Origin of the sequence: Mycobacterium sp. E1747 (genome assembly GCF_001667775.1) — a bacterium.
Taxonomy (GTDB): Bacteria; Actinomycetota; Actinomycetes; order Mycobacteriales; family Mycobacteriaceae; genus Mycobacterium.
Genome location: NZ_LZJI01000025.1, coordinates 1 through 57,671 on the forward strand (window position 1 = coordinate 1; position 57,671 = coordinate 57,671).

49 protein-coding genes (1 of these 49 running past the window's edge) are annotated in these 57,671 nt (G+C 66.6%); 39 read left to right on the forward strand and 10 right to left on the reverse strand.

Annotation, left to right across the window (positions count from 1 at the left end):
• The first annotated feature begins 245 nt into the window (after positions 1-245).
• Positions 246-1,598 carry a replication-associated recombination protein A gene (locus A5695_RS01785; protein ID WP_068077448.1) on the forward strand — a complete coding sequence of 451 codons (1,353 nt, stop codon included), beginning with the start codon at positions 246-248 and terminating at the stop codon, positions 1,596-1,598.
• Between the two features lie 101 nt (positions 1,599-1,699).
• Here the strand turns inward: A5695_RS01785 and A5695_RS01790 are convergent, their stop codons facing one another.
• A complete protein-coding gene (locus A5695_RS01790) occupies positions 1,700-2,323 on the reverse strand; it encodes a hypothetical protein (RefSeq protein ID WP_068077450.1) in 624 nt (207 codons plus the stop codon).
• A 171-nt stretch (positions 2,324-2,494) separates the two neighbouring features.
• Here A5695_RS01790 and A5695_RS01795 point away from each other — a divergent pair, with 171 nt between their 5' ends.
• The 10 genes from A5695_RS01795 (at position 2,495) to aroQ (ending at position 12,055) form a co-directional block, all read left to right on the forward strand.
• The gene (locus A5695_RS01795; RefSeq protein WP_197498726.1) at positions 2,495-2,884 is read left to right on the forward strand and encodes a secondary thiamine-phosphate synthase enzyme YjbQ; all 390 of its coding nucleotides are present in this window, start codon (positions 2,495-2,497) and stop codon (positions 2,882-2,884) included.
• Positions 2,885-2,965: 81 nt separating this feature from the next.
• Complete coding sequence (alaS, locus tag A5695_RS01800; RefSeq protein ID WP_068077452.1) at positions 2,966-5,659, forward strand: alanine--tRNA ligase; 2,694 nt, start codon at positions 2,966-2,968, stop codon at positions 5,657-5,659.
• Positions 5,660-6,184 (forward strand): Holliday junction resolvase RuvX, encoded by a 525-nt coding sequence (gene ruvX, locus A5695_RS01805; protein WP_068077454.1) that lies wholly within the window; start codon positions 5,660-5,662, stop codon positions 6,182-6,184.
• Positions 6,177-7,418 (forward strand): endolytic transglycosylase MltG, encoded by a 1,242-nt coding sequence (gene mltG, locus A5695_RS01810; protein WP_068077456.1) that lies wholly within the window; start codon positions 6,177-6,179, stop codon positions 7,416-7,418. The genes ruvX and mltG overlap by 8 nt, the downstream gene beginning before the upstream one ends.
• Positions 7,405-8,226 carry a shikimate dehydrogenase gene (locus A5695_RS01815; protein ID WP_369830147.1) on the forward strand — a complete coding sequence of 274 codons (822 nt, stop codon included), beginning with the start codon at positions 7,405-7,407 and terminating at the stop codon, positions 8,224-8,226. Before mltG ends, A5695_RS01815 begins: the two co-directional genes overlap by 14 nt.
• Positions 8,227-8,336: 110 nt before the next feature.
• Positions 8,337-8,756: an A24 family peptidase gene (locus tag A5695_RS01820; protein ID WP_068077550.1), complete on the forward strand. Its 420-nt coding sequence runs from the start codon at positions 8,337-8,339 to the stop codon at positions 8,754-8,756.
• A gap of 32 nt (positions 8,757-8,788) precedes the next feature.
• Positions 8,789-9,994, forward strand: a complete 1,206-nt coding sequence (gene aroC, locus A5695_RS01825; RefSeq protein ID WP_068077461.1) for a chorismate synthase — start codon at positions 8,789-8,791, stop codon at positions 9,992-9,994.
• Positions 9,994-10,530 carry a shikimate kinase gene (locus A5695_RS01830; RefSeq protein WP_068077463.1) on the forward strand — a complete coding sequence of 179 codons (537 nt, stop codon included), beginning with the start codon at positions 9,994-9,996 and terminating at the stop codon, positions 10,528-10,530. The genes aroC and A5695_RS01830 overlap by 1 nt, the downstream gene beginning before the upstream one ends.
• Positions 10,527-11,618: a 3-dehydroquinate synthase gene (gene aroB / locus A5695_RS01835; protein ID WP_068077465.1), complete on the forward strand. Its 1,092-nt coding sequence runs from the start codon at positions 10,527-10,529 to the stop codon at positions 11,616-11,618. The genes A5695_RS01830 and aroB overlap by 4 nt, the downstream gene beginning before the upstream one ends.
• Positions 11,615-12,055 carry a type II 3-dehydroquinate dehydratase gene (gene aroQ, locus A5695_RS01840; RefSeq protein ID WP_068077467.1) on the forward strand — a complete coding sequence of 147 codons (441 nt, stop codon included), beginning with the start codon at positions 11,615-11,617 and terminating at the stop codon, positions 12,053-12,055. Before aroB ends, aroQ begins: the two co-directional genes overlap by 4 nt.
• Here aroQ and A5695_RS01845 read toward each other — a convergent pair.
• Positions 12,052-12,735 (reverse strand): B-4DMT family transporter, encoded by a 684-nt coding sequence (locus tag A5695_RS01845; protein WP_197515326.1) that lies wholly within the window; start codon positions 12,733-12,735, stop codon positions 12,052-12,054. The genes aroQ and A5695_RS01845 overlap by 4 nt on opposite strands.
• A 33-nt stretch (positions 12,736-12,768) precedes the next feature.
• Here A5695_RS01845 and A5695_RS01850 point away from each other — a divergent pair, with 33 nt between their 5' ends.
• The 18 genes from A5695_RS01850 (at position 12,769) to A5695_RS01935 (ending at position 32,748) form a co-directional block, all read left to right on the forward strand.
• Positions 12,769-13,887 carry an aminopeptidase P family protein gene (locus tag A5695_RS01850; RefSeq protein ID WP_068077471.1) on the forward strand — a complete coding sequence of 373 codons (1,119 nt, stop codon included), beginning with the start codon at positions 12,769-12,771 and terminating at the stop codon, positions 13,885-13,887.
• Positions 13,888-13,996: 109 nt separating this feature from the next.
• Positions 13,997-14,158 carry a hypothetical protein gene (locus A5695_RS01855; protein ID WP_231974691.1) on the forward strand — a complete coding sequence of 54 codons (162 nt, stop codon included), beginning with the start codon at positions 13,997-13,999 and terminating at the stop codon, positions 14,156-14,158.
• 141 nt (positions 14,159-14,299) lie between these two features.
• Positions 14,300-14,863, forward strand: coding sequence for an elongation factor P (gene efp / locus A5695_RS01860; protein WP_066863465.1), 564 nt, complete (start codon positions 14,300-14,302; stop codon positions 14,861-14,863).
• Positions 14,860-15,357 (forward strand): transcription antitermination factor NusB, encoded by a 498-nt coding sequence (nusB, locus tag A5695_RS01865; RefSeq protein WP_068077475.1) that lies wholly within the window; start codon positions 14,860-14,862, stop codon positions 15,355-15,357. Before efp ends, nusB begins: the two co-directional genes overlap by 4 nt.
• A gap of 250 nt (positions 15,358-15,607) precedes the next feature.
• Positions 15,608-18,460 (forward strand): aminotransferase class I/II-fold pyridoxal phosphate-dependent enzyme, encoded by a 2,853-nt coding sequence (locus A5695_RS01870; RefSeq protein ID WP_068077477.1) that lies wholly within the window; start codon positions 15,608-15,610, stop codon positions 18,458-18,460.
• Positions 18,461-18,690: 230 nt separating this feature from the next.
• Positions 18,691-19,425: a GntR family transcriptional regulator gene (locus A5695_RS01875; RefSeq protein WP_068077479.1), complete on the forward strand. Its 735-nt coding sequence runs from the start codon at positions 18,691-18,693 to the stop codon at positions 19,423-19,425.
• On the forward strand, positions 19,422-19,652 hold the full coding sequence (locus A5695_RS01880; protein WP_068077481.1) for a ferredoxin family protein: 231 nt from the start codon (positions 19,422-19,424) through the stop codon (positions 19,650-19,652). The genes A5695_RS01875 and A5695_RS01880 overlap by 4 nt, the downstream gene beginning before the upstream one ends.
• A gap of 13 nt (positions 19,653-19,665) precedes the next feature.
• Positions 19,666-21,054 carry an ABC transporter substrate-binding protein gene (locus A5695_RS01885; protein WP_068077483.1) on the forward strand — a complete coding sequence of 463 codons (1,389 nt, stop codon included), beginning with the start codon at positions 19,666-19,668 and terminating at the stop codon, positions 21,052-21,054.
• Positions 21,051-21,908, forward strand: coding sequence for an ABC transporter permease (locus A5695_RS01890; protein WP_068077485.1), 858 nt, complete (start codon positions 21,051-21,053; stop codon positions 21,906-21,908). The genes A5695_RS01885 and A5695_RS01890 overlap by 4 nt, the downstream gene beginning before the upstream one ends.
• Positions 21,905-22,657 carry an ABC transporter ATP-binding protein gene (locus A5695_RS01895; protein ID WP_068077487.1) on the forward strand — a complete coding sequence of 251 codons (753 nt, stop codon included), beginning with the start codon at positions 21,905-21,907 and terminating at the stop codon, positions 22,655-22,657. Before A5695_RS01890 ends, A5695_RS01895 begins: the two co-directional genes overlap by 4 nt.
• Positions 22,654-25,353: a fumarate reductase/succinate dehydrogenase flavoprotein subunit gene (locus A5695_RS01900; RefSeq protein ID WP_156749411.1), complete on the forward strand. Its 2,700-nt coding sequence runs from the start codon at positions 22,654-22,656 to the stop codon at positions 25,351-25,353. The genes A5695_RS01895 and A5695_RS01900 overlap by 4 nt, the downstream gene beginning before the upstream one ends.
• A 309-nt stretch (positions 25,354-25,662) precedes the next feature.
• On the forward strand, positions 25,663-26,205 hold the full coding sequence (locus A5695_RS01905) for an SCO family protein (RefSeq protein ID WP_197515327.1): 543 nt from the start codon (positions 25,663-25,665) through the stop codon (positions 26,203-26,205).
• A gap of 259 nt (positions 26,206-26,464) precedes the next feature.
• Entirely contained in the window at positions 26,465-27,679 is a 1,215-nt protein-coding gene (locus A5695_RS01910; protein ID WP_068077490.1) for a homogentisate 1,2-dioxygenase, read from the forward strand.
• Entirely contained in the window at positions 27,666-28,538 is an 873-nt protein-coding gene (locus A5695_RS01915) for a hypothetical protein (protein ID WP_068077491.1), read from the forward strand. Before A5695_RS01910 ends, A5695_RS01915 begins: the two co-directional genes overlap by 14 nt.
• Entirely contained in the window at positions 28,531-29,718 is a 1,188-nt protein-coding gene (gene fahA, locus A5695_RS01920) for a fumarylacetoacetase (protein WP_068077492.1), read from the forward strand. Before A5695_RS01915 ends, fahA begins: the two co-directional genes overlap by 8 nt.
• Positions 29,715-30,485 carry a CoA transferase subunit A gene (locus A5695_RS01925; protein WP_068077493.1) on the forward strand — a complete coding sequence of 257 codons (771 nt, stop codon included), beginning with the start codon at positions 29,715-29,717 and terminating at the stop codon, positions 30,483-30,485. Before fahA ends, A5695_RS01925 begins: the two co-directional genes overlap by 4 nt.
• Positions 30,482-31,147 (forward strand): CoA transferase subunit B, encoded by a 666-nt coding sequence (locus A5695_RS01930; protein ID WP_068077496.1) that lies wholly within the window; start codon positions 30,482-30,484, stop codon positions 31,145-31,147. The genes A5695_RS01925 and A5695_RS01930 overlap by 4 nt, the downstream gene beginning before the upstream one ends.
• A gap of 152 nt (positions 31,148-31,299) precedes the next feature.
• Positions 31,300-32,748 carry an aldehyde dehydrogenase gene (locus A5695_RS01935; protein ID WP_068077498.1) on the forward strand — a complete coding sequence of 483 codons (1,449 nt, stop codon included), beginning with the start codon at positions 31,300-31,302 and terminating at the stop codon, positions 32,746-32,748.
• A gap of 67 nt (positions 32,749-32,815) precedes the next feature.
• On the opposite strand, the gene A5695_RS01940 is transcribed toward A5695_RS01935, so the two are convergent.
• Positions 32,816-33,364 carry a MarR family winged helix-turn-helix transcriptional regulator gene (locus A5695_RS01940; protein ID WP_068077500.1) on the reverse strand — a complete coding sequence of 183 codons (549 nt, stop codon included), beginning with the start codon at positions 33,362-33,364 and terminating at the stop codon, positions 32,816-32,818.
• A 132-nt stretch (positions 33,365-33,496) separates the two neighbouring features.
• Here A5695_RS01940 and A5695_RS01945 point away from each other — a divergent pair, with 132 nt between their 5' ends.
• The 9 genes from A5695_RS01945 to A5695_RS01985 all read left to right on the forward strand — a co-directional run bounded on the left by A5695_RS01945 (position 33,497) and on the right by A5695_RS01985 (position 46,000).
• Positions 33,497-34,459, forward strand: coding sequence for an MBL fold metallo-hydrolase (locus tag A5695_RS01945; RefSeq protein ID WP_068077502.1), 963 nt, complete (start codon positions 33,497-33,499; stop codon positions 34,457-34,459).
• Positions 34,456-36,126, forward strand: coding sequence for an FAD-dependent monooxygenase (locus A5695_RS01950; RefSeq protein ID WP_068077504.1), 1,671 nt, complete (start codon positions 34,456-34,458; stop codon positions 36,124-36,126). Before A5695_RS01945 ends, A5695_RS01950 begins: the two co-directional genes overlap by 4 nt.
• 48 nt (positions 36,127-36,174) lie before the next feature.
• Positions 36,175-37,173 (forward strand): GlxA family transcriptional regulator, encoded by a 999-nt coding sequence (locus A5695_RS01955; RefSeq protein ID WP_068077506.1) that lies wholly within the window; start codon positions 36,175-36,177, stop codon positions 37,171-37,173.
• Between the two features lie 63 nt (positions 37,174-37,236).
• Positions 37,237-38,514 carry a haloalkane dehalogenase gene (locus A5695_RS01960; RefSeq protein ID WP_082945795.1) on the forward strand — a complete coding sequence of 426 codons (1,278 nt, stop codon included), beginning with the start codon at positions 37,237-37,239 and terminating at the stop codon, positions 38,512-38,514.
• Between the two features lie 98 nt (positions 38,515-38,612).
• Positions 38,613-40,184: a sigma-54-dependent Fis family transcriptional regulator gene (locus A5695_RS01965; protein WP_068077557.1), complete on the forward strand. Its 1,572-nt coding sequence runs from the start codon at positions 38,613-38,615 to the stop codon at positions 40,182-40,184.
• 111 nt (positions 40,185-40,295) lie between these two features.
• Positions 40,296-41,756: an aldehyde dehydrogenase family protein gene (locus tag A5695_RS01970; protein ID WP_068077508.1), complete on the forward strand. Its 1,461-nt coding sequence runs from the start codon at positions 40,296-40,298 to the stop codon at positions 41,754-41,756.
• Positions 41,753-42,883 (forward strand): NAD(P)-dependent alcohol dehydrogenase, encoded by a 1,131-nt coding sequence (locus tag A5695_RS01975; RefSeq protein WP_068077510.1) that lies wholly within the window; start codon positions 41,753-41,755, stop codon positions 42,881-42,883. The genes A5695_RS01970 and A5695_RS01975 overlap by 4 nt, the downstream gene beginning before the upstream one ends.
• A complete protein-coding gene (locus A5695_RS01980; protein WP_068077512.1) occupies positions 42,876-44,456 on the forward strand; it encodes a class I adenylate-forming enzyme family protein in 1,581 nt (526 codons plus the stop codon). Before A5695_RS01975 ends, A5695_RS01980 begins: the two co-directional genes overlap by 8 nt.
• The gene (locus A5695_RS01985; protein ID WP_068077514.1) at positions 44,453-46,000 is read left to right on the forward strand and encodes a hypothetical protein; all 1,548 of its coding nucleotides are present in this window, start codon (positions 44,453-44,455) and stop codon (positions 45,998-46,000) included. The genes A5695_RS01980 and A5695_RS01985 overlap by 4 nt, the downstream gene beginning before the upstream one ends.
• Positions 46,001-46,286: 286 nt before the next feature.
• Here the strand turns inward: A5695_RS01985 and A5695_RS01990 are convergent, their stop codons facing one another.
• Together A5695_RS01990 and car are read right to left on the reverse strand one after the other, a co-directional pair.
• Complete coding sequence (locus tag A5695_RS01990; RefSeq protein ID WP_068077516.1) at positions 46,287-47,123, reverse strand: SDR family oxidoreductase; 837 nt, start codon at positions 47,121-47,123, stop codon at positions 46,287-46,289.
• A 76-nt stretch (positions 47,124-47,199) separates the two neighbouring features.
• A complete protein-coding gene (gene car / locus A5695_RS01995) occupies positions 47,200-50,772 on the reverse strand; it encodes a carboxylic acid reductase (protein ID WP_068077518.1) in 3,573 nt (1,190 codons plus the stop codon).
• Between the two features lie 470 nt (positions 50,773-51,242).
• Here car and A5695_RS28215 point away from each other — a divergent pair, with 470 nt between their 5' ends.
• The gene (locus A5695_RS28215) at positions 51,243-51,836 is read left to right on the forward strand and encodes a peptide chain release factor 2 (protein WP_156749412.1); all 594 of its coding nucleotides are present in this window, start codon (positions 51,243-51,245) and stop codon (positions 51,834-51,836) included.
• 131 nt (positions 51,837-51,967) lie between these two features.
• Here A5695_RS28215 and A5695_RS02000 read toward each other — a convergent pair whose 3' ends face one another.
• From A5695_RS02000 to A5695_RS02020, 5 genes are all read right to left on the reverse strand, one after another.
• The gene (locus tag A5695_RS02000; protein WP_068077520.1) at positions 51,968-52,684 is read right to left on the reverse strand and encodes an SDR family NAD(P)-dependent oxidoreductase; all 717 of its coding nucleotides are present in this window, start codon (positions 52,682-52,684) and stop codon (positions 51,968-51,970) included.
• A gap of 23 nt (positions 52,685-52,707) precedes the next feature.
• A complete protein-coding gene (locus tag A5695_RS02005) occupies positions 52,708-53,730 on the reverse strand; it encodes a nitronate monooxygenase (protein WP_255398566.1) in 1,023 nt (340 codons plus the stop codon).
• Positions 53,727-55,226, reverse strand: coding sequence for a GMC family oxidoreductase (locus A5695_RS02010; RefSeq protein WP_197515329.1), 1,500 nt, complete (start codon positions 55,224-55,226; stop codon positions 53,727-53,729). The genes A5695_RS02005 and A5695_RS02010 overlap by 4 nt, the downstream gene beginning before the upstream one ends.
• Positions 55,227-55,293: 67 nt before the next feature.
• Positions 55,294-56,949 carry a GMC family oxidoreductase gene (locus A5695_RS02015; RefSeq protein ID WP_082945797.1) on the reverse strand — a complete coding sequence of 552 codons (1,656 nt, stop codon included), beginning with the start codon at positions 56,947-56,949 and terminating at the stop codon, positions 55,294-55,296.
• 218 nt (positions 56,950-57,167) lie between these two features.
• Positions 57,168-57,671, reverse strand: the 3' portion of a protein-coding gene (locus A5695_RS02020) for a helix-turn-helix domain-containing protein (protein WP_082945798.1). It continues 219 nt past the right edge of the window; the window shows 504 of its 723 coding nt (coding positions 220-723); its start codon lies beyond the right edge, outside the window; the stop codon is at positions 57,168-57,170.

Here is a 57,671-nt window from a genome sequence, read left to right on the forward strand (position 1 = left end):
CCGGCCGGATCATCTGCGAACTGGACAACCCCATGCGCGACCCGGGCGACGGGAGTGTCTTGCCGTAGCCGGGCGGGGGCGGATAGCCCGGAGGGTTGTGCTCGCTGCCGTACGGGTCGGCCGGGGTGCCTGGATATTCGGGAGGCTGGCTCATGTCCGTCCTAGCTGTTGACTCAACCTGTGGGCACGCGCACACGGGAACTTAGCAAAGATGTCGAGGCGGCGCCCGAATTCGTTTTCGTGGTATGCCTGAAGCCGTGTCCGACGGTCTTTTCGACCTGCCCGGCGCGGCGCCGGCAAGCGATCACGGCCTGGGCGTGTCGGCCGGTGCGCCGCTGGCGGTGCGCATGCGCCCGGCCTCGCTGGACGAGGTGGTCGGCCAGGAGCACCTGCTGGCGCCCGGGTCGCCGCTGCGCCGCCTGGTCGAAGGATCCGGCGTGGCGTCGGCCATCCTGTACGGCCCGCCCGGCAGCGGCAAGACCACGCTCGCCGCGCTGATCTCCCAGGCGACCGGCCGCCGGTTCGAGGCCCTCTCGGCGCTGTCGGCCGGGGTCAAAGACGTGCGCGCCGTCATCGACAAGGCTCGGCACGCGCTGCTGCGCGGCGAGCAGACGGTGCTGTTCATCGACGAGGTGCACCGCTTCTCCAAGACCCAGCAGGACGCCCTGCTGTCCGCCGTGGAGAACCGGGTGGTGCTGCTGGTGGCGGCGACCACCGAGAACCCGTCGTTTTCGGTGGTGGCGCCGCTGCTGTCCCGCTCCCTCATCCTGCAACTGCGCCCGCTCAGCGCCGACGGCATCCGCGCCGTGGTGCAGCGGGCGATCGACGATCCCCGCGGGCTGGGCGGCCGCGTCGCGGTCACGCCCGACGCCGTCGAGCTGCTGGTGCGGCTGGCCGCCGGCGATGCCCGGCGCGCGCTGACCGCGCTGGAGGTCGCGGCCGAAGCCACCGAGTCGGTGACTGTCGAGACCATCGAGCAGTCGCTGGACAAGGCCGCGGTGCGTTACGACCGCGACGGCGACCAGCACTACGACGTCATCAGCGCCTTCATCAAGTCGGTGCGCGGCTCGGACGTCGACGCGGCGCTGCACTACCTGGCCCGCATGCTGGTGGCGGGGGAGGATCCGCGATTCCTCGCGCGCCGGCTGATGATCCTCGCCAGCGAGGACATCGGCATGGCCGACCCCAGCGCGCTGCAGATCGCGGTGGCGGCCGCGCAGACCGTCGCGCTGATCGGCATGCCCGAGGCACAGCTGACGCTGGCCCACGCCACCATCCACCTGGCCACCGCGCCCAAGTCGAACTCCGTGACCACCGCGCTGGCGGCCGCGATGGACGACATCAAGGCGGGCAAGGCCGGCCTGGTGCCCCCGCACCTTCGCGACGGGCATTACTCGGGCGCGGCGGCGCTGGGACACGCGCAGGGTTACCAGTACTCGCACAACGACCCCGACGGCGTCCTGGCCCAGCAATATCCGCCGGACGAGCTGGTGGGCGTCGACTACTACCGGCCGACCGGCCGCGGCGCCGAGCGGGAGATGGCCGGGCGGCTGGAGCGGTTGCGGGCGATCATCCGTGGGAAGCGGGGGCGGTCATGAAAACCTTCACCGACGAGGAGACGGAACGGCTGCTGGCCGCCACGCGGTCCTGCGGCGTCGTCATCCTCAGGCGGGCCGCACACGCGGCAGAAGGCCGGCGGCTAGACCAGCTCGGGCACCCGCAGGTGGGCGATCGCCAGCTCGAATTCGGCCACGTCGATCACCGCGGCGCCCAGGTCCCGCACCCGCCTGCTGCGCAACTCGTTCGCCCGGTCACTGTTGCGGGCCATCGCGTCCATCGAGTCGAACGTCGAGCATGACACCGCCCGCCGGCACGCCGGATGGTCGACCAGCAGGCTGGCGCTGCAGAACCCGTCGAGCTGCTCGAGCTCGGGCAGCACGGACGAGCGGTAGAAGTCCAGGGACCGGGTGAGCTGATCCGGCACCACTTTGAGCCAGGTGGCCCGCACGCAGGCCCCCTGCCGCGACGGATGGTCGCGGTGCAGCAAAGCGATGTCCCACTCTTCGACCCGCGCGCTGCCGTCGAACATCAACGCGGCCCGATCGCGAATCGGGGCGACCCGTTCGGCGCTGGCGCGCATGGCGTCGATGCTGTCCCACGAGCTGGTGGCGATGCAGGTCCCGGACTGCCGGTCGACCAACAGTGACAGCCCGACGCAGCCGTCGATCTCCGTGAGGGCGGGCATGACGACATCGCGAACGTGCGCGATTCCGATGTCGACGGACAAGGGTTGCGCCTGGATGGTGGTGGAGCGTGCGTACACGGCCGACCTCCTCTGTAGGGACTTGTATCCAAGGAGCCCGTGGCGCCACCGGCCCCACCAGTTACCTTCCTCCTGCCCGGTGCACCCCGCAATGGCCAAATGTGGTCGCGCTCACAAACGATTGGCTGGTCGCAACATGCGGGCCGTAGGCTGGTCGGGATGCATACCGACGTGCTGGACGTGGACACTTCCCGGCGCCGCATCGTCGATCTGACCGAGGCGGTGCGGGGCTTCTGCTGGTCGAGGGGCGACGGCCTGTGCAACGTCTTCGTGCCGCACGCGACGGCGGGCGTCGCCATCATCGAGACCGGGGCCGGCTCCGACGACGACCTGCTCGACACGCTGGAACGGCTGCTGCCGCGCGACGACCGGTATCGGCACTCGCACGGCTCGCCGGGCCACGGCGCGGACCACGTGATGCCGGCGCTGGTCGCCCCTTCGGTGACCGTGCCGGTCTCCGGCGGCGAGCCGATGCTGGGCACCTGGCAAAGCATCGTGCTGGTCGATCTGAACCGGGACAACCCACAACGCTCGGTGCGGCTGAGCTTTCTGGAGGGTTAGCGGCCCGGTAGCCGGCTTGTCCAGCGAATACGCTGGAATAGACGTTCACGCGCAAAAGCGACAGGAAGAAGCGGACTTCAAGTGCAGACACACGAGATCAGGAAGCGGTTTCTTGATCACTTCGTGAAGGCGGGCCACACCGAGGTGCCGAGCGCATCGGTGATCCTCGACGACCCCAACCTACTGTTCGTCAACGCGGGCATGGTCCAGTTCGTGCCGTACTTCCTGGGCGCGCGCACGCCGCCATACTCGACGGCGACCAGCATCCAGAAGTGCATCCGCACGCCCGACATCGACGAGGTCGGCATCACCACCCGGCACAACACCTTCTTCCAGATGGCCGGCAACTTCTCGTTCGGCGACTACTTCAAGCGCCGCGCCATCGAGCTGGCCTGGACCCTGCTCACCAACGGGCTGTCCGAGGGCGGTTACGGCCTGGACCCCGAAAGAATCTGGACGACGGTCTATTTCGACGACGACGAGGCCGTGCAACTGTGGCAGGAGATCGCCGGGCTGCCGGCCGAGCGGATCCAGCGCCGCGGCATGGAAGACAACTACTGGTCGATGGGGATCCCGGGCCCGTGCGGCCCGTCGTCGGAGATCTACTACGACCGGGGCGAAGAGTTCGGGGTCGGTGGCGGCCCGGTGGCCAACGAGGACCGCTACATCGAGATCTGGAACCTCGTGTTCATGCAGAACGAACGCGGCGAGGGCACCGGCAAGACCGACTTCGAAATCCTGGGCCCGTTGCCCCGCAAGAACATCGACACCGGCATGGGCGTCGAGCGGGTCGCGTTCATCCTGCAGGGCGTGCACAACGTGTACGAGACCGACCTGCTGCGGCCGGTCATAGACACAGTTGCCGCAGTCGCCGCGCGGCCGTACGACGTGGGCAACCACTTCGACGACGTGCGCTACCGGGTCATCGCCGACCACAGCCGCACCGCGGCGATCCTGATCGGCGACGGCGTCACGCCCGGCAACGACGGGCGCGGTTACGTGCTGCGCCGGCTGCTGCGCCGGGTGATCCGGTCGGCCAAGCTGCTCGACATAAACGGGCCCATCGTCGGCGAGTTGATGACCACCGTGCGCGACGCGATGGGGCCGTCGTATCCCGAACTGGTCACCGACTTCGCCCGGATCAAGCGCATCGCCGTCGCCGAGGAGACCGCGTTCAACCGCACGCTGGCCGCCGGCTCCAAGCTGTTCGACGAGGTCGCCGGCACCACGAAAGCCGCTGGGGCCAAAGCGATCTCGGGATCGGATGCCTTCACGCTGCACGACACCTACGGCTTCCCGATCGAGCTGACCCTGGAGATGGCCGCCGAGGCGGGCCTGCAGGTCGACGAGATCGGCTTCCGGGAACTGATGGCCGAGCAGCGCCGCCGCGCCAAAGCGGACGCCGCCGCCCGCAAGCACGCGCACGCCGACCTGAGCGCCTACCGCGAGCTGGTCGACGCCGGCCCTACCGAGTTCACCGGGTTCGACGAATTGTCCTCGGAAGCAAGGATTCTGGGCATCTTCGTGGACGGCAAGCGGGTCCCGGTCGTCACGCACGGCACCGAAGGTGCGCATCAAGTCGAATTGGTGCTCGACCGCACCCCGCTCTACGCCGAGTCCGGCGGGCAGATCGCCGACGAAGGCACCATCAGCGGGACGGGCGCCAGCGAGAGCGCCCGTGCGGCGGTCACCGACGTGCAGAAGATCGCGAAAACCCTGTGGGTGCACCGGGTCAACGTCGAGTCCGGGGAATTCGTCGAGGGCGACACCGTGGTCGCCGCGGTCGACCCGGAATGGCGCCGGGGCGCCACGCAGGGCCACTCGGGCACCCACATGGTGCACGCCGCGTTGCGACAGGTGCTGGGCCCCAACGCCGTTCAGGCCGGATCGCTGAACCGCCCCGGCTACCTGCGTTTCGACTTCAACTGGCAGGGTCCGCTGTCCGACGAGCAGCGCACCCAGCTCGAAGAGGTCACCAACCAGGCCGTGCAGGCCGACTTCGAGGTGCACACCTTTACCGAGCAGCTCGAGAAGGCCAAGGCGATGGGGGCAATGGCGATGTTCGGCGAGGCGTACCCGGATGAAGTGCGGGTGGTCGAGATCGGCGGGCCCTTCTCGCTCGAACTCTGCGGCGGCACCCACGTGCACAACTCCGCACAGATCGGGCCGGTGACCATCCTGGGCGAATCGTCGGTCGGGTCCGGCGTGCGCCGGGTGGAGGCCTACGTCGGGCTGGACTCGTTCCGCCACCTGGCCAAGGAGCGCGCGCTGATGGCGGGACTGGCCTCGTCGCTGAAGGTGCCGTCCGACGAGGTGCCCGCCCGGGTGGCCGGCCTGGTGGAGCGGCTCAAGGCCGCCGAGAAGGAACTCGAGCGGGTTCGGCTGGCCGGCGCGCGCGCCGCCGCGGCCAACGCGGCGGCCGGCGCGGAGCGTATCGGTAACGTCCGTGTGGTGGCGCAACGCATGTCCGCGGGGATGACCGCCGGCGACCTGCGCTCCCTGGTGGGCGACATCCGCGGCAAGCTGGGCAGCGACCCCGCCGTGGTGGCGCTGATCGCGGAGGGCGAAGGGGGCAGCGTGCCGTACGCGGTCGCGGCCAACCCGGCCGCCCAGGACCTCGGGCTCCGCGCCAACGACCTGATCAAGCCGCTCGCCGCGACCGTCGACGGCCGCGGCGGAGGCAAGCCGGACCTGGCGCAGGGTTCAGGAAAGGACCCCAGCCGTATCGACGCGGCGCTCGAGGCGGTCCGCTCCGAGATAGCACGGGTCGGTTGAGTGGGCCCAGGACAGCATCGCGTGCCCGACCGGCCCGGCGACCCCGACCAAGGTAATCCGGGCCGGGGTTCCCGGCCCGGGAGGAGCCTCGGCATCGACGTCGGCAGCGTCCGCATCGGCGTCGCCTGCAGCGACCCCGACGGCATCCTGGCCACCCCGGTGGAAACCGTGCGCCGCGACCGCTCCGGCAAGCACGTGCGGCGGCTGGCCGAGCTGGCCGCCGAACTCGGGGTGGTCGAGGTGGTCGTCGGACTGCCGCGCACGCTGGCCGACCGCACCGGCCCGTCGGCGATCGACGCGATGGAGCTGGCCGACACGCTGGCCCAGCGGATCGCCCCCACGCCCGTGCGGCTGGCCGACGAGCGCCTGACCACCGTCAGCGCGCAGCGGTCGCTGCGCGCGGCCGGCGTCCGCGCCCGCGAACAGCGGGCGGTGATCGACCAGGCCGCCGCGGTGGCCATCCTGCAGAGCTGGCTCGACCAGCGCCGCGCCACCCTGACGGCGGGGGAGCCCGCCGATGGTTGACAGCGCACGGCGGCAACGCGCCGAGCCCGAAACGGTCGGTCCGTCGCGCAAGCGGAGCCGCGTCGCCCGGAACCGCGCCGAGCGGGGGCACCGCAGACGGCGGTTCGCCGGCAAGATCGTGCTCGCGGTCGTCGCCGTCGTCGCGCTGGTGGGCGTCTTCGTCGGCGCCAAGCTGTGGCACACGGTCTTCGGGGCCGGCGACGACTACGCCGGAAATGGCAAGCAGGACATCGTGATTCAGATCAGGGACGGTGACTCGACCACCAACGTCGGCGAGACCCTGCAGCACGAGCAGGTGGTCAAGACCGTCCGGGCCTTCGTCAACGCCGCGCACGGCAACAGCAAGATCTCCTCGATCCAGCCCGGCTTCTACCGGATGCGCACCGAGATCCCGGCGGCCGACGCCGTCGCGCGGCTGGCCGACCCGAACAGCCGGGTGGGCCGGCTGGTCATCCCGGAGGGCCGTCAGCTCGACGACACCACCGACATGAAGACCAACGTGGTGACCCCGGGGATCCTGACGCTGATCTCCCGCGCCACCTGCGTGACCCTCGACGGCAACAAGCACTGCGTCGCGGTGGAGGAGCTGCGGGCGGCGGCGACCAACAGCACGCCGGCCGCCCTGGAGGTGCCGCCCTGGGCCGTCCAACCCTTCACCGAGCTCGGCAGGGACCATCGCCGGATCGAGGGGCTGATCGCGCCGGGAACCTTCAACGTCGATCCCTCCGCCTCCGCCGAGACCATACTGTCGAGCCTGATCAGCGCCGGGGCCGTCGAGTACGTGAAGTCCGGGTTGGTGGACACCGCCCAGTCCATGGGCCTGTCGCCGTACGACATCCTGGTGGTGGCGTCGCTGGTGGAACAGGAATCCAAGTCGCAGGACTTCGCGAAGGTTGCGCAGGTGATCTACAACCGCCTGCATGCCCACCACACGCTGGAATTCGATTCCACGGTCAACTATCCGCTGGACCGCCGGGAGGTGGCCACCACCGACGCCGACCGGGCCCAAAAGACGCCGTGGAACACCTACGTGTCGCAGGGGCTGCCCGCGACGGCGATCTGTTCGCCCGGCGTCGACGCGCTGCACGCCGCCGAGCATCCGGAGCCCGGCGACTGGTTGTACTTCGTCACCATCGACGCCCAGGGAACGACGCTGTTCACCAAGGATTATCAGCAGCATCTGGCCAACATCGAGCTGGCTAAGCGCAACGGTGTCCTCGATAGCGCGCGCTGACGGCGGACCCCGCAAAGCGGCGGTGCTCGGCAAGCCGATCGCCCACTCGAAGTCCCCCCGACTACACCTGGCCGCCTACCGGGCGCTGGGCCTGCTGGACTGGACCTACGAGCGCATCGAATGCGACGCCGAGCAGCTGCCCGCGATCGTCGGCGGGTTCGGCCCCCAATGGGTCGGGGTGTCGGTGACCATGCCGGGCAAATTCGCCGCGTTGCGCTTCGCCGACGAGCGCACCGACCGTGCCGAGCGGGTGGGATCGGCCAACACTCTGGTCCGCACGGCGGCCGGCTGGCGGGCCGACAACACCGACATCGACGGCGTCGCCGGGGCGCTGGCATCAGATGGGGAAGTGGCCGGCCCTGCGCTGGTGTGCGGGTCGGGCGGCACCGCGCCGGCGGCCGTCCTGGGGTTGGCCCAGCTGGGCGTCACCGCCATCACCGTCGTCGCTCGCAACCCCGACAAGGCCGGCCGGCTGGTGGACCTCGGGACCGGAATCGGGGTCTCGACGCGATTCGTGAACATCGACGACGAGGCCGCCCTGCGCGCGGCGGTGTCGTCGGCCGGGGTGCTGGTCAGCACGATCCCCGCGGACGTCGCCGGGCGGTACGCGCACACCCTCGCGGCCATCCCGGTCCTGCTCGACGCCGTCTACGACCCGTGGCCCACGCCGCTGGCCGCCGCGGTGGGCGCTGCCGGCGGCCGCGTGGTCAGCGGCGTGCAGATGCTGCTGCACCAGGCGTTCACCCAGGTCGAGTTATTCACAGGGCTGCCGGCGCCGCGGGACGCCATGGCCGCCGCCCTGGGCTAACGTCCCGCTCGTCGGATGCCCCAGACCAACCGCCGGGCGTGGGGCCTGTGGACGGATTCGCCCAGTTTTCGCGCTTAGCCCCCACACTCGCGGCGCGCACAGGAGAGGCCATGCGGCTTGGAGCGGTTGTGGCCGTGCTCGCGTGGCTCTTGCTGCTGAGCGGCTGCGACCTCCGCCGGCGGCGGTTGCCGAACGTGTTGACCCTGCCCGGGGCCGGGGTGATCCTGCTGGCGGCCGCGGTGGCCGGGCGCGGCTGGCCGGCACTGGCCGGGGCGACGGCGCTGACCGCGATCTATCTGCTGGTGCACTCGCTCGCCCCGGCGGGGATGGGCGCCGGGGATGTCAAGCTGGCGATCGGCCTGGGGGCGCTGGCCGGCTGTTTCGGGGCCGGGGTGTGGTTCCTGGCCGCGCTGGCGGCGCCGCTGCTGACGACGCTGCTCGCGGCGCTCTGCGGCGCGCGGACGGTGCCCCACGGTCCGTCGATGTGCCTGGCCACCGCCGCGGCGATCGGCCTGGTTCTCGGGATTTAAGCCCGCGCGCGACCCCATGGGAGAATGTTCGGGTGTTGCGTTGGATCACCGCCGGAGAGTCACACGGCCGTGCGCTGCTGGCCATGCTCGAGGGCATGGTCGCCGGCGTCGAGGTCACCTCCACCCATATCGCCGACCAATTGGCCCGGCGCCGGCTCGGTTACGGCCGCGGGGCGCGGATGAAGTTCGAGCGCGACGCGGTGACCGTCCTGTCCGGGGTCCGCCACGGCATCACGCTGGGCGGCCCGATCGCCATTGAGATCGGCAACACCGAGTGGCCCAAGTGGGAGACCGTGATGGCCGCCGACCCGGTCGACCCGGCGGAGCTGGCCAACATCGCGCGCAACGAACCGCTCACCCGGCCGCGGCCGGGCCACGCCGACTACGCGGGCATGCTCAAGTACGGCTTCGACGACGCCCGCCCGGTCCTGGAGCGGGCCAGCGCGCGGGAGACCGCCGCCCGCGTCGCGGTGGGCACCGTCGCGCGGTCCTTCCTGCGCCAGGCGCTCGGTGTGGACGTGCTTTCCCACGTCATCGCGATCGGTCCGTCGGTGCCCTACGAGGGTCCCCCGCCGCGCCCGGAAGACCTGCCCGCGATCGACGACAGTCCGGTGCGCGCCTTCGACAAGGGCGCCGAGGAAGCGATGATCGCCGAGATCGAGGCGGCCAAGAAGGACGGCGACACGCTCGGCGGCGTGGTCGAGGTGGTGGTGCTGGGCCTGCCGGTGGGCCTGGGTTCCTTCACCAGCGGTGACAACCGCCTGGACAGCCAACTCGCCGCCGCCGTGATGGGCATCCAGGCCATCAAGGGCGTGGAGATCGGCGACGGCTTCGAGACGGCGCGTCGCCGGGGCAGCCGCGCGCACGACGAGATGTATCCCGGCCCCGACGGCGTGGTCCGCTCGACGAACCGCGCCGGCGGGCTGGAGGGCGGCATGACCAACGGCCAGCCGCTGCGGGTGCGGGCCGCGATGAAACCCATCTCAACCGTGCCGCGGGCGCTGGCCACCGTCGACATGGCGACCGGCGACGAGGCCGTCGCCATCCATCAGCGCTCGGACGTGTGCGCGGTGCCCGCCGCCGGCGTGGTGGTCGAGGCCATGGTGGCGTTGGTGCTCGCCCGCGCGGCGTTGGAGAAGTTCGGCGGTGACTCGCTCACCGAAACCCGCCGCAACATCGAGGCGTATCAGCGCGCGGTCGCCGACCGGGAAGCGCCGGCCGCGCGGGGGACCGCTTGATGGCGCCCAAGGCGGTACTCGTCGGGCTGCCGGGCTCGGGCAAGTCCACCATCGGGCGGCGCCTGGCCAAGGCGCTCGGCGTCGAGTTCCTCGACACCGACGCGGCGATCGAACAGCGGACCGGGCGCAGCATCGCCGACATCTTCGCCACCGACGGCGAGCAGGAGTTCCGCCGCATCGAGGAGGCCGCGGTGCGTGCCGCGTTGGCCGACCACGACGGCGTCGTGTCGCTCGGCGGCGGCGCGGTCACCAGCCCGGGGGTCTGCGAGGCGCTCGCCGGCCACACCGTCATCTACTTGGAGATCAGCGCCAGCGAAGGCGTGCGGCGCACCGGCGGCGGCGCCGTGCGCCCGCTGCTCGCCGGCCCCGACCGCGCGGAGAAATTCCGCACGCTGATGGCCGCACGGGTCCCGTTGTACCGCCGGGTGTCGACGATCCGTGTCGACACCAACCGCCGCAATCCCGGGGCGGTGGTGCGCTACATCGTGTCTCGGCTGCAGACGCCGGAAAACGCTCACGCGGAGGCCGCCACATGACCATGCCAGTCACCGTCGAGGTGGCCGTCGATCCGCCCTACCCGGTCGTCATCGGCACCGACCTCGGCGACCAGCTGGTCGAGCTGCTCTGCGACCGGCACCGCGTGGCGGTCGTGCACCAACCGGTGCTGGCGCAGACCGCGGAAGCGATCCGAAGCCGCCTGGCGGACAAGGGTGTCGACGCGCATCGCATCGAAATCCCGGACGCCGAAGCGGGCAAGGACCTGCCGGTCGTCGGATTCCTCTGGGAGGTGTTCGGCCGCATCGGCATTGACCGCAAAGACGCGGTGATCAGCCTGGGCGGCGGCGCGGCCACCGACGTCGCCGGGTTCGCGGCGGCCACCTGGCTACGCGGCGTCGACGTGGTGCACATCCCCACCACGCTGCTGGGCATGGTCGACGCGGCCGTCGGCGGCAAGACCGGCATCAACACCGACGCGGGCAAGAACCTGGTGGGCGCGTTCCACCAGCCGCGGGCGGTGCTGGTCGACCTGGCGACCCTGGAAACGTTGCCGCGCAACGAACTCGTCGCCGGGATGGCAGAGGTCGTCAAGGCCGGGTTCATCGCCGACCCCGCGATCCTCGACCTCATCGAAGCCGACCCGCACGCCGCGGTGGACCCCGCCGGTGCCGTGCTGCCGGAACTGGTCCGGCGTTCGATCGCCGTCAAGGCGAGGGTGGTCGCCGCCGACGAGAAAGAGTCGGAGCTGCGCGAAATCCTCAACTACGGCCACACATTGGCGCATGCCATCGAGCGCAGGGAACGCTACGAGTGGCGCCACGGCGCCGCGGTGTCCGTGGGCCTGGTGTTCGCCGCGGAACTGGCCCGCCTTGCCGGCCGGCTCGACGACGCGACCGCGCAACGCCACCGCACCGTCCTGTCCGCGCTGGGACTGCCCGTCGCCTACGACGCCGCCGCGTTACCACAGTTGCTGGAATACATGGCCCAGGACAAGAAGTCGCGGGCCGGCGTGCTTCGGTTCGTGGTCCTCGACGGGCTGGCGAAGCCGGGACGGCTGGCCGGGCCCGACCCGTCGCTGCTGGCGGCGGCGTACGCCGGGCTGGCGGAGGACGAAGGGACCCGATGACCACCACCGTCAACGTCATCAATGGCCCCAACCTGGGCCGGCTGGGCCGCCGCGAGCCCGAGGTCTACGGCGACACCACGCACGACGAACTGGCCGCGCTCATCGAGCGGGAGGCCACCGCGCTCGGCCTGAAAGCCGTGGTGCGCCAGAGTGATAGCGAAGGCCAGCTGCTGGAGTGGATCCATGCGGCCGCCGATGCGGACCAACCGGTGATCCTGAACGCCGGCGGCCTCACCCACACATCGGTGGCGCTGCGCGACGCGTGCGCCGAGCTGCGCGCGCCCCTGATCGAGGTGCACATCTCCAATGTGCATGCCCGCGAGGAGTTTCGGCGCCACTCATACCTCAGCCCCGTCGCGACGGGAGTGATCGTCGGGTTGGGCATCCAGGGCTACCTGCTCGCCCTGCGTTACCTGGCCGAAGCCTCCGAGGGCTAGTCCTTCTTCGGTTCCGTACCCGGCTTCGTGGCGTCGTCGGCGGAGTCCGTGCGGATCACCTCGGTCTTCGGCTCGTGGTCGGCCGTGGTGTGGATCGTCTCGGTCGGCGCATCCCGCTCGGCGGTGGCGACCGAAGCGGTCCGCTCCTCGTGCTGGGCTCCCGCGGCGGGAATCTTGCCAGTCGGCGCGTCGTCACCGCGCACCGCGGAGAACACGTCGGTGTCGGCGCGCTCCTCGTCCGTCCCCTTCTGGCGGGGCGGGGGATTGCGGTCCACCCGCCAACGGCCGATGGTCCCGCCGATGATGCCCGGCAGGAACACGCACAGCGCGGTGAACGCCGCGAACGTCGTCACCTCGTTGATCAGCCCGCCCGTGTACAGGCCGTTGTAGACCAGCGCGATGAGCCAGGAGACGGCGCCGGACAGGACGCCCGCGACCAGGCCGGCCAGCAGCCACGTCATCGCCAAATCGCCGCGCCGGTCGGGGTCGGGGTTCGCGATCGCGTCGGCCCGGCCGTCGAGCACCCCCCACACGGCGACGCCGATGACGAACAGCAAGAGCAACACCACGCTGAAGAGCCCGGCCTGCGTCTGCCACGCGTTGATCAACGCGCCTTGTAACAACCGGACGACAACCATCGCCGTGGCGTATACCAATCCGCGCAGCATCCAGGACCTCATGGGCAATCAGCGTAGCGAGTACCGTCAAGGGTCGTGACACATTCTCAGCGTCGGGACAACCTGAAAGCGCAGATCAGTGCCAGCGGACTGGACGCGATGCTGGTCAGCGACCTGAACAATGTCCGCTATCTGTCCGGTTTCACCGGATCGAACGGCGCATTGCTGGTGTTCGCCGACGATCGCGACCCCGTGCTGGCCACCGACGGCCGGTACCGGACCCAAGCCGCCGAACAGGCGTCGGGGCTCGAGATCGCCATCGAACGCGCCCTCGGGCGCTATCTCGTCGGCCGCGCCGCCGACGACGGCGTTTCCAAACTGGGCTTCGAGAGCAACGTGGTGACCGTCGACGCCTTCGACGCCCTGACCAGCGAACTCGGCAAGCGCAAGGCGGCCACCGAACTGATGCGCGCCGCCGGGACCGTCGAGGCGCTGCGGGAGATCAAAGACGACGGCGAGGTGGCGCTGCTGCGGCTGGCCTGCGAGGCGGCCGACGCCGCGCTCGCCGATCTGGTGGCTGGCGGCGGCCTGCGGCCGGGCCGAACCGAACGCGAGGTGAGCCGGGATCTGGAGGCGCTGATGCTCGACCACGGCGCCGACGCGATCTCGTTCGAGACCATCGTGGCCGCCGGGCCGAATTCGGCGATCCCGCATCACCGCCCCACCGACGCGGTGCTGGCCACCGGCGACTTCGTCAAGATCGACTTCGGCGCGCTGGTGGCCGGCTACCACTCCGACATGACCCGCACGTTCGTGCTCGGCAAGGCGGCCGACTGGCAACTGGAGATCTACCAGCTGGTCGCCGACGCGCAGCGGGCCGGCCGGGAGGCGCTGCGGCCGGGCGCGAGCCTGCGCGACGTCGACGGCGCGGCGCGCCAGCTGATCGTCGACGCGGGCTACGGCGAGCAGTTCGGCCACGGCCTGGGGCATGGCGTGGGGCTGCAGATCCACGAGGCACCGGGTATCGGCGCCACCTCGACCGGCACCCTGCTGGCGGGTTCGGTGGTGACGGTCGAGCCCGGCGTCTACCTACCGGGCCGCGGCGGCGTGCGCATCGAGGACACCCTGGTCGTGCCCGACGACGCGGCGGCGGCCCGCGGGCACGCGCCGGAACTGCTGACCAGGTTCCCCAAGGAGCTGGCGGTCCTGAGCTAGTCACGAGCGCCGTGAGGCGGGCCGGCGTCGCGGGGTAAAGTCGGGTGGCGTGAACGGGGTGGAGCCAATCGGATGTGGCCTGGCGCGCCTGCGGGACTTTAGGTGGGAATTGAGTACCCAGCCGTTGCGGGAGCTGCGGCTCGAGGTCGACATCGTCTATTTCACCGTCCCGGTGCCGTTCTCCGGCGGCAGGAAGCTCAGCGTCCCCTTCTTGACGATGATCAAGCGGGTGCCGCCTTCGCCCACCGGGCCGGCCGAGACCGGCCCGTAGCGCGGGAGTGGAAGGCGGGCTTCCCGCCGGTCACCGGCCACCCGATGCGCGGGCACCGGCCACCCCTCGCTCTAGACTGACCAACAAGTTGCAGACAGATCCGCTGACGGACTGTCCATCCCCGAGGAGATATACCGAACCGTGGCAAGCACTGCCGATTTCAAGAACGGACTGGTGCTGGTGATCGACGGCCAGCTCTGGCAGATCGTCGAATTCCAGCACGTCAAACCCGGCAAGGGCCCGGCCTTCGTGCGGACCAAGCTGAAGAACGTGCTCTCCGGCAAGGTCGTCGACAAGACGTACAACGCCGGGGTGAAGGTGGAGACCGCCACCGTCGACCGGCGCGACGCCACCTACCTGTACCGCGACGGCAGCGACTTCGTGTTCATGGACAGCCAGGACTACGAGCAGCACCCGCTGCCCGAGTCGCTGGTCGGCGACGCCGCCCGGTTCCTGCTGGAGGGCCTGCCGGTGCAGGTGGCGTTCCACAACGGGTCACCCCTGTACCTCGAGCTGCCGGTGTCGGTCGAGATGGAGGTCACCCACACCGAGCCCGGCCTGCAGGGCGACCGGTCCAGCGCCGGCACCAAGCCGGCCACCGTGGAGACCGGCGCCGAGATCCAGGTGCCGCTGTTCATCAACACCGGCGACAAGCTCAAGGTGGACACCCGCGACGGCAGCTACCTGGGGCGCATCAACGCGTGAGTAGACCCGTGAGGGGACGCCATCAGGCCCGCAAACGCGCCGTCGACCTGTTGTTCGAAGCCGAGGCCCGCGGACTGGGCCCGGCCGAGGTCGTCGACGTGCGCACCGCGCTGGCCGAAACCAACCCCGACGTGGCGCAGCTGCAGCCCTACACGGTTGCGGCGGCCCGCGGGGTCGGCGAGCACGCGGCCCACATCGACGACCTGATCAGCTCGCACCTGCAGGGCTGGACGCTGGACCGGCTGCCCGCCGTGGACCGCGCCATTTTGCGGGTCGCGGTGTGGGAGCTGCTCTACGCCGACGACGTGCCGGAGCCGGTCGCCGTGGACGAGGCCGTGCAGCTGGCCAAGGAGCTGTCCACCGACGACTCGCCGGCGTTCGTCAACGGCGTGCTGGGCCAGGTCATGCTGGTGACGCCGCAGATCCGGGCGGCCGCCGCGGCGGTCCGTTCCAGCACGCCCGGCGCGCCGGAGAACGAGGAACCGCAGGGGTGACCCGGCTGGAACTGCGCGCCGTCATCGCGGGCTTGCTGGCCGCGGCCGTGGTGCGATCGCTGTCCGACGTCAGCGAGCTGCCGGCCCGACGCTGAGACCTTCCGGTGCCGCGCTGGGTGGACGGCACGCGCGCCAACCGGCGCGTGATGGACGCCGACGACGGGATCGCTGAATCGACCTGAGGCGAAACGATCACGGGGGCCGCGCGGCGGGGTGAGAATACAAGTCGCTCAGAAGAACAGGTGAGATCATGACTCGATACACCACCCAGCCGCGACGACTCCGGGTCTCCGCGCTCGCGGCGGTGGCCAACCCGTCCTACGCCCGCGTCGACACCTGGAACCTGCTCGACGACGCGTGTCGCCACCTCGCCGAGGTCGACCTGGCCGGGCACGACAAGGCCCACGATGTGGCCCGGGTGAAACGGTTGATGGACCGCATCGCGGCCTACGAGCGGTACTGGCTGTACCCCGGCGCGGCGAACCTGGCGACGTTCCGCGCGCACCTGGAGAGCCTGTCCACGGTGCGGCTCACCGAAGAGGTCTCCATGGCCGTGCGGCTGTTGAGCGAATACGGCGACCGCGCGGGGCTGTTCGACACCTCCGCCCCGTTGGCCGACCAGGAGCTGGTGGCCCAAGCCAAGCAGCAGCAGTTCTACACCGTGTTGCTCGCCGACGACGCGCCCGCGACGGCGCCCGACTGCCTGGCCGAATGCCTGCGGGCGCTGCGCAACCCGTCGGACGACGTGCAGTTCGAGATCCTCGTGGTGCCCAGCGTCGAAGACGCCATCGCCGCGGTCGCCCTGAACGGCGAGATCCAGGCCGCGATCATCCGCGACGACCTGCCGCTGCGTTCCCGGGACCGGCTGCCACTGATGAACACGCTGTTGGGCGCCAACGAGGACGTGGAGATCCCCGATCGGGCCAACGACTGGGTGGAATGCGGCGAATGGATTCGCGAGCTGCGGCCCCACATCGACCTGTATCTGCTCACCGACGAGTCGATCGCGGCCGGCGACGACACCGAGCCCGACGTCTACGACCGGACGTTCTACCGGCTCAACGACGTCACCGATCTGCACAGCACGGTGCTCGCTGGTCTCCGAAACCGTTATGCCACCCCATTTTTCGATGCCCTGCGGGCATACGCGGCGGCGCCGGTGGGCCAGTTTCACGCGCTGCCCGTCGCGCGTGGTGCCAGCATCTTCAACTCGAAGTCGTTGCAGGACATGGGCGAGTTCTACGGCCGTAACATCTTCATGGCCGAGACCTCGACCACGTCCGGCGGTCTCGACTCGTTGCTCGACCCGCACGGCAACATCAAGAAGGCGATGGACAAGGCCGCGGACACGTGGAATTCCAACCACACCTATTTCGTCACCAACGGCACCTCGACCGCCAACAAGATCGTCGTGCAGTCGCTGACCCGGCCGGGCGACATCGTGCTGATCGACCGCAACTGTCACAAGTCGCACCACTACGGGCTGGTCCTGGCCGGTGCGTACCCGCTGTACCTGGACGCGTATCCGTTGCCGCAGTTCGCGATCTACGGGGCGGTGTCGCTGCGCACGATCAAGCAGACGCTGCTCGACCTCGAGGCGGCCGGTCAGTTGTCCCGGGTGCGCATGCTGCTGCTGACCAACTGCACCTTCGACGGGGTGGTCTACAACCCGTTGCAGGTCATGCAGGAGGTGCTGGCGATCAAGCCGGACATCTGCTTCCTGTGGGACGAGGCGTGGTACGCCTTCGCCACCGCGGTGCCCTGGGCCCGGCAACGCACCGCCATGGTGTCGGCCGAACGCCTCGAGCAGATGCTCGCCTCCCCGGAATACGCCGTCGAGTACCGGGAGTGGACGGCGGAGCTGGAACGGGTGCAAAGCGGGGGGGACCGGTCGGACTGGGTGGACCGCCCGCTGCTGCCCGACCCCGCCAAGGCCCGGGTGCGCGTCTACGCGACCCACTCGACGCACAAGTCGCTGTCGGCGCTGCGGCAGGCGTCGATGATCCACGTGCGCGACCAGGACTTCAACGCGCTGACCCGGGATGCCTTCGGTGAGGCGTTCCTGACCCACACGTCGACCTCGCCGAACCAGCAGCTGCTGGCGTCGCTGGACCTGGCGCGCCGGCAGGTCGACATCGAGGGTTTCCAGCTGGTCCGGCAGACCTACGACATGGCGCTCGTCTTCCGGCATCGGGTGCGCCGAGACCGGTTGATCAGCAAGTGGTTCCGCATCCTCGACGAGTCCGACCTGGTGCCCGAGGAATTCCGGGCGTCGTCGGTCAGCTCGTATCGTGAGGTCAGGCAGGGCGCGCTGGCCGAGTGGAACGAGGCGTGGCGGTCCGACCAGTTCGTGCTGGACGCGACGCGGGTGACCCTGTTCGTCGGCAAGACCGGGATGAACGGGTATGACTTCCGCGAAAAGATCCTGATGGAGCGGTTCGGCATCCAGATCAACAAGACGTCGATCAATAGCGTTCTGTTGATTTTCACCATCGGCGTCACGTGGTCCAGCGTGCATTACTTGCTAGACGTATTACGCAGGGTCGCAATCGATTTCGACCGCGCCGAGAATGCGGGCAGCGTCGCGGACCGGGCGTTGCACGAGCGCCATGTCGAGGAGATCACCCAGGACCTGCCGCACCTGCCCGACTTCAGCGAATTCGACGTCGCCTTCCGGCCCGTCGACGCGTGCGTCTTCGGTGACATGCGGTCGGCCTTCTATGCCGGCTACGAGGAGTCCGATCGCGAGCATGTCCTCATCGGCATGGCGGGGCGGCGGTTGGCCGAGGGCAAGACGCTGGTGTCGACCACGTTCGTCGTGCCCTACCCGCCGGGCTTCCCGGTGCTGGTGCCCGGGCAGGTGGTCTCCAAGGAGATCGTCTACTTCCTGGCCCAGCTCGACGTGAAGGAGATCCACGGGTACAACCCGGACCTCGGGCTGTCGGTGTTCACCGAGGCGGCGCTGGCGCGGATGGAGGCGCAGCGCAACGCGGCGCTGGCCGCGGTCGGTACCGCCTACCCCTCGTTCGAGTTGCCGTCGGACGCCGCCGGCATGAACGGGGCCCGCAACGGTGACCGTGCCGCCGTGAGCGAAGACGCCTGAGCCCGGCCGGTCGTTCATGCATTCCCACGGTAGCCGCGCCGAGGCCCGGTGACGGTTCCGCTCACGGGGATTGGAAAGAGGGCAACGCGTCGTGGGTGGCGCAATAGCGCCGGCGGCCGTCGTTCGCGCTGGTCGTCGTCGAACGCGGACCGGCGCAATGTGCCGAGGCGCCGGTGGGGGCCCTCGCCGCCCGACCGAAAAGCGCCCGTGAGCTGCGTTAGCGTGGCCGCGTGGCGCAACCGATCAGCAGCGAGCCCCGGGCCGACCGCGCCCGCCGGGTGGCCGACGTGTTGCGCCAGCAGATCCACGCCGACGCCTACCCCGACGGGTTGCCGGCCGAGCAGCACTTAGCCACCGAATTCCTGGTGTCGCGCAACACGATTCGCGAGGCGCTGGCGGTGCTGAAGCACGAAGGGTTGATCGACCGCGGACCCAAGGTCGGTACGCACGTCGCCCAGCGCAAATACGCACACGGGCTGGACGCGTTGCTGGGGCTGAAAGAGACGTTCAAGAACCTCGGTGAGGTGCGCAACGAGGTGCGCGCCGCGATGCTTGTCACCGCCCCGCCGTCGGTGGCCCGCCGGTTGGGGTTGGTACCCGGCGGGCAGGCCGTCTTCATCGAGCGCTTGCGTTACCTCGGCGACCTGCCGCTCAGCCTCGACCTGACCTACCTGGCCCCGGACATCGGTGAGCAGGTGCTGCGTCACCCGCTGGAGACCAACGACGTGTTCGCGCTCATCGAAGAGGTCAGCGGGCAGCGGCTCGGCTCGGCGTCGCTCGCGCTCGAGGCCATCCCCGCCGACGCGCATTCGGCGGCCACCCTGCAGGTGCCCGATGGGGCGGCGCTGCTCATGCTGGAGCGGCTCACCAGTCTCGCCGACGGCACACCCGTTGACTTGGAATACATCCGGATGCGTGGCGATCGAATCACCATGCGCGGCAGCCTGACAAGGAGCGACACATGACGCTGGTCAACAATACCCGGGCCGATGTGCCGGTGACCATCGACGAGTCGTTGTGTATCGATGGCTGCACCCTGTGCGTCGAGGTCTGCCCGCTGGACGCGCTGGCGATCAACCCCGAGACCGGCAAGGCGTTCATGCACGTGGACGAGTGCTGGTACTGCGGCCCCTGCGCGGCTCGCTGTCCGACCGGCGCCGTCACCGTGAACATGCCGTATCTCCTCCGTTGAAACCGGGAGCCTCATGAAAAAGCAAGCCCTGCGGCTGCTTTCGGTGGCGGTTACGCTCGCCGTATTCGCCACCGGGTGCTCGCTGGAATCGCTCTCGCAATCCTCCGGCGTGGTCAACGTCGTGGTGGGATACCAGTCCAAAACCATCAACACCGTCACCGCCGGCACGCTGCTGCGCGCGCAGGGCTACCTCGAGCGCCGGCTCGCCGACATCACCACCCGCACCGGCACCAAGTACGCGGTGCGCTGGCAGGATTACGACACCGGCGCCCCGATCACCGCCCAGATGCTTGCCGAGAAGATCGACATCGGCTCGATGGGCGATTACCCGATGCTGATCAACGGGTCCAAGACCCAGGCCAACCCGCTGGCCCGCACGGAGATGGTCTCGATCACCGGCTACAACCCCAAGGGTGCGCTGAACATGGTTGTGGTGGCACCGGATTCGTCGGCGACCGTGCTCGCGGACCTGGCCGGCGCGAAGGTGTCGGCCAGTGTGGGCTCCGCGGGCCACGGCACGCTGGTGCGCGCACTGGGTAGGGCCGGCATCACCGGCGTCGAGGTGCTCAACCAGCAGCCCCAGGTCGGCGCGTCCGCGCTGGAATCGGGTCAGGTGAACGGGCTTTCGCAGTTCGTCGCGTGGCCCGGGCTGCTGGTGTACCAGGGCAAGGCCAAACTGCTGTACGACGGGGCCGAGCTGAACCTGCCCACGTTGCACGGCGTGGTGGTGCGGCGCTCGTATGCGTCCGCACACCCCGAGGTGCTGGCGGCGTTCCTGCAAGCGCAACTGGACGCCACCGACTTCCTCAACGACAAGCCACTGGAGGCGGCGCGCATCGTCGCCCAGGCCAGCGGGCTGCCCCAGGAGGTGGTGTACCTCTACAACGGCCCCGGCGGGACGTCGTTCGACGCCACGCACAAGCCGTCGCTGATCGACGCGTTGAAAAGCGATGTGCCCTACCTGAAATCGATCGGTGACTTCTCCGACCTCGACGTCGGGAAGTTCGCGGTGGACGACCCGCTGCGCGCGGTGTTCGCCGCCCGCGGGCTGGACTACGTCGCCACCCGGGCGCGGGCGGCGAACCCGTCCCTGCTCGCCGGCGACCCGGCGCTGGCCAGCGAGCTGTGGCTGGACGGGGCCGACACGACGCAGACGGTCGCCAGCCCCACCGGCTTGCTGCGCGCGGTCGCCGACGCCACCGCCCGCGGCCAAAAAGTCCGCGCGGCCTACGTTCCCGACGCCGAGCTCGGCACCCGGTGGTTCGCCGACAAGGCGGTCTGGGTGAAAGACGGCCAGAACTATCTGCCGTTCGGCACGCAGGCCGGCGCGCGCCGGTACCTGGTGGCCCACCCGGGCGGCGTCGTCATGAATTACCAGCAGGCACTGGGAGGTTCGGTATGACCGTCGAAGCACTGGCCGACCAGGTCCCCGGCGTGATCGCGACGCCCGCGCTCACGCAAAAGCGGCGACGCGCCTCGCCCTGGGGTTCGCGCCTGCTGCGGCTCGCGTCGGTGCTCGCCGCAATCGGGTTGTGGCAGTTGCTCACCGCGGGCAAGGTGCGGCTGCTGTTGCGGTTCGACACGTTGCCCACCGTCACGCAGATCGTGCACGCGCTGCAGCGCCGGCTCGGCTCCTACGAGTACTGGCTTGACCTGGCACAGTCGTTGATCCGCATCCTGACCGGCTTTGGGCTCGCGGCCGTGATCGGCGTGGCGACCGGTGTGCTGCTGGGCCGTTCGCGCCTGTTCGCCGACCTGTTCGGTCCGCTGGCCGAGTTGGCGCGACCCATCCCCGCGATCGCGATCGTGCCGGTGGCGATCCTGCTGTTCCCGACCGACGAGGCGGGCATCGTGTTCATCACCTTCCTGGCCGCCTACTTCCCGATCATGGTGAGCACCCGGCACGCCGTGCGAGCGCTGCCCACCCTGTGGGAGGACTCGGTGCGCACGCTGGGCGGCGGCCGCCGGGAGGTGCTGACCCAGGTGGTGCTGCCCGGCATCCTGCCGGGCGTGTTCGGGGGGCTGTCGGTCGGCATGGGAGTGGCCTGGATCTGCGTGATCTCCGCCGAGATGATCTCGGGCCGTCTCGGCGTCGGCTACCGCACCTGGCAGGACTACACGGTGCTGGCCTACCCGCAAGTGTTCGTCGGCATCATCACCATCGGCGTCCTCGGGTTCGCCACATCGGCGGCCGTCGAGCTGGTGGGCCGTCGGGTGACTCGCTGGTTGCCCCGCGCACAGGAAGGTTTGCGATGACCACTGCGACACAAATCGGAACCAGCCTTGAGCTCGAAGCGGTTCGGTTGTCCTACACCGGAACTCCGGTGATCGACGACCTGAGCTTGACGGTGCGCCCGGGGGAGATCCTGGTCGTGACCGGGCCGTCGGGTTGCGGCAAGTCGACCCTGCTGCGTGCCCTGGCGGGGCTGCTGCGCCCCGACGAGGGCCGGGTGCTGGCCGACGGCGTCGAGGTCACCACCACGTCGGGTGACCGGGGCATGGTGTTCCAGGACAACGCGCTGCTGCCGTGGCGAACCGTGCGGTCCAACATCGAGCTGGCGCTGAGGCTGCGCGGCGAGCCCCGCGCCACCCGGCGCGCACAGGCCGAGCGCTGGATCGACGAGCTCGGGCTCGCCGGTTTCGGCCACTTCCTGCCCAAGAGCCTGTCCGGCGGGATGCGGCAGCGGGTGCAGCTGGCCCGCGGCCTGGCGGGGGCTCCCCGCGCGGTGATGATGGACGAGCCGTTCGGCGCGCTGGACACCCAGACCCGGGCGGCCATGCAGCGGTTGTTGATCGACACCTGGCGCACCCACCCCACGACGATCGTCTTCGTCACCCACGACGTCGACGAAGCGCTCGCGCTGGGCGACCGGATCGTCGTGCTCGGTCGCGCCGGCGAGCCGCTCCGCGCGTCGATCGACGTGCCCGATCCGCGCGGCGACCTGCCAAGGGACGGGTTGCGCGCCGAAATCATTGCCGCCCTTGGTCATGTGGTGGCGGCATGATGGAGATCCCGGACCCGGCGACCCCCGTCCGCCTCGACTGCGACGTGCTGGTCATCGGCGGCGGCACCGCCGGCACGATGGCCGCACTGTCCGCGGCCGAGAATGGCGCCCAGGTGCTGCTGTTGGAGAAGGCCCACGTGCGCCACTCCGGCGCGCTGGCGATGGGGATGGACGGCGTGAACAACGCCGTCATCCCGGGCAAGGCCGAACCCGAGGACTACGTCGCCGAGATCACCCGCGCCAACGACGGAATCGTCAACCAGCGCACCATCTATCAGACCGCCACCCGCGGATTCGCGATGGTGCAGCGGCTGGAACGCTACGGCGTGAAATTCGAGAAGGACGAACACGGCGAGTACGCGGTGCGCCGGGTGCACCGTTCCGGCTCCTACGTGCTGCCCATGCCGGAAGGCAAGGACGTCAAGAAGGCGCTGTACCGGGTGCTGCGGCAACGGTCGATGCGCGAGAAGATCCGCATCGAGAACCGGCTGATGCCGGTGCGGGTGCTGACCTCCGGTGGCCGGGCCGTCGGCGCGGCCGCTTTGCACACCCGCACCGGCGAATTCGTCGCGATCGGGGCGAAGGCGGTGATCCTGGCCACCGGCGCCTGCGGCCGGCTGGGGCTGCCCGCATCGGGCTACCTGTACGGCACCTACGAGAACCCGACGAACGCCGGCGACGGGTACGCGATGGCCTTCCACGCCGGCGCGGAGCTGTCGGGAATCGAATGTTTCCAGGTCAATCCGTTGATCAAGGACTACAACGGCCCGGCGTGCGCGTACGTGGCCAACCCGTTCGGCGGCTACCAGGTCAACGCCCACGGTGAGCGCTTCGTGGACTCCGACTACTGGTCGGGTCAGATGATGTCGGAGGTGAAGAGCGAGATCGACTCCGCCCGCGGGCCCATCTACCTCAAGGTCTCCCACCTGCCCGACGAGACGCTGACCGCGCTGGAGAACATCCTGCACACCACCGAACGGCCGACGCGGGGCACCTTCCACGCCAACCGCGGCCACGACTACCGCACCCACGACATCGAGATGCACATCTCCGAAATCGGCCTGTGCAGCGGGCATTCGGCCTCCGGGGTCTGGGTCGATGAACACGCCCGCACCACGGTGCCCGGGCTGTACGCCGCCGGCGACCTGGCCTGCGTCCCGCACAACTACATGATCGGGGCGTTCGTCTTCGGCGACCTCGCCGGCGCAGACGCGGCGGCCGCCTGCGCGGAAACCGCTGCGCCGCAAGACCTCCCGAATGACCAGCTGCGCGAGGCGCACGAGCTGATCTACCGGCCCCTGCGGCATCCCGACGGGCCGCCCCAGCCGCAGGTCGAGTACAAGCTGCGCCGGTTCGTCAACGACTACGTGGCGCCGCCCAAGACGGCGGCCAAGCTGTCCATCGCCGTGCGCACCTTCGAGCGCATGCGGGCCGAGATCGCCGAGATGGGGGCGCGAAACCCCCACGAGTTGATGCGCGCCGTCGAGGTGTCCTTCATCCGCGACTGTGCCGAGATGGCCGCCCGCTCCTCGCTCACTAGGACCGAATCGCGCTGGGGCCTCTACCACGACCGCGCCGACCTGCCCAGCCGCGACGACGCTCAATGGGGCTATCACCTCAACCTGCGCAAGGGCGCCGACGGTGCGATGGTGTTCCTGAAACGGCCGGTCGCCCCGTATTTCGTGCCGGTCCCGGAGCTGGACGGCCTGCCGCCGACGGACCAGACCGTGCGGGCGGTGGAGCAGCCGCCGCTGGTCGGCGGGCAGGCCCCGGCCACCGCCCGGTCCCGGATCGCCCCGGCCGCAGCGTCATTCGAACCGCCGTCGCCGCGCATCGCCGAGGTCCTGGCCCTCGAGGAGCCGACGATTGCCGGGCTGCGACCCTATCTGATCGACCCCGACCCCGGCGTGCGCCGCACGGCGGTGGCCACGCTCACCGAACACATCCCCGACGGATACGCTTCCGCCCTGCTCGCCGCGCTGGACGACACCGACGCCGCCGTGCGGCGCGCGGGCGCCGAGGGGATCCGCGAGCTGGTCGAGGTGTTACCCGAGCCCGCCGGCGTCCAGCCGCGCTTGAGCTCGCGGGACGTGATGGTGCGGGCGGCCGCGCTCTACGTGCTGGCCGCGCGGCGGGTCGGCGACCCGGAGGACTACCGCCGCGCGCTCGCCGATCCCGACCATCGGATGCGCATCGAGGCCGTGCGTGCGCTGGTGTCGGTCGACGACGTGGCCGGTGTGGTCGCCGCGACTGGCGACGAGAGCCGTGAGGTCCGGATCACCGCGGCGGCCGGCCTGGCCACGCTGCGCGGCGGCGGCGAGGCGGTCAGCGCGCTGATCGTGGACCCGGACCCGCTGGTGCGCGCGGCCGCGCTGGCCGCACTAGGCGAGCTCGGTTGCCGCCCAGCGGATTTCGCTAACGTGAAAGCGGCGCTGCGGGCCCCGGCGTGGCAGGTGCGGGAGGGCGCGGCGCGTGCGCTGGCGGGCGCGCCGGCCGACGTCGCGGTGCCGGCGCTGGCCGAGGCGCTCGCCGACGCGCACCTCGACGTGCGCAAGGCGGCCGTGCTGAGCCTGACGCGTTGGGCCGGTGAACCCGCCGCGCGCGACGCGCTGAGCATCGCCCTCAAGGACGGTGACGCCGACGTGCGGGCCTACGCCCGCCGCGCGCTGGACCGCGCGCGATCGGCTGTGCGCTGACGGCTTCGCGGGTGCGTCCACGGGGGCGACACGCCGATGAGTCCCGTCCTGGACGCACTGGCGCTCAGCGCAGAATCCGGGCGTACTGCAGGCTGTCCTGCGGCTCGACGCGCAGGTCGGGGTAGACGGCGCGGAGGGCGGCTGTGGTGTTCGTAATCCGAACACCACAGCTAGGCCAATACGTGGCACTCTCATTATTGAATCGACGGCTCAGCTGCTAGCCACAGGTCGTTGTAAGTCGCGTCGCACAGTACCGACCCCGGTGGCGTGATGCCTCGACCGGCGGCAAGCAGGCGAAAGGAGTGCGCGGTGAGCATCCCGGAGTTTCCGACCTTCGAGCTTGTCGATCACGATGGACGCGCCGTCACGGATGCTGACTACCGTGGCATGTATGCGCTGATATTCTTCGGCTTCACTCATTGTGAAATGGTCTGTCCGCGTGCCCTAGCACGCCTCACACAGGTCTTGCGCCTGCTCGACTCAGCGGCCGAGAAGATCCAACCCCTTTACGTCACCGTGGATCCCGCACGCGACACGCCAGAACAAATGCGTCATTACCTAGCGGAGACCGCGCCCAATTTCACCGGTCTGTCCGGGACCCCCGCACAGATCGAGTCGGCTCGCAGGGCGTTTCACGTCTACGTCAGGCATACCGTGGATCCCTCCGTGCCTGGCGGATACCGGACACCGCATACGGCCTTTACCTACTTCCTGGGGCCCGACGGCAGATTCATCACACATTTCGGCGATGCGATATCCGCTGAAGCCGTTGCGAGCCAGATCAAGACGATAATGGACGACCGCGACACGGTGCGCCCAGATTCGTCCGCTGCTGACCACCAAAAGGTCTAGCGCGGCCAAAGCGCCAGCGGGTGCGCAGATCAAGGTCCGCGTTTTCGCGGTGGCGGGTCCCGGCTGCCCGCCGCGTATCCAGCTACACCGCTGCCGATCAGACGTGCAAATCGATTACCGCACAACCGCTTCGGCGGTCGAAGCGCCAAATATCCGAGGTCGGCGGTTGTGCACCTCGTCGGAATTAGTTAAAGTCTTTACTAACGGTTCGATGTGGTGTCGCGATGACAGCGGCTCTGCAGGCTGGCAAGGAGGCGCGGTGCCCTATTACCGACAGGTCGGCTCTGTCTCGCCCAAGCGGCACACCCAGCACAGGGCTGATGATGGCCAGCTCCTCTACGAGGAGCTGATGGGGGCGGACGGGTTCTCTTCGGACTCCTCGCTGCTATACCACCGCCATATCCCCTCAGGGATTGTGGCGGCGGATGAGTGGCGGATGCTCGACCAGACGACGGTGCCCAATCATCCGCTCAAGCCACGGCATTTGCAGCCGCATCAGCTGTTTCCACCTGCTGCCATTCGGTCCAGCGACGCGGTAACCGGCCGCCGATTGCTGCTCGGGAATGCCGATCTGCGTATCTCGTATGTGGCTGCGGCAGAGGTTTCGCCTCTTTATCGCAACGCGATTGGCGACGAGGTCGTGTTTATCGAGAGCGGCACCGCGCTGATTGAGAGCGTATTCGGCGAATTGCCGGCGCAGGCCGGCGACTATGTGGTGGTCCCTCGCGGCACCACCCACCGCTGGATGCCAGAAGGGATCGAACCGCTGCGTGCCTATGTCATCGAAGCAAACAGTCACGTCAGTCCTCCAAAGCGATTCCTTGCCAGACTAGGCCAGTTCCTCGAGCATGCGCCCTACTGCGAGCGGGATCTGCATGGGCCGGTCGCTCCGCTGTGCATCGAGGGACACGACGTTGAAGTGTTGGTCAAGCATCGTGGAACGGGCGGCATCTTGGGCACCCGATTGGTCTATGAACACCATCCGTTCGACGTCGTGGGGTGGGACGGCTGCCTTTACCCATTTACCTTCAATATTGCCGACTACGAGCCGATCACGGGTCGAGTTCACCAGCCGCCTCCCGCTCATCAAGTCTTCGAGGGGCACAACTTCGTCATCTGTAACTTCGTGCCGCGCAAGGTCGATTACCATCCTCAGGCGATCCCTGCACCCTATTACCACTCGAATGTCGACTCCGACGAGGTCATGTTCTACGTCAAAGGCGACTATGCGGCGCGGCACGGGTCGGGCATCGGCGCCGGTTCCATCTCGCTGCACCCCGGAGGGCACGCACATGGGCCTCAGCCGGGTGCGTATGGGGCCAGCATTGGAGTCGAGCAATTCGATGAGATCGCTGTCATGGTGGACACATTCCGGCCATTCGAGCTGGGTGAGGCTGCGTTGGCCTGTGATGACCCCGGCTACGCGTGGACTTGGAGTGAGCCGAAGGGAAGGCAGACCGGTGTCGCTGTTTGATGGCTTTTTTGACGACGCGGCGGTATTTCCCCCGGGCAACGCGCCGCTATCACGGGCGCTGTGCGAACACCACGAACATGGCCGACTTCCGCGGAGCCGTTATGTGGGTCCACTGGTACTCCCGGTAGCCGCTGTTCCGGAACTTAATAACGATCGCCCTGCGATGCCCGACAGCCGACCTCTGACCGTCGCGCTGACTTTCGGTGACGGGCCCTCGGCGGTGGAGGCCGCGCTGTCGAGACCAATTCCCGGGTTGCGGATTGTCGCCGTCGAAGTCGCCCTCCCACCGAATATTTCGGCGGCGCGCACATTGTCGATGCTCGAAAAGACCGTACCCCCCGACGTCGGGGTTTTTGTCGAACTGCCCCGTGATTCTCGGCGCTACGACCTGATTGATGCCTTGCGCGCCACAGGATACTGCGCAAAGATCCGCACCGGCGGTGTCACGGCGGGGGAGTATCCCGACGAGCTCGGGCTGGGCGCTACGATCATCGACCTGGTCGCTGTGGGTGTGTCGTTCAAGGCAACCGCGGGATTGCATCGGGCGATCCGTAATACGGATCCGCGGAACGGGTTCGAGCAACACGGCTTTCTGAACATAATGCTCGCCGTCAGTGCGGCCGTGGATGGGGCCGACACCGCCGACGTGGTTGAGATTCTCGGCGCACGCGACGCAAATGCATTGGCGAGGCAACTCATCGGAGCTGTCGATGAGCAAGTCGTTCTGACGCGCAGAGTCTTTCGATCGCTGGGGACATGCAGTGTAATCGAGCCGCTCGAAGACTTGGTCGCACTGGGGTTACTTCCTGCCGATGCCCTTGATGATGTGGTGGCTGTTTCTGGAAGTATCAATGACTAGCTCGGAGGGCCCGAGCGAATCCCTTTTCGGCCTCGATAACCTTCCTTACGGGGTGTTTTCGGTATCAGGAGCCAGCCCGCGGGTAGGGGTCCGAATCAATGACTCCGTGATCGACCTTGCCTCGGCGCTCGATGAACCCGTATTCGCCAACGCGACCCTCAACCCCTTTATGGCGCAGGGGCGGCGGCGCTGGGTCAGTGTCCGCCGCAGGATCGTGGAGTTGGTGTGCAACGGCGCTATGCCGAGAAGCTGTTTGGTGCCCGTTTCTGAGGTGCGTATGCACATGCCGTTCGACGTGGCCGACTACGTCGACTTCTATGCTTCAGAACATCACGCCACCAACCTAGGCCGATTATTCCGACCAGACGGTGATCCGTTGACGCCCAACTGGAGACATCTTCCGATCGGCTACCATGGCCGCTCCGGTTCGGTCGTGGTGTCGGGTACCGACGTCATGCGCCCCTGCGGTCAGAGCAAAGGGAGCGACGGCCACGGGCCCGGCTTCGGGCCCAGCATTCGTCTGGACATCGAGGCCGAGATCGGCTTTGTCGTAGGCGTCGGGTCTCCTGTGGGCGTACCGATCAGTACCGACAGCTTCGCCGAGCATGTCTTCGGGGCGGTCATCGTCAATGATTGGTCGGCACGGGACATTCAGTCCTGGGAGTATGTTCCCTTGGGCCCCTTTCTGGGCAAAAGCTTCGCGACATCGATCTCGCCGTGGGTCGTTCCTCTAGACGCGCTGCAATCCGCACGCCTGGCAACACCTCCCCACGACCATTCACCGCTGGCCTATCTGCAGGAGGCCCAGGGTTGGGGACTGGATATCGATCTCAGCATCGTGTGGAATGGCACGGAGATCTCGCGGCCGCCTTATGCCGCGATGTACTGGTCGCCTGCGCAGATGCTTGCGCATTGCACCGTCAACGGTTCTGGTGCGCGCACCGGTGATCTATTCGCTTCCGGGACGGTATCAGGAGATCGAGCTCATCAACTGGGTTCGTTCATCGAGTTGACCCGAAATGGCGCCGAACCAGTAACCGTGGGCGGGCAGAAGCGCACGTTTCTCGAAGACGGCGACGAAGTGGTCATCAGCGCGTCAGCGCCCGGGCAATATGGCGGCCGCATCGGATTTGGCGAGGTACGTGGGCGCATAACGCCAGCCCGAGAGATGACGCGATGACCCTCGACAAGGTGTGGCCCTCCGCCGCGGACGCCGTCGCCGACATTCCCCACCACGCGTCTTTAGCGGTGGGCGGGTTTGGAGTCTGCGGAGTGCCCGACGGGCTGATCGCCGCCCTTTGCGACCGCGACGTTGCTGATTTGCACATCATTTCGAATAACTGCGGGGTAGACGACTATGGCCTCGGGGTCCTCTTGTCGGCTGGACGCATATCCCGCATTACGGCCTCATACGTGGGGGAGAACTCCGAGTTCGCCCGCCGATACCTATCAGGTCAACTCGAGGTCGAGCTGATCCCGCAGGGCACCTTGGCCGAACGGTTGCGCGCCGGTGGCGTCGGTATTCCGGGCTTTTACACCCCAGCAGGGGTCGGCACACCGGTCGGTGACGGCGGCCTGCCGTGGCGCTACGGGCCGGAGGGATCTGTCCTGAAAGCCTCGCCCCCCAAGGAGGTGCGTGTCTTCAATGGACGACCTCACCTGCTGGAAACAGCCATTCGCGCCGACTATGCCCTGGTTCATGCCGAGATTTCCGATAGGCACGGAAATCTCGTGTTCAACAAGACGGCGATGAACTTCAATCCGCTTGCTGCGATGGCAGGACGTACCACCATTGTCGAAGCCGAGCGGCTCGTCGAGCCGGGCGCGCTGGACCCGGCGCAGGTGCACCTGGCGGGCATCTTCGTGCAGAGGGTCGTGCTGACCGGACCCCAGGCAAAACGCATCGAGAAGCGAACTGTGCGCGCGTCCGAGGGTTTCACATCATGACGTCGAGTCCACCGCAACGCGCCCAACGGGGTTGGACGCGTGAACAGATCGCGGCGCGCGCCGCCCAGGAGCTTCGCGGCGGCCAATACGTGAACCTTGGAATCGGTGTTCCTACAATGATTCCCAATTTCTTGCCACCTACCAGGCAGGTAATATTGCACTCCGAGAATGGGCTGTTGGGCACTGGGCCCTACCCGGATCCGGACTCAGTCGACGCTGATCTCATCAACGCCGGCAAGGAGACCGTGACCGTCAATCCGGGTGCCGCCTATTTTGATTCGGCGCTGTCGTTCGGAATGATCCGCGGCGGCCACATCGACGTCGCCGTCTTGGGCGGACTGCAGGTATCCCGCACGGGCGATCTCGCCAATTGGGCCGTGCCCGGCAAGATGGTCAAAGGGATGGGTGGGGCGATGGACCTCGTACACGGAGCCCGCCGCGTAATCGTCTGTATGCAGCACACCGATCCCGACGGCGCACCAAAGATCGTGAATACCTGCACGCTCCCGCTGACCGGGGTGGCTGTCGTGCAGCGTGTCATCACCGACCTCGGAGTCGTCGACGTCACACCGGATGGTCTGGTGCTGCGCGAATTGGCTCCCGGGGTCGACCGCGACTACATACGTCAGCGCACCGAACCCGAGTTGACCACGCTCTCATGACAATCCGACGGCCATCCGAAGTTCCCAACGCGTGGCGAGGGATCAGAATTCGGCGACGCACCAATCGGCGGGCAACGTACTCATCTCGAACCATCGTCCGATCGACCGCTGATGCGGTCACAAGAGTCCCAATATTCATCGAGGAGTAGACCATGGCGACCCGCTTATACATCGACGGTCAATGGGTGCCGGCGCACGCCGGCGTGCTGACAAGCACCGATCCTGCCACCGGTAAACCCATTACAGATGTCGGCATCGCATCGGCCGGTGACGTCGATGACGCCGTGGCCGCCGCCCGCCGGGCATTGGCTGACCCAAGCTGGTCTGCCCTACTGCCCGGCCAGCGAGCGGCGATGCTGTTTAGGCTCGCTGAGGAGATAGACCGGCACAGTGAGGAATTGGCCAATCTGGAGACACGGGATCAGGGCCAGTCGATCGCCGTCGCACGCAACGTGACAGTCGCCGGCGCGGCCGAGCACTTCAGATATTTCGCGGGGTGGGTGACCAAACTGCACGGCAGCACCAATCCGGTGTCGTTCCCCGCCACGCTAAATTTCACCCGCCGCGAGCCCGTCGGGGTGACCGCTCTCATCACGCCGTGGAACTTCCCGTTGATGATTTTGGCGTGGAAGCTGGCCCCGGCCCTGGCTACCGGCAACACGGTGGTCATCAAGCCCAGCGAGTTCACGACGCTCAGTTCTATTCGTCTGGTCGAGCTCGTCGAGGACGCCGGATTCCCGCGCGGTGTGGTCAATCTGGTGAGTGGTGATTCCTCGGTAGGGGAGTGTTTGAGCGGACACCCCGACATCGACCACCTCTCCTACACAGGGTCGACCGAAGTCGGCCGCTTGATCACCCAGGCCAGCGCCCGTTCCAACCTCAAGCGCTTGACGCTGGAACTCGGCGGCAAGGCGCCCAGCATCATCGCCAACGACGCCGATATCGACGCCGCCGTCGCCGCCCACCTGGCCAGCACCGTCATGATGAATGCCGGCCAAGTGTGCGCGGCATACACCCGCCTCTACGTCGACAACCGCCGCGAGGATGAGTTCGTCGGCAAGCTTGCCGCAGCAATGTCGACACTCAGGATCGGTCCCGGAGTCGACGCGGCATCGCAGGTAACCCCGTTGGCCTCCTCGCGGCATCTCAATCACGTCGCCAAACTGGTCGCCAACGGGCGCAACGAAGGCGCTGAGGTGGTTGCCGGCGGCAAAATTGTCGAAGGCCGTGGCCACTTCTATCAGCCGACGTTGTTCACCAACGTCAAGGACGATATGACGATCATGCGAGAAGAGATATTCGGCCCGGTGCTGGCCGTTACCGGCTACGACGGTGGCGAGGACGTCGAGGCGATCATCCGACGCGCCAACGACTCTCAGTACGGACTCGCTGCGTCGGTGTGGACCAAAGACCTAGCGATGGCACACCGAATCTCCAACGGGCTCCGGGCCGGCGCGGTGTTCGTCAACATGGCGCCCTACCCGGACATGGCTGCCCCGTGGGGCGGATACAAGTCGTCTGGCTGGGGACGCGAGATGGGGCCGTGGGCACTGGAGGCCTACACCGAGACCAAGGCGATCTGGATGCATTACGGAGACTGAAAGAGGGTGGCCGAGACACCACGCTGGTTGCGGCAGCACGATTACCCGGCTCTTGTTCCTGTCGCGGTCAGGACCGACGCCTCACATTGGCCGCTGCCGTCCCCCGGATCAGCTTGTTGAGCAGTTTCTGAAGAGTCTGCCGCTCGGCGGGTGTCAACGATTCGACCCACGCCTGCTCGCGCTTGTTGTGTTCGACGAATGCAGCCCGAATGGCTTTGCGGCCCGCCGGGGTGAGGGCCACCACCACGCCCCTGCGATCATCTGCTGCCGTCTCTCGCGATACCAGACCATCGCGCACGAGCGTGTTCAGCAGCGACGAAACGGCCGCGCGGCTCATTCCGGACAACTCGGCAATTCGCTTGGCCCCTAAAGGCCCGACGACCCACAACGTGAACAACACCCTAAACCCAGCCCACGTCCAGCCGCGGGGGCGGTGCACCCGCGACTCCCAATCGTAGATCAACGAGCTGGTAAGTCGATGCAACGAAAGCCCTAACCGCATGGCGCCGACATCGATGTACTCGAGGCGCTCGCCGACAACGTCGACGGCGTAGTCGACGAACGACAAGTAATCAAGTTCTTGAACTTCGCCCGGCCTGGATGACTTGGATGGCATTTGCCCAGGGTAAACCGAAACAGCGCGGGATTGCCGAATTTCGTTGCGCCCTGCCTCTTCCGTCGTAGACGAGGCGACGGTATGGTCAAGGCTTAAGTAATCAAAGCTTTGACTAAATGGAGAGGCCTAGTCATGGGTCAACGCGCTTTTGCATCATCAGCTGACCTGTCGGAGAAACAGCAGACACTCAATGTGCTCGCCGACGGTATCTACGCGCTTACCGGCGAGGGTGATCCCAATGTCGGTGCGATTGAGGGTGAGGACTTCGTCGTCTGTTTTGAAGCACTGGCGACCCCCGAGGTCGCCAGTGAATGGCTGGCCAAACTGCGTGAGCACACCGACAAGCCCATCCGTTACCTGATCTTGTCTCACTACCACGCGGTTCGTGTGCTTGGTGCGTCGGCGTTCGACGCCGAAGTGATTGTGTCACATGACATTACGCGCGCGTTGATCGCCGAGCGTGGCAAGCAGGATTGGGCCAGTGAGTTTGCCCGCATGCCGCGGCTGGCCCGCGGGGCCGACACTGTGCCGGGCCTTACCTGGCCCACCCTGACATTTTCCGACCGCCTCACCATCCACTTGGGTGGCGAGCGTGGCGAATTGGTGCTGCAATACTGCGGTCGCGGTCATACCGAGGGTGACATCGTCGCCTGGCTGCCGAACCAACGCATCCTATTCGCCGGCGATCTGGTCGAATCTCAGGCTGCGCTCTACACTGGCGACGCCTTTCACCGCGACTGGTCGGGCGCGACGCTGGACCGGGTGGCGCAACTCGGAGCGACCACGCTCGTTGGCGGGCGCGGAGATGTCGCATTCGGCGAGCAGGCCGTCCACGATTCCATCGAACAGACGCGCCATTTCCTTAACGTTCTGATTCGCGAAGTTGGCGACACCCAACGCGAGGGCGGTACGTTGAAGGATGCTTTCGACCGATGCCATGCAGCTCTGGCCGAGCGCTATGGGCGCTGGCCCATCTTCGAGCACTGCTTGCCCTTCGACGTATCGCGCGTCTGGGACGAGTTGTCGGGCGTCGAACGGCCCCGAATCTGGACAACCGATCGCGACCGTGACGTCTGGGCGCAGTTACAAGGATGAGGGAACCGAAGGCGGTTGCCGCCAAAGTCGAGAAGCCCTCGGTGTTGGTGCTCGGCAATGGGCCGGTGGGTCAGACGTGCGCACTGCTGCTCGCCCGCTGGGGCGTATCGGTAACCCTGCTAGACGCCCGACCACGGCGCGACCCGATCGGCTCAAAAGCCATCTGTCAGCAGCGCGATGTGCTCGACATTTGGGAATCGGTTGGGGTGGGTCATCGGCTCAGTCATGAAGGGCTGACCTGGGATTCGGCCCGCACCTTCTATCGAGGCGCAGAACTGTTCGTGCAGACGTTGGGCTCGACGAGTGGGGCGGAGTTCCCGCCGTTCATCAACATCTCCCAAGCGCGCACCGAACAAATTCTCGACGAGGCAATCGCCGACGAACCTTTCATCGCGGTGCATTGGGACCATCAAGTCACAGCCATCGACCAGGAGGCTCGACATGTGGTGGTGCGATGTCATACGTCAGCGGGGCAGGTCGAGCTTCGCGCTGACTACAGCGTGGTGTGCACGGGATCGCGTAGCGACGCTATTCGACGCATCCTCGACGTATCGTTTTCCGGACAGTCCTTCGATGACCGCTTCTTGATTTGCGATATCCGGATGCAGCGTCCCGGCTGGGCGCACGAGAGACGGTTCTACTTCGACCCGCCATGGAATCCGGGCCGCCAAGTGCTCATCCACCCGTGTCCGGACTCGGTGTTCCGTGTTGACTGGCAGGTCCCGGGTGACTACGACCTCGACTCAGAAGCCGCCGACGGCCGATTGGACGCGCGCATTCGCGCGATTATCGGCGATGAGCCCTACGAGATCGTCTGGAAGTCGGTGTACCGCTTTCAGTCCCGAGTTGTCGACCATATGCGGAGGGGGCGGGTGCTGCTCGCGGGGGATTGCGCCCATGTCGTCTCGCCGTTCGGTGCGAGGGGCCTCAATTCCGGTGTGGCAGATGCCGAGAACGCCGCATGGAAACTGGCCTATGTGCTCCATGGGTGGGCCGACGAGAGTCTCTTGGATACCTACCACGCCGAACGACATGCGGCCGCGCTGGAAAATCTGGACGTGACCACGGCAACTATGCGGTTTCTCGTTCCACAAACCGCGGAGCAGCGGTTGGCGCGTGAACGAATCCTCGAGCGCGCTCTGACCGACGCCAGCGCCCGCACACTGGTGGACTCCGGGCGGTTGTCTGAACCGTTTTGGTATGTCGACTCACCGTTGGTTCGTGCGGATCCAAGCCGGCCGTTCACAGGTCGTCCCGAAGTCGGCCGGCAACCTCCGCCGGGCCCCGGCAGGCTTATGCCTGATGCGTCGATAACCCTGCCGGGCGGAGGTGCGACGCGGCTGCGCCGACTGGCCCGCGGCGGTCTCCTGGTGTTGACCGGCTTCCGGACCGACATCGACCAGATCGCCGCCGGCGTAGCGGAGGCGACGTCATCCCCGGCCCGTGTCCTGGCAGTATCTGCGCTCGATCCTTCGGGCACGCTCGCCGAACGACTCGGGATGCACGCCGACGAAGTGTGGATCGTGCGCCCCGACGCCTACGTTGCCGCCGTGCTCTCACGCCCGGCGGCAACGACGATCGCCGATACTGTCCGCCAGGCGATTGGCGTCGGGTGGCGAACCCAGTCGATGGCGGGCGTCCGACCGGCCGGCGATGTCCGTAATTGACATTAAATCGTCATTGCGGACAGCGCGAACACTGGCGATGCTGGAACTGTGAATGCGAAGCCGTCCCACCTCGTTGTCGTCACGGTGTTTTCCGGCATCGACGCAGTGGATGTCGCGGGCCCAGCCGAGGTGTTCGCCATGGCCAATCTCGCTCTGCCGGCGGGCGCTCCGCGTTACGACGTGCGGGTGGTAGCCAGTCGCCGCGAGGCGGTGCCGACGTTTTCCGGGCTGCGCTTGCACGTCGATCAGTCGTTCAGGGACCTGCGCGAGCGGCCTGACACCATCGTGGTCACCGGCCGCGTCGACGTATGCCCCGAAGGCCGTCCGGTCTCCGTCGTCGACGAAGCCGTGGTCGACTGGCTGCGCGAGCGCGGTTCAGCGGCCGGTCGCGTCGCGGCCGTGTGCGCCGGCGCCCATATCGCGGCGGCAGCCGGCTTGCTCGACGGGCATCGCGCGACCACACATTGGGGCACGGCCGCCCAGCTCGCCGCCGAGTACCCACTGGTCGAGGTAGACGATGACCCGATCTTTATCCGGTCGGGCCGGATGTGGACAAGCGCCGGCATCACCGCATCGATGGACCTGGCGCTGGCGCTGGTCAGCGAGGACCACGGCGATGACATCGCTTTGAAGGTGGCGCAATTGATGGTGATGTACGTGCAACGGCCGGGCGGGCAGAGTCAGTTCAGTGCCGCGTTGTCTGTGCCGGCCGGAAGCCGCACGGACCTCGCCGAGTTACGCCGGTGGATCTGTAGCCATCTCAACGAGGACCTGTCGGTGTCTGCCCTGGCACGCCGGATGGCGGTGACACCGCGCCATCTTGCCCGCGTGTTCCACGCCGATGTGGGTTTGACCCCGGGCGAATTCGTCGAGCGGATGCGGATCGAGTATGCACGCCGCCTACTCGAACGCACCGACTTGACGCCTGAACGCGTCGCATCCGAAAGCGGGTTGGGCTCGGTGGAGACCCTCTACCGTCTGTTCCGCAGCCGCCTGGGGACCACCCCGCGCGAGTACCGCCAACGGTTCGCCCCGTCACCCGCCTAGACCTACTTCCCAGTACCGCCGCGGCCAACCAGGCCAACTAACCGCAACACGAAAGGTCTTGCTGTGCAACAAATTTTTGTCGAGCTATATAAGTACCGACAAGCGTGGATCGATCTCAGTCCGGCCCAGCGCGAGTCGTTCGTCGGCCAGCTTGCGGGAGCCCTGGTCGGCCTTCAAGCCCAGGGGGTGGAGGTCTTGGGCTACGGGGTGAACGACCCGGACACTGACCGCCGCGCAGCGTATGACTTCTTCAGTGTGTATCGCGTTCCGGATGTGCAATTACAACGCCTCTTCGAAGCGGGAATCGCCGCTTCGGGCTGGTACGACTATTTCGACCAAGTCAACGTCAGTGGCGCGGCGTTGACGCCGGCTGGCGCGTTGATGAAAAACGTTCTGCTCGAGCCGGCGCGACGACAGGGCCCTCCGATCCCCCGACGCTCGAACTACTTGAAGAAGTCAGCCTCCGTCGGTGGCCGGACCATGACCTACATCGAAGAAGGACAAGGCACGCCAGTTGTCTTCATCCACGGTGACATCATGTCAGCATTCCTGTGGCACAACGTTATCCCCTACGTCGCCGAAAACCACCGAGTGATCGCGGTGGATTTGATCGGCGCCGGAGACTCCGACAAGCTGCCCCCCGGCGGTGAGGGAACGTACAGCTTCGGTACGCATGCCCATTACCTCGGCGAGCTCCTGGACACCTTGGCCGTCGGTGACGGCGTCGTCTTGGTGGGTCATGATTGGGGCTCCAACCTGGCCTTCGACTGGGCGATGAAACATCCACAGCGCGTGCGGGGAATCGCGTTCGGCGAGGCGCTGCTGCCGCCATTCGACTGGTCGGACTGGCCGGCGATGGTGCAGGACGGGTTCAAGCACCTGCGCACCCCCGAAGGTGGCCAAGACGTCTTGGACAACAATTTCTTCGTCAACGCCGCACGCCCCAACATGCTGCGTGTCCTAGCCCCCGAGGAGTGGGACGAAATCGTACGGCCCTACGCGAATCCCGGCGAGGACCGTCGCCCCACGCTGGACTGGCCACGATCGGTGCCTTTCGGGGACGATGACACCGAAATGCGTCGCGTCCTTGAGCAACAGGCACACTGGCTGGCCAGTACATCCATCCCCAAGCTGCACCTGGCCGGCACACCAGGCGGAATCGAGATGGTGGGTGGCCGCCGTCGCGACACTATCAGCACCTTCCCGAACCTGACGGTGGCCGAGGTGCAGGGGTTGCACTGGACACCGCTGGACGACCCGCACGGCTTCGGTGCCGGCCTGGCCGCCTGGCTCAAGACAGCTGAGGCCGCCGAACTCGAAGACGCCAGCCGACCGGGTTGACGTCAAGCATGTCGGGAGGCGTCGTGCGAAACCATCTCACATCGCGGCCTATAACGGCGAGCAACGCCGTACGCCCGGACGTGAAATCCTTACCGGGCTTGCGAGTTCGGACCGCCATCGCGCTGGGCTGGCGTCGCGCGGCGCTGGCCGGCCTCGACCCCGGGATGCCAACCAATCCCGAAATCGTGCCCGACTGGGACCGTCGTAGCCGACTGGCGCGGGCAGCAGCACCGGTACTCGATGACCTCGGCGCAGAATTAGCGGAAAGCCGGTTCTGTGTCCTGACCGCCGATCGATCGGCGGCGATCATCGATCGCCGGGTCGGACAGCGCGGTCTGGGAACAGCTTTAGACCGTGTGCTAGCCGTACCCGGCGCGCGGTTCGTCGAGGAGCGTACCGGCACCAACGCGTTAGCGACAGCGCACGAACTGCACGCCCCGGTTTCCGTGATCGGCGGTGAACATTTCCTCGAGTCGCTACGCGATTTCTGTTGTTACGCCGCACCGATTCGCAACCCGGTGACCCGGCGGCTCGAGGGCGTGTTGGATATCACCGGCCGCACCGAGGACGCCACACCGCTCCTGGGACCGTTGGTCCAACGCGCGGTGCACGACATCGAACAACGCCTGCTGCAGTCATCCACACAGGCCGAACAGCGCCTGCTCGCCGAATTCCAAGCACACCCCCACGCCAAGAGCCGCGCGGTGATGGCTCTTGGTGAAAACGTGGTGCTCAGCAATCGCCACGCTGTCGAGATCGTCCGCAGTTGCGATCACGCGACACTTCGAGCCATCGCCGAAGACCTCACCGACGGTGAGAGCCGTCAGACGACCGTCACGCTCGCCTCGGGAGCACAGGTACTGCTTCAGGTGCGGAGCATTCCCGAGGCCCGGGGCGCGCTGTTCGGCATCACGTCGTGCAGCCACAAGGCTTCTCACGCAGCGGCTTCCGCCACGGGCGGTTCGACCTCCCGGGTGGCAGTCGTCGTGGGCGAGCCAGGAACGGGACGAACGACCGCGGGCCGACGGCGGGCGGGCCCGCAAGCGGTGGTGCTAGACGCCGCGGAGGGCGGCGACTGGATTGAACGTGCCCGCGCGGCATTAGCCGGAACCCCCGCCGTCCTCGTCGACAACATCGACCTATTGCCAGATCGCACCGCGGCTCTGCTCGCACAGCTCGTGGTCCGCTCGGCCGCCCACGTGGTGCTGACCACTTCTCCGCTGGATTCCGCTGATACCGGGCACCTGGCTCTAACCGCTACCGCACTTGAGCGCATGACGCTGCCGCCGCTGCGCGAAAGACGCGACGACTTCCCCTGGTTGGTGCACGAGTGTCTCGCCCGAGTCGTGCCCGGCACCTCCTTGACCATCTCGGCCTCCGCGCTGCAGCTACTGGCCGCTTATAGCTGGCCCGGAAACCTTCGCGAACTGCACGGGGTGCTCACATCTGCCGCGCGCGACAGATTGCGCGGAGACATCATCGACTCCGACTTGCCGGCAACGATCCGGCAGGGCCCTCCGCGCGGCCTGTCGGGCATCGAGGTGGCCGAACACGACGCGATCGTTGCCGCTTTGCGGGCCACCCGCGGCAACAAGGTTGCCGCGGCGGCGCGCCTCGGCATCGGGCGTACCACCCTGTATCAACGGCTGCGGCGGTATCACGTGACCTAGGGGCGCCGGTCGCGTCCGCAATCGGAGTAGCACGCGCACCCACCCGTCCACTCACAACGAAAGCACCTATCCCCACAGCTGTTTCGGACTCAAGGAGGAGTTGCACAGAAAATGGACGCCAGAACCAATCCGACCGCGCGCGTGGAGGAGGACTTTAGGCTGACGATCGGGGGCCGGTCAGTCGACACAGCCGATTCGGCACCCGTTCATAACCCGGCGACGCGTTCGGTGATCGCTCGCGTTCCCGTCGCCGCCCGCCTGGACCTTGATCGTGCCGTCGCCACGGCGCGAGACGCCTTCCCCGCGTGGTCCGCTCTGGGTTACTCGGAACGACAAGCGGCGGTTGCCGGCATGGGTGATCGGCTCGAGGCGCATGCCGAAGCGTTCATGAAACTGCTGACCGCAGAACAGGGTAAGCCACGAGCAATGGCTGAATGGGAAGTCTTCGGGTCCATCATGTGGTTGCGGGAAGTCGCCAAACAATCTCTTCCAGAAGAGGTTATCGAAGACAGCCCACGCCGCCGAGTGATCAGCCGACACACACCATTGGGAGTGGTCGCCGCAATCGTGCCGTGGAACTTCCCGATTCTGCTGGCAGTGTGGAAGATAGCGCCCGCCTTGGTGTCCGGTAATACGGTCATCGTCAAGCCGTCGCCGTTCACGCCGCTGTGCGATCTCAAGTTTGTCGAACTCGTGCAAGACCTCGTGCCGCCGGGTGTCCTCAATGCGCTCAGCGGAAAAGACGAGCTGGGCCAATGGATGACCAGCCACCCGGCGATCGACAAGATCGCATTTACCGGCAGCACCGAAACCGGAAAACACGTGATGCGTTCAGCAGCAGGCACACTCAAGCGGATTACCCTGGAGCTTGGCGGTAACGACCCCGCGATCGTGCTCGATGACGTCGATCCGGTCATCGTTGCCCCCAAGATCTTTTGGGCGGCGTTTCAGAACAATGGGCAGTTCTGCAACGCCGCCAAGCGGATCTATATCCACGACCGTGTCTATGACGATGTGCGCGACGCCCTGGTCTCCTTCGCCAAGACAGTCGTGGTGGGCGACGGCGCTGATCCCCGCACTCAGCTCGGGCCGATCCAAAACGAAGCGCAATACAACAAGGTGCGGGATTACTTCGCCGATTGCCGGTCCCACGGCTATACATTCGCTCTGGGCGGCACCGTCGATCCCTCCGCTAAGGGATGGTTCATACCAGTCACGTTGGTAGACAACCCACCCGAGGATTCGCGGCTGGTCACCGAAGAACCTTTCGGTCCCATCGTCCCTCTGCTGCGCTGGACCGACGAGGAAGATGTGATCGCGCGGGCAAACGACACGCCCTTTGGGCTGGGCGCCTCGGTTTGGGGGACTGATCTCAGTCGTGTCGAAAGGATCGGCCGGCGACTGGAAGCCGGAACTGTGTGGATGAACGAAGTCCACCAGTATTCGCCTCATCAAGTCTTCAGTGGGCACAAAGAGTCTGGCATCGGTGCTGAAAACTCGGTCTACGGACTCGCCGAGTACACCAATCATCAGACCATCACCCTCGACAGATCCGAAAGCCTAAGCAGATGAGAACCACTGCTGCAGTTCTACGTTCTCCGCGATCACCATTGACCCACGAAGAGTTGACCATTGGTCAGCCACGTGAGAACGAGGTGGTGGTTCGGATGTCTTGCGCTGGCATATGTCATACCGACCTCGGGGTCATCGCCTCTGCCTCGGCAGAACAGACGCCGATAGTGCTGGGCCACGAAGGTGCTGGTGTCGTCGAACACGTCGGCAGCCACGTCACCACCCTGGCCGTCGGCGACCACGTCGTCTTGTCGTACAACTCCTGCGGTGCTTGCGACAACTGCCTCTCGCAATTGCCGATGCACTGCAGGAGTTTTGTCGAGCTGAATTTCACCGGGACTCGCCGCGACGGATCGACCCCCCTGACCGGCAACGATGGCCCTGTCCGCGGCGCCTTCTTCGGCCAGTCATCATGGGCCACTCGGGCCGTCGCCAGCGAGCGCAGCTGCGTGCGGGTCGACAAGGACCTGCCGCTGCAGGTCCTGGGACCACTGGGGTGTGGCATCCAGACCGGGGCAGGCGCCGTCCTCAATACACTGCAGCCCAGACCCGGATCGTCAATCGCGATCTTCGGTGCCGGTTCGGTTGGCCTATCAGCGTTGTTGGCGGCCGTTGTCGCGCAATGCTCACCGATCATCGCCGTCGACATCAGCGACGCGTCGCTAGCCAGGGCAAAGCAGCTAGGGGCAACGCACACAATCAACTCGTCGCACGGAGGCGTGGCAGCCCGGATCCGCGCTCTCACTGGGGGAGTAGGGGCCTGCTACACCGTCGATTGCATCGGCTATCCCGATGTCGTCCGCACTGCGGTGGAATCGCTCCAAGCGCCGGGCGTATGCGCCACTCTGGGATACCAGGGTGCGCCTAACGACATCACCCTCGATCAAGGCCAACTACTTTTCGGCCGCAGCCTGGTAGGAGTTATCGAGGGCGATGCTGTGGCGGCCGAGTTCATCCCCGAACTGCTCGCCCTGTATCGGGCCGGGCGCTTCCCGTTCGACCACCTCGTCCAGACGTTCGCGTTCGCCGACATCAACGACGCTATTGGCGCAGTGCACCGGGGTGAGGTCAGCAAGGCGGTCGTCGTCTTCGAGCCGGTTCGGCATTCGAACTGTACACATGCGTAGTTCCCGATTTCGGCCGCCGCTGCGGCCCGCCGACCTACTGCCGTGTGCGGCCGATCGTGACGCGGACTCGGTCGCCCTAGTCACCGCGACCGCCGTTCTGACCTATGGCGAGCTCGAACGGCTCTCGCGTCGGTTGGCCGCCGCATTGCAGCGCCGCGGGATCGGGCCGGGCGACGTCGTTTCGCTGATCGGCCAGAATGGTTGGGAATGGATCGTCGCCTACCACGGTGCGCTGCGCTGCGGGGCCATCGTCAATCCGATCAACGTGATGCTGAGCGCACCAGAACTGGCGCACGTGCTCAACGACTGCGGCTCGCGAGCATTGATTGCCAGCGCCGAACAGACCGAGGTTGCCGCTGCGGCATTGGCTTTGGCACCTGGCGTCGCCTTGCACGCCGAATACGGCGGTGACGGAACTGGCGCGGCGATTCCGATGGAGGTCCTGCTGGAAGATGGCACCGGATCGCCGTTGACCCGCGTGGGCAGCGCCGAAGATGGCCTGTGCGCCATCGTTTACACGTCCGGCACCACCGGTCATCCCAAGGGGGCGATGCAGTCCCACCGAGCTGTCCTGCTCAACTGGGCGCTCACGGCCACAATGCATGCCCGCACGGCCGCCGACACCCTTGTCACGGCGCTGCCGGCCGCTCATGTGTACGGCAACGTGGCGATCAACAGCATCTTCCTGGTCGGGGGCGAAGTTGTGCTGATGCGGCGTTTCGAAGCCCGGAAGGCCCTGAACCTAATCGCAGCGAGGCGGGCAACGATGTTCGAGGGCGTTCCCGCGATGTACGCGATGATGCTCGCCGACAACGCACTCGGTGGCGCGGACCTGAATTCGCTTCGTGTGGCTACCGTCGGCGGCCAGACGCTGTCGGCCGACATGGTCGAAGCGTGGCGACGAGTAACCGGCGTCCCGATGATCCAACTGTGGGGTATGACCGAAATTGCCGGTCTAGGCGCGACTCACAGCCCATGGTGTCCGGCGGATCCCAATTCCGTAGGAGTGGCGTTGCCCGGCGTCGACGTGCGTATCGCCGCCCTGGACGGCTCCCGGAACGAATTGCCGGCGGGCGAACGCGGCGAACTGCAAATACGAGGACCGATCGTGATGCTCGGCTACGTCGGGCAGCCCGAGGCATCTCGCGCGGCCCTCGACGGCGATGGTTGGTTGCGTACTGGCGACATCGCCTATCAAGACGGCGCCGGCCGCCTCCACGTGGTGGACCGTGCCAAGGACATGATCATCACCGGGGGATACAACGTCTATCCCGCCGAAATCGAACGTGTGCTTGCCACCCACCCCCAGGTGTCGCAGGTGGCCGTGGTCGGCCGCCCGGATCCTGTCCGAGGGGAGATCGCCGTGGCTTACGTGGTCGCAAAGCCAGGATCAATGCCGACGGCCGAGTCCATCATCGACTTTTGTCGCGGCAGCCTGGCCGCGTACAAGCGTCCCCGCGAGGTGATGTTCCTCGCGGGCTTACCGATGACATCTTCGGGAAAGATCTCCCGACGCAACCTCAAGGAGCTTGCAACAGCTCGTGATCGCGATTCCGCAAAGGACAAGCCATGACGCACCGGTTACTGACCGCCGAGCAGGTCGGTCACCTTCGCCACTTTGACAATCTGTCGCGCCAGCAGGTCAACGACTGGTCTTTGATGCAAGGCAAAGGGGTCGGCCAAGAAGACTTTGGCGGATATCGATTCCAACTTGCCTACATGACCTATGCGCTCGCCCTTACTCATCTGCACCGACTACCCGCTGCGCCGGGGTTGTTTCAGCCGATCATCAAGCGCCTCATCGACAAGATCTTGCAGCCCGAGGTCTGGCTCTACTGGCGTGATGTCAGTCGCGGTGGGGCCGTGTTCAACGCCCACATCACCGACCGGCTCGAGGAGGAGTGGAACCCCGTCGTGCGCGACAACATCATGTACAGCGCTTACGTGCAGAGCATGTCGCTGCTGCACGACTATTTGTTCAACAGGAGCGACTACGCTGCGCCAGGCTCGCTCACCTTTCGTCACTGGTCATATTTCTGGGGCGGCGAAGAAAAGCGATTCGAATACGATCGTCAATCGCTGTCCGATCACATCTACTGGCAGATGGTGCAAAACGGCTACCTTGGCGTAGCGTGCGAACCCAATTGCATCTTCCAAATCTGTAATCAACCGGCAATACTGGGCTTTCGGCTCAGTGATCTACTCACGGGCACCCATCGTGCTGATGAAGTGATCAACGGATATCTTCAGGCGTGGAGCGACTTTGGGCTGCTCGACGATGACGGACACTACAACGTATTCGTCATGCGCGATCAAGGCACCGTCGTCCGCAATGAGCATGGCTGGCCGTGGACTGACGCCTGGCTGGGCACGTTGCTCAACATGTGGCACCGCGATTTCGTTCATCAGCATTACGCGGACCAGATTGCAGACTGGCTCAAGTGCGGGCCCGGCCGCACGTTGTACGTGCCGTCCGCAGAGCCTCGTGAAGTGATGGGCCAAGCCGTGGTCGCCGATTCGACCGACTTCGGTTGGGTCTCGGCTTGGGCGTCAGAGATGGGTGATCACGCCACGCTGGATGGCTTACTCGACTATGCCGACACTTTCCTTTCGCCGACCTGGCGCGACGGAGGACTCTATTACCCGCGAAACGACGAACTGGTCGACAATGAAGGCAACAGAGTGGAACTTGAACCGATGACCGGGAATGTGCTGCTCGGCTATGCGAGGCTGAACGTCGAAGACGGGCTATGGAAGTTGTTCAACCAGCCCTGGAGTCAAGGGCATTTCACGGAGCCGGCGCTGACCGCGGTGGCTCGTGATGTCGATGTCCTGCAAGCCGAAGTCATCGACGGAACACTCGTCACCCGGCTGCACCGGCGCAGCGACCTGTCAGGCGGCGACGGGTGTGTGACGATCGACCGGGTGCTCCACCGCGGCGCATGGTTGCTGCGCATCGACGGATCAACGCTGGCACGCATCGATGCTGATGGTCACGTGCATGCCGAGGACCACATCATATACGCGGATAACGGGAGCCTGACGCTGCGTACACCGCGGGTACCGACAACCTTTGTTGTACAACCGCTTACCGAGCAATCGACCCGCTGCCCATAGCGCGTGCAGCCGGGTGATCCGCGGACAGCAACTATTCAGATCGAAATAGCTATCTAGTCAAGCGATTTCACTCAGAACCATCCAGGGCGATGCGTGTCGAAGCTGCAATGCGTGTCAAGAAATGAGAGCCCACCCGATGAAAAAATCTCCGGCCGCGAAATTGCGGGCCGCGGTCGCGCCGCACGATGCGGCCCGCGACCTCCCCGCGGCGGGCTACCGGGCTGTGCGGGGCGGTGGTAGCCAACCGTGCTCCATGCGCGAATCAATGCAGTCGCCAGGACGGCTTTCACGCAATCCCCACAGTTGCGGCGAGATCGCGTTGTGCCTCGACCGCCGCCAAACGCTCGGTAAGCGCCTGTCGGATCGCGCCGTACGCATCGCTGCCCAGGACCAGGCGCAACGGGGGTGGGTCCACATCGACACTGTCAATCATGGCATTCGCCATCTTCACCGGATCACCGGTCGGTGGCGGAAGGGCGGGATCTTTGATGCCGCGAGTCAGCGTGGCGGGACTGATGTCGTAGGCCGGCAATTGGTTGGCGCCCAATCGGGAAGAGCTGGTTCGGAATTCGGTGCGGGCCCCGCCTGGCTCGACGATGGTGATACCCACCCCGAACGGGGCCACGTCCTTGGCGGTCGACTCCATGAAGCCCTCAATGCCCCACTTGCTCGCGTGATACAAAGACGCGCCCGGGTTGGAGGCTTGCCCGCCGTAGCTCGACAGCTGCAGGATGCGACCCCCACCCTGGGCGCGCAGATGCGGTAGCGCCGCCTTGACCACTTGGATGGAGCCGACGAGGTTGGTGTTGAGCTGGTGGGCGATCTGCTCATCGGTCAGCTCCTCTACAGCCCCGAACAGCCCGTATCCGGCGTTGTTGATGACCACGTCGATGCGCCCCAAGTCGCTGAATGCGCGATTGACGACATCGCGGACGGCGACGGAATCGGTGACCTCGAGGTGAGCCACCCAGAACCGATCACCGTAGCGGTCCTGCAGGTCGCGCACCGAACCTGCCCGACGGACGGTGCCGGCGACCCGTTCGCCCCGCGCGAGCAGCAATTCGCTGAGGTGCCGACCGAACCCACTGTTCACACCGGTGATAAACCAGCTGCGTTGACCCATAGCGCAACGTCCCCTCATGCCTTATCGACTAACGCGGTCGCCTAGCAGTCAAGCCGCTCTGTCGACTCGTCCGCGGCTAGAAGCCCCTAGCGTGCAGGTCCAACAGGCCGAGTTGGCGGAGGTCGTTGGCGTATTTGTCGATCAGCTCCACCGTGATATGCGGGATGTCATGGTCCGTCCCGACTTTGGCTGCACGTACCGCGGCTTGGAACGCATCGGTGGGTGCGGCTGCGCCCCGGATGGGTTTTTCCGGAGCGCGGAATGCGTGCAATAAGGGTAGAACGGAGTGGTTACGTTGCCGCTCAGGCAAACCGGTCAGCGCGATCTGGAATCGGCGCAGCCACTCGTCGTAGTCATCGATGCGTTGAATGCGGTGGCCCCCCCGAATCAGCCAGTCCACGAACACGTCCAGGGAGACCCCGTCGTCGTGCGGGTTCAGCATGTCGAAGGATCGGTGGCCGCAGGGGACCGAAGCGCCGATCGTGGTGATGGCCTCGGCCACGAAGTCGACCGGGAGGCCGTCATAGTGTGCTCGCGCGCGGTCACCGGTGCCGGGGTCTTCGTAGAACGAGTGCGGTGCAATGCCTGTCGCCAGCAGGCTGAAGATCAGTCTGGTGAACATGTCGGGCCCGTTGAGCTGTCCGCGGTAGCGGGTGTGCGCCAGGATCATGTCGGACCGGAACACCGTCACCGGCACGCCGCACCGGTCGTGGGCCTCCCGGAGCAACACCTCGCCGGCCCACTTGCTGTTGGCGTAGCCGTTGGCGTAGTCGTCGTTGAGCGGCCGTGACGAGCTGGTCCGCCGGATATCGCCGTCTTCCTCGAACTGGCCGGGCGGCACGGTCATCGCCACCGCGGCGGTGGAGAGGTAGGTGAGCGGCTTGATCTGGGTGGTCATGGCTAGCCGGATAAGCTCGGCGGTCCCAACAACGTTGGGTCCGAACAGCTGCTCGTAGGGCAGCACGTGGTTGACCAGCGCGGCCGGGTGCACGATCAGATCGACGCTCTCGGCCAGTCGCTTCCAGGCCGCAGCGTCCAGCCCCAGATCACGCTCCGCGATGTCACCCGCTAATACCTCCAGGTGTTTGCCGGCCAAGGTGTGGAATCTGTTCAGTAGATCGCGATCGCCGCTATCGAATGCCTTGTCCAATCGCGCCCTGGCTTCCTGAGGGTCACGCGCGCGCACGATGGCGATCAGCTTGCCGCCCCGCCCGGCCAGTCGCTCCAGCCACTCCAGCGCCAGGAACCGTCCCAGCCAACCGCTGGCACCGGTCAGCAAGACGGTGCCGGGCTCACCGGTGGCGCGCGGCAATGCCGATGCGTTCGACAACGTCTCGCCATCGATGAACTTGTCCAGCGACAACTCGTCGGCCGAGACGGAGGTCGCGCCTCGACCATGGACGGTGGCAAAGGTCGGACGCGGCGCGGCGGCGACGCGCTGCGCCTGAACGTAGTTCGCGAGCTCTTCAAGGGTGTTAGCCGGACTGAGGATCACCCCGACCGGCACGTGTACCCCGAAGATCTCCTCGAGCAGATTCGAGAACGTCAACCCGGACAACGAATCCCCGCCCAAGTCGGTGAAACGGGCTCCGGAAATGGGGTCCGCGGCCGCGGTGCCGAGCAGCGCGCGAGCGGCTCGGGCGAGCGTTTCCACGACGGGACGATCCGCCGCGGTCTGACGCAGTTCTCGCATCTCGTCGGCTACTGCACCGGCGATGTCGGCATACATCTGCTCGAGCCGCTGGCCGTAACGCTCCTTGAGCCGCGGTCGCAGCTGCTTACCCAACGCGGAGAGCAACTCGTTCTCGACCGTGAACGGTTCTGTCTCGATCAGGAAGTCAACGGGCACCTCATAGGACTGCAGCCCTGCCGCCGCCGCGGCCCGCTGCAACGACTCACGCAACGCAGCTTTCAGCGCCGGACCGTTGCCGTATTCGGCCAGCGCTGGCGGGGCGGGCACAATCACGGCCAACAGGCTTGACCGTTCACTGTTGCCGTACACGAAGATCTGTCGCACCAGCGGTGTCCCGGCATACACGGCTTCGAGGTTGGTCACGGCGACGAACTCGCCCTGAGCCAGCTTGAGCACATTGTTACGGCGATCGACGTAAGTCAGGCGATCCGGCTCGATCTCGGCCATCACGTCACCGGTCCGGTAGAAGCCGTCCTCGTCGAAGACCTGAGCGGTCAGCTGCGGGCGCTTGTAGTAACCCGGCGTCATCGTGGCGGTCTTGACCAGCAATTCCCCACGCGGGTAAGGCAGATCGGTGAGGAAGTAACCGAGCTCGGGGACGTCGATCAGCTTGTAGTCGAGTACCCGCTTGCGGCTGACCACGCCATCTCTGCTGATGACCCCCGTCTCCGTCAGGCCGTACCCGTCGATAATGTGCACGCCCAGCGTCGCGTCCAGGAACGCCTTCATCTCCGCGGTAAGCGGTGCGGCACCGACGAATCCGCCCAGCACCCGCCCGCCGAGCACCTTGTCGCGCAACTCGCTCGCCGCCGCCTGCTCAGCGGATGTGGAGTCGGCTCCCTGAGCGATCCGGCGCTCCGCGAGGCCGCGGCAATGTTGGAACAGCATCTCGACCACCCGCGGAACGACACCAATTTCGGTGGGCCGCACCAGCGCCCAGTCATCGAACAGCGTCGAGAGATCGGATTTGGGAACAAAGTAGCTCGTACCGCCGGCGATGAACGCCGACGCCAGCGGCAGCCGCCCACCCAGATGATTCAGCGGCATGAAGTTCACGTTGATCACCGGCATGCCCGGTGTTAAGAAAAACCCGGAGGTCCACACATCGGCGACCATCCGCTCGGTGTAGATTGCGCCCTTGGGCATGCCGGTGCTGCCCGAGGTGTACATGATCATCGCCAACCGCTGGTCGCTGGAACCGGTGAATGCCGGTCCGGCGGGCAGCCGGCCGCCGCGCGCGACGACTTCGTCTACGGTCGTCACGACAACCTGGGCGCGTGCCTCCTGCAGGCGAGCGCTGGCTCGGGCGAGGTTCTGCCGCTGGTCGTCAACCTCGGGCTGATAGTCGAACACCATCAGCTGCCGCACCGACGAAAACCCCGTCACTGCCTCAACGGCCAGGTCGAGGTACTGCACGCTCACTGTCACGATCCTCGGTTCGCACTCCTCGATGATCGATCGCAGTGTCGACACCGCGGCACTGTGCTGCAACGGCACCGTCACCAAACCCAGGTACGCACAGACCATGTCGACGACCAAATAATCGGCGCTGGAGAACCCGACGGTTGCCACCACATCGCCGGCGGCCACCGCACCCGCGGGATCGTGGCGCCAGGCGCTGGCGATCGCACGCACCCGGTCCCAGACCTCGCGATAAGTGATGGTCTCAAACGCATTCTGCAGCTGCACCGACGTTCGGCCGGCGGCGTCGGTCACCAGCTCCCGGACCCGCTGTCCGAGCGCCGGGCGACCGGCGTAGCCCTCGACAATCGTCTCGAAAATCTCGGTCAGCCGCATACCGGGCATGCAGGCCGCCTCAATCACCTCAACACGGGGATCAGCTGAACGGATCTGTGGATCAACGTCATACAATTCGGCCAACCTGCGAGCAAGCCGCTCGTCTTGGTTGCCGCCATCGTGCAGCCGTTGCGTGTCGTGCAGTGAACCACTTGTCATGATTCGCCCTTCCGCCCGTACCCGTTCTTCGAACCAGCATGGAGCCGTAGCTCGTCAATGCCACCACCGTGCACTCACGATGGACAGGCTTGACGCTAGAAGCACTGCCAGCCAACGGCGACCCACTGTCCATTGACCGGACAGTTTCCCAAGAACGCAGGCGCCCAGAGCCGTTCGCACCAACGCGAGTGGCACGCTGAGGCACGTGGGGCATCGACGCGACGCCTGCGGATCTGTCCACTGATCGGACAACGTGTGGTTCCTGCGGATGTCGGACGCCTACTCTTGACCACGAACCACCGATGAATGCTTCAAAATCATCACTCCCGCAACAGATTAGCCAGCCGAGGCAGGTGGTTGCAGGGCCGCCGCCAACATCGTCGCCGCCGAGGGCCGGTATGTCCCGCACGGGTTGAACCAGATTGCTTCAACCCAAAGTCTGCATTCACAGAGGAATAGTGGAGATAGTCATGAAATTATGGCCCGACTTTGCTGCGGTGGTGCCGGAGCATGAAGGCGAGAAAACGCTTGCTGCATCGTTGTGGTGGGCTACTCGGCGTTACAACTGCGCGCCGGCGCCCAACGGCCTGGCGCTCGTACAGGATTTTCTCAACACGCGCCCGAGCGCTGTACATGGACCGGATCTGCTTCGCGACGGGACCCACGCGCAGGCCTGGGCCAACACCGCTGTGTGGGGCTGGTCGCACCTGCGGGGCGCGGAATGTCGCGCTCCCGAACTGACCGATGCTGACGCGGGACGGCTCAGGCAACTGCGGGACACGCTGGATAGCTGGTTCGGACCAAGATTGCCGACTGAGGCCCGCTTGCCCAAATCAGACGCGAGTGTGAACCTTGCGTGGCGCGAGGGAGAGGTGTCGTGGACGCCCTCAGGTGACGGTTGGCGGTGGTTTCATTCGGCGATCATGGGCGAAGTTTTTATCAGCCAGCGTACCGGAGTATGGGTCCGCTTCAAGCAGTGCCGCAACCTGGAGTGCCGAGCGACCTTCTTCGACCGGACATGGGACATGCGCGAAATCTGGCATGACGCTCGAACCGGAACCTAGTCCGCCTGTCGGCGATCCGGGGTGCGCTGACGACTTTCAGGGTGCGGCCACGGCGGCGACGCGCCAGCGTGTTCCGCCCTGGACGCACGCCGAAGAATTCGCGACCTGGATGATGCCCCTGCGAACGATCCCTAGCGTCCCGCGCTCTGGCCGCCGTCGATGTGGAGAACCTCGCCGGTGACGAACGGCGCAGTCTCCAGATATTGGACGCCCCGGACGATGTCGGCGATCGTGCCGACCCGACCCTGTGGATGCATGTGGGCGAAGACACCGGTGACGTCAAGTCCCCCGTGCATCGGGGTGTCGATCACGCCCGGGGAGATCGCGTTAGCGCGGACGCCGCTTCGGGCGTACTCGATGGCCAGCGCTTTGGTTACTGCGTCCAAGCCACCCTTGGAGAGGGCGGTCAGAGCCGCCGGAATACGGGCATCGGGCCGCTCCACCAGGGTGGTCGTCACGTTGATGACGTGGCCGCCCGGCCCCTGAAAGAGCATCTGCGCGATCACCCGTTGGCACAAGTGAAAGAAGCCGGCGACATTCGTGCCCATGACACGGCCGAAGTCCTCGAGCGTGTACTCGGTGAACGACTTGGCCAAGAAGACTCCGGCGTTGTTGACGAGGGTGTCGATTCGCCCGAAGCGGGCAACGGTTTCATTGACGATCCGTTCGGCTGTCGAGGGATCCGCAACATCACCGGAAACCGTGAGCAAATCGGGCCGCGCAGACGCACCGATGTTGCGGGAGTTCGCGGTCACGGAGTAGCCCATCGCGCAGTAGGTTTCGACCAAAGCCGCACCGATTCCGCTGGAAGCGCCGGTGATGACTGCGACCTTCTTGAGCTGAGGCATCTATGTCCGTCTCCTGTCGTTCGTCATGGCATCAGATCGGCCAGAATGGCGTTGGCTGAGCCGGATTTCGCTTCGTCGAAGGCGGTGCCGGCCCACAGGCTCGTCCCGTGCGGATCCGCGATCGTCACGGCGGCGGCCTGGATCGGCAAGGTCAGGTGCGCGACCTCTGGGAACCCGAATACCGCGTGGTGGTCGTGATCCTTGATGAAACGGTTGTTGAGCGATCGGGCGTAGCGCCCGGTAAACGCCCGTGTGAGGACCGTTTCGGTGAATTGCGGATCACGCAGTGCCGCACGGTGCACGGGGTTGGTCCCGGCTTCATCGGCCAGCAGCAGCGCCGTTCCGAACTGGGCCGCGGTGGCGCCAAGCTCAAGGATTCGGGCGACGTCGGTGGCTCTCGCCAGCCCACCCGCGGCCACGACGTGGCAATCGACCGCGGCCGACACTTCGCGCAGAAGGCGATCTAGGGGCAGGGAACTCGGGATGCTGCGCGCGTCGAATGTCGCCCGGTGGCCGCCGGCGTTCGGCCCCTGCGCCACCACGGCGTCGACACCGCAAGCAACGGCCAGCGACGCCTCGTCAACGCTGGTAACCGTGCCGAGCACCAAGATGCCGGCTTGGCGGAGCCTGCGGCACACGTCAGGGCCCGGTAGACCGAACGTGAACGACACCGCCTCCGGCCGCAGGTCACATAGCAGGTCCAACTTCGCCTGCCAACCGAAATCGTCGTGGCGCGGGACGCCGAGATGCGTGGCATAGCGTCCGACCTCCGGCGACAGTCGGCGGGCGTATGCGGCCACCCGGTCGCGATCGCAACAGGCCTGTTGCGGCACAAAGACATTGATGCCCAGGGCACCGGACGTCCGGCGCCGCGCCGCGGTGAACGCCTGCTCCAGAGCAGTCGCCGAAACCATGCCGCCGGCCAGGAATCCGAGGCCGCCGCTGTTGGAGACCGCAGCGGCCAGCGCCGGTGTCGAAGGACCGCCTGCCATCGGCGCCGAGACGGCGGGAATCCGCAGATCGGTCAGAGCGAAACGATTTGTCACGGGTGTGTCCCTTCGGCGCCCAGCACGATCGCCGCGGCGCGTTCGGCGATGGCCAGAACGGTTGCGTTGGTGTTGGCCGGAACGATGGCCGGCATGACCGATGCGTCCGCGATGCGCAACCCCTCCATGCCGCGGACGCGCAGCGCGCTGTCTACCACGGCGAGATCGTCGCTGCCCATGCGGCAGGTGCCGACGGGATGGAAATACGTGGTCGCGCAGCGGCGGACAAAGTCGCGGAGAGCGCAGTTGTCGGAAACCCTTGCGCCCGGGCTTACTTCTGCATCACGCCACGGGTCGAGCGCCGCATTGTCACCGATCTCGCGGGCCAGGCGAAGCGCTGCCACCATGCGGCCGGTGTCGCGTTCGTCGGTCAGGAAGCCGGGATCGATCAGCGGTGGTGAGGCCGGATCTCCAGACCTGATCCGTACCGTACCTCGGCTTGCCGGCGACATGAGCGCGAACATGATGGAGTAGCCGGTGACGGCTGACGACGCCCAACGCGGTCCCCAAGGGCCAGGATTGAGGATGAGCTGAATGTCGGGATCGGAATCCGCTGCGCTCCGGCACAGCGCGTAGGGCAGCGGACCTGGCGGTCCCACTACCGGCTTCTTGAGCCGATAGACGACGCCGGCGATGATGTGGTCGTGCAGGTTCAGTCCGACCCCGGGCAAGTGGTGGGCGGTGGGAATTCCCGCATCGCGCAGGACGCCCTCGTCGCCTACCCCGGACCTCATGAGCAGCACAGGCGATCCGATCGCGCCCGCGGCGATCAGCACTTCGCGATCGGCCCGCAGAACCCGGACCCCCGCGTCTGTCACGTATTCCGCACCAGTGCAGCGTGTTCCGTCCATGAGGAGGCGCGTGACGAACGCGCGTGTGATTACCGTTAGGTTCGGACGGCCCGAGTTTGGCCGCAAGTACGCGTCGGCGGCGCTCTGGCGCCGGCCCTCGACTACGTTCATGTCCGCCCACGAAACGGCGCCGACGCGTGCGCGGGCCTGGTCATCGCTCGCCGTATAGCCGGCCTCGGTCGCGGCTTCCGCCCACGCTTGGGCTAATGGACTTGGTGGGTAGGGCGGTTCGATGGTCATCGGGCCGGTCATGCCGCGGATCCAGGGGTCGCGCCCTTCGGCGCGTTCACAGCGGCGCAGATACGGCAGCAGGGAACGGTGATTCCAGCCGTGCGCGCCGAGCGTCTGCCATGCGTCATAGCCGGCGGGGTGGCCCCGCAGGTGAAGCATTGCGTTGATACTGCTCGAACCGCCGAGCACTCGTCCAAGCGGATACGGGTGTGCGGCACCGTAAGTGCCAGGCTGGGGTTCGGTCGAATAACCCCAATCGACGTCAGATCCCCATAACGTGAACGCCGCGGTGGGGTCCGACATGCGTGCGGGGCCCTCGCCGGGGCCCGCCTCCAGCAGCGCGACCCGTGTTCCGCAATCCTCCGACAAGCGGGCGGCGAGCACACAGCCCGCCGTGCCGCCGCCGACGATCACATAGTCGAAGCGGTCCATCTCTACTCCAGGTGCGAAGTGCTTGCGGGTCGGCAGTCTGGTCCGGCGGCTAGACCCGATGCTCGGATCTCAGCAATTGAGCGGCACGTTCGCCGATGATCACGCACGGCGCCATGGTGTTCCCCGTCGTGATGCGAGGCATGACGGAGGCGTCGGCGATGCGCAGGCCCTCAACGCCGTGCACCTTCAGTTCGCCGTCGACCACCGACATCGGATCGCGCCCCATCTTCGCGGTGCCGCATTGATGCCAGAAGGTCCGGGTTGCGTTGCGCACGAACGCTTCCAGCTGATCGCCGTGCAGGTCGCCCGGCATGATCTCGCGCTTGACATAAGGCCTCAATTCCGCGGAGTTGCCGATCTCGCGGGACAGCGCGATGCAGGCCAGTGCCGCGTCGACGTCGGCGCGTTCGGCCAGCGCGTTGGTGTGGATGCGCGGCGGGGACAGGGGATCGGCGCCCGACAGCCGGACCTGCCCGCGGCTGTGGGGGTGCGCGATCGCGGAGAACAACGTCCACCCGGATTCCGGAAGTCCGTATTGCGCGATGTTCTCCGGGGTGGACAGCGGCGCCTCTGCCTGCCAGATGAAAATGTCCGGGCCGTCGCTCGAGGGAGTGATCCGCTCGAACACCACCACTTCCGAGCCGTTATTGCGCAGGGGCAGTGCGCCATCGGGGTATTCCCAGACGCAATCGAACGCGGTGTGATCCTGAAGATTCTTCCCGACTCCGGGCAAATGATGCTCGACGTCGACGCCGAATTCGCGGAGTTCATCACGGTCGCCCAGACCCGACAACATGAGAACCTTCGGCGTGTTGATCGCGCCCAGCGAGAGCACGACCTCCGCGGCCGCCAAGATTCGGTGGCTCTGCCCGCGGTAGATGATCTCTACGCCGCGTGTCTGGCGTCCGTCGACGATGACGCGGGTCACCATCGCACCGGGCAGCACGGTCAGGTTCGGGCGATCCATCAGCGGGTAGGTGTACGTCCGGAACGCTGACAGCCGCTGGCCGCCGCTGAGCCGCAAATCGCCCAGCGCCACACCGCGACCGGACTCCATCATCCGGCCGTTCGCGTTCTCGTAGTGTGGTACACCAATAGCCTTGGCTCCGTGCAGCATTGCCAGAGCGACTGGATGAGGATCGGGTGCCGGTTGAACGAATACCTCACCGCCGGTGCCCCGAAAAGCGGGATCGGGATCGCCGTGCCAGTCTTCGATCCGGCGATAGATGTCCAGAATCGACTGGTAGCTCCATCCCGGGTCACCGGACTCGGCCGCGAATAGATCCCAGTCTCGGGCGTGTCCGCGCGACCACACCATCGCGTTGATGCTGGACCCTCCGCCGAGCACCTTGCCCATTGACATCTGCAGGCGTCGGCCATCGAGGGCCGGTTCGGGCTCGCTGGTATAGCACCAGTCTCTGTCGGTGCCGATGTTCGTCGGCCAGGCGGTGGGGTCCACGACTGGCGGCACGCTGTCCGCCCCGCCGGCTTCCACGAGAAGTACCTGAACAGCCGGGTTTTCGGCCAATCTGCGAGCAACCACCGAACCCGATGAACCCGAGCCGCACACCACGAAGTCGTAGACGCCGCGCAACGCGGCGCGCAGCTTGCGCTGGTTGGCCTGCACCTTGCGATCGAATTCGCGATCGGTATAGCGAGCGACACTTTCGGCGTCTGTCTTCGGGACACTGAAACGTGTTGTCATCAAACGACTCCGTTCGTCGCGGCGACGCCGCGTCATACCACTGCACTCGGTGGGCCGGTCGGTCCTTGAGTACCTTGCGAATCCGAAGCTAGGCATGCCGAAGACCTCCGTCACGCGTCTGTCCGCTCAGCGGACAGCGACCGCCCAACAGGCCAAGGTTTGCCTAAACGCGGCTGGTCCGACGCCCGACACGGCGCGAAACAGACTCCCGCCGTTGGCTATCCGGTAACAGCTGATAGCTGTTCGGCGACGCGGTCGGCGGCTCGGCGGATGAGGGTCGCGAACCGGCTGGAAGGCCGGTCGACCGGTGTCGAGATCTGCAGTGCGGCCTCGGTACGTCCGCCGACCCGAATGGCCGACGCATAGCACGTCAATCCCGAATGCACCCGCGCGTCGTCGTGGGCCCACCCGTCGACCGGGTTGACGCGTTCGGGCGCGGGGCTGGGGTCAAAGACCAGGGCGGCCGCGGATGTGCTCGGCATCGCGATGCCGGAGTAGATCGGCGTGGGCAGAGCCAGTCGGCCCGGCACCACTTCGAGCGCTGTGCTGCCCTGTGCGGTGGGGACGACGAGCGAGATCGTTGCGCCGGTACGGTTGCGCAGCGCGTGCATTATCTGCAGGCCCTTCGCGCGCAGCGCGGCGTGTGGGTCCCCGCGGCGCGCGATGTCCGACAGTAAGGGGGCGGGCACGTAGTGTCCGTCGGGCAGGCGTTCGACCGCGCC

Coding starts and splice junctions, on each gene's coding strand:
- A5695_RS01820 (WP_068077550.1), top strand. CDS start 8,337: ATGCGGCTTGGAGCGGTTGTGGCCGTGCTCGCGTGGCTCTTGCTGCTG.
- A5695_RS01785 (WP_068077448.1), top strand. CDS start 246: ATGCCTGAAGCCGTGTCCGACGGTCTTTTCGACCTGCCCGGCGCGGCG.
- A5695_RS02015 (WP_082945797.1), bottom strand. CDS start 56,949: ATGACAACACGTTTCAGTGTCCCGAAGACAGACGCCGAAAGTGTCGCT.
- fahA (WP_068077492.1), top strand. CDS start 28,531: ATGACTAGCTCGGAGGGCCCGAGCGAATCCCTTTTCGGCCTCGATAAC.
- A5695_RS01990 (WP_068077516.1), bottom strand. CDS start 47,123: ATGGGTCAACGCAGCTGGTTTATCACCGGTGTGAACAGTGGGTTCGGT.
- A5695_RS01890 (WP_068077485.1), top strand. CDS start 21,051: ATGACCGTCGAAGCACTGGCCGACCAGGTCCCCGGCGTGATCGCGACG.
- A5695_RS28215 (WP_156749412.1), top strand. CDS start 51,243: ATGAAATTATGGCCCGACTTTGCTGCGGTGGTGCCGGAGCATGAAGGC.
- A5695_RS01900 (WP_156749411.1), top strand. CDS start 22,654: ATGATGGAGATCCCGGACCCGGCGACCCCCGTCCGCCTCGACTGCGAC.
- A5695_RS01930 (WP_068077496.1), top strand. CDS start 30,482: ATGACGTCGAGTCCACCGCAACGCGCCCAACGGGGTTGGACGCGTGAA.
- A5695_RS01935 (WP_068077498.1), top strand. CDS start 31,300: ATGGCGACCCGCTTATACATCGACGGTCAATGGGTGCCGGCGCACGCC.
- A5695_RS01830 (WP_068077463.1), top strand. CDS start 9,994: ATGGCGCCCAAGGCGGTACTCGTCGGGCTGCCGGGCTCGGGCAAGTCC.
- A5695_RS01895 (WP_068077487.1), top strand. CDS start 21,905: ATGACCACTGCGACACAAATCGGAACCAGCCTTGAGCTCGAAGCGGTT.
- A5695_RS01975 (WP_068077510.1), top strand. CDS start 41,753: ATGAGAACCACTGCTGCAGTTCTACGTTCTCCGCGATCACCATTGACC.
- A5695_RS02000 (WP_068077520.1), bottom strand. CDS start 52,684: ATGCCTCAGCTCAAGAAGGTCGCAGTCATCACCGGCGCTTCCAGCGGA.
- A5695_RS01985 (WP_068077514.1), top strand. CDS start 44,453: ATGACGCACCGGTTACTGACCGCCGAGCAGGTCGGTCACCTTCGCCAC.
- A5695_RS01950 (WP_068077504.1), top strand. CDS start 34,456: ATGAGGGAACCGAAGGCGGTTGCCGCCAAAGTCGAGAAGCCCTCGGTG.
- A5695_RS01945 (WP_068077502.1), top strand. CDS start 33,497: ATGGGTCAACGCGCTTTTGCATCATCAGCTGACCTGTCGGAGAAACAG.
- car (WP_068077518.1), bottom strand. CDS start 50,772: ATGACAAGTGGTTCACTGCACGACACGCAACGGCTGCACGATGGCGGC.
- A5695_RS01870 (WP_068077477.1), top strand. CDS start 15,608: ATGACTCGATACACCACCCAGCCGCGACGACTCCGGGTCTCCGCGCTC.
- mltG (WP_068077456.1), top strand. CDS start 6,177: ATGGTTGACAGCGCACGGCGGCAACGCGCCGAGCCCGAAACGGTCGGT.
- A5695_RS01885 (WP_068077483.1), top strand. CDS start 19,666: ATGAAAAAGCAAGCCCTGCGGCTGCTTTCGGTGGCGGTTACGCTCGCC.
- A5695_RS01940 (WP_068077500.1), bottom strand. CDS start 33,364: ATGCCATCCAAGTCATCCAGGCCGGGCGAAGTTCAAGAACTTGATTAC.
- A5695_RS01845 (WP_197515326.1), bottom strand. CDS start 12,735: ATGAGGTCCTGGATGCTGCGCGGATTGGTATACGCCACGGCGATGGTT.
- A5695_RS01980 (WP_068077512.1), top strand. CDS start 42,876: ATGCGTAGTTCCCGATTTCGGCCGCCGCTGCGGCCCGCCGACCTACTG.
- A5695_RS01880 (WP_068077481.1), top strand. CDS start 19,422: ATGACGCTGGTCAACAATACCCGGGCCGATGTGCCGGTGACCATCGAC.
- A5695_RS01970 (WP_068077508.1), top strand. CDS start 40,296: ATGGACGCCAGAACCAATCCGACCGCGCGCGTGGAGGAGGACTTTAGG.
- A5695_RS01925 (WP_068077493.1), top strand. CDS start 29,715: ATGACCCTCGACAAGGTGTGGCCCTCCGCCGCGGACGCCGTCGCCGAC.
- aroQ (WP_068077467.1), top strand. CDS start 11,615: ATGACCACCACCGTCAACGTCATCAATGGCCCCAACCTGGGCCGGCTG.
- aroB (WP_068077465.1), top strand. CDS start 10,527: ATGACCATGCCAGTCACCGTCGAGGTGGCCGTCGATCCGCCCTACCCG.